Below are 56900 nucleotides of genomic sequence, written 5' to 3'. Positions count from 1 at the left end.
AAAAACTCAGGATCATTTTTAATAAGCTGAAGAGTTTTTAATCCGGCTCTCATTGCTAAAGGATTTCCACTTAATGTTCCCGCCTGGTAAACCCCTCCTTTTGGTGCAAGATGATCCATAATTTCATTTCTACCAGCGAAAGCTCCTACCGGAAGCCCTCCTCCGATTACTTTTCCGTAGGTTACCAGGTCTGCTTTTACATTGAAAAGTTCCTGAGCTCCTCCGAAAGCTAATCTGAAACCAGTCATCACCTCATCAAAGATTAATAATGCTCCGTTTTCATCACAGATCTTTCTCAGTTTTTGTAAAAAATCGTTTTCCGGCAGTACACATCCCATATTTCCTGCAACAGGTTCTATAATTACCGCTGCAATCTCTCCCTGATTGTGACGGAATAAATCTTCAACCTGTTCAAAATCATTATAACGCGCTAACAAAGTGTCTTTTGCTGTTCCAGCTGTTACGCCCGGAGAATTTGGGTTTCCGAAGGTTGCAGCACCACTTCCTGCTTTGATCAGGAATGAATCGGAATGCCCATGATAACAGCCTTCAAATTTTACAATTTTATCTCTTCCTGTATATCCTCTTGCCAGTCTGATGGCACTCATACAAGCTTCTGTTCCTGAAGAAACCATTCTTATCTGGTCGATATTCGGAACATTTTCAATGATGAATTTTGCAATTTCAGTTTCCAGTTCTGTAGGAGCACCGAAAGAGAATCCTTTCTCAGCCTGTATTTTCAGTTCTTCCAATACTTCAGGATGGGTGTGCCCTAAAATGGCTGGCCCCCATGAGTTGATATAATCAATGTAAGTATTGTCATCTGCATCGGTAAGGTAAGCTCCTTTTGCCGATTTCATAAAAACAGGCACTCCTCCTACTGATTTGAATGCTCTTACCGGAGAGTTTACACCTCCCGGAATGTATTTGTAGGCTTCATCAAATAAAGCCGAACTTCTTTGATACTTCATATATATTTAGTTGGTGTTGACAGCTGCTGGTTGGCATGTAATTGTCAACGATAAACTCTCAACAAAAAAATTAAATTAGTTTCGCGGTTTTTTGTCTATTAAATAAATTAGCTGTCCTGCAGATGGCTGCTGTCCTTCATCCATTCTGTTTTTAGCGTATAATTTATTTAATTTGATTCCGAATTTCTGTGCGATATCATGCATATCTTCTCCGTATTCAGCTTTATAGGTGGCTGTATTTCCGGTAGAATTTTTAGACTCAAGGAAAACGATGTCATTTTTCTTCAACGTTTCATTTTCCAGCTCATTCCATTTCATCAGTCTGCTTTCGCTTACTTTGAATTTGTTGGCAATGAATTTCACATCGGTATCTTCAGGAATTACAATATATTTCAGCCCATCATTCGGGTGGCTTTTGATAAGAATAGAATTCAGAATTTCAGCTTTCGTTTTAATTCTCTCTACTCTTTTTTGCTGTTGAGCGTAAGAAGTCTGTTTGTAAGGAACTTCAACGGTAACAGGTTCTTTCACTTTTCTGGTTGCTTTTGGAGGCTCCAGCTGTGCCATGAAAGTTCTGTCGTCTTTCAGATCCGGGTACATTTTAAGAACAGCATACAATACTTCATTAGAATTGGTATTGTCGTATTCATATAATTTATACTTTTCAATTTTGGAGATAAGAATGGAAGCATAGCGTGGATTGGTAGCATAGCCCGCTTTTTTTAAACCGGCTGCCCATGCTCTGTAATCCTTCATATCCAGTTTGAAAAGGTTGGCGTAATATTTTCTTGTGGATAAAAATATAGAATGGTCTTCATAAGACTGTCTTGGATCATCGTATACACGGAAGCATTCGTTAGGCGCATCATCGGTATGTTTCATTGTTCTACCGGTCCAGTCTTCTTTACATTTTATACCGAAGTGATTTTTACCTTCCTGTGCCAGTCTGCTCTGTCCGCCCCCGGTTTCCAATAATCCCTGGGCAAGAGTAATAGAAGCCGGAATTTTATATTTTTCCATTTCTTCTACTGCATATTTAGCAAACTTCTGAATATACTGATCTTCGGTTGCCCAAGTCTGGGCTGAAAATTTTGATAAAACTAAAAGGCTTATGGATAGAAAAAGTCTTTTCATGTTTTTCAATTTTACTTATATAATTAAATTTCTATTCTGTTTTTCCAACAGTAAATTAGCTCCTTCAATTCCCTGTAAACCACCAGTATGAAAGCACAAAATCTTACTGTTTTCAGGAAAATATCCTTCTTCTATCAGTTCAAAAACTTTCTCCATCATTTTCCCTGTATAAACCGGTTCCAAAGGAATACCGTATCTCTCCTTGAAATCATTGATAAAACAGACGTTTCCATCATTTATTTTACCATAACCTCCAAAACATGAATCTATTAGATTAAAATTCTGTCTCAAAGTTAATTCAAAAATTTTATTTTCCAGTGAAGCATCGTCAACGGCTTTAAATCCTATAACTTTCTGGTTCTCTTCACAAAATTTTGAAATTCCTGCAATGGTACCTCCGGTTCCAACTGCGGTGCAAAGATAGTCAAAATCTTTTGTTTGTTCATTGAGCATCATTTTCACCCCTTCTACGGCCTCTTCATTGGTACCTCCTTCAGGAACTATCAGTGCCTCCGGAAACTCCTGCTGAAGGAATTCCGTGAGTTTTTCTTTGTGGCGGTATTCTTCACGGGTGACAAATTTCAGGTTCATCCCGTTTCTTTTCGCAAAAAGTAAGGTTGGGTTATCACGCCATTTATGCTCCAGTTCTTCTCCTCTGATGATTCCCAGTGTTGGAATACCTGCCATATTACCTACAGCAGAAACCGCTGCAATATGATTGGAAAAAGCGCCTCCGAAAGTAATGATGTATGGATTATCAGGAACTTTTTCCAGATAGTGATTCACATTGTGAAAGAGTTTCCAGTATTTATTCCCTGAAATTAACGGATGAATCTGATCTTCCCTTTTAATGAAAAGCTTTACGTTTTTATGAATTGGAATTTCCTGGATGGAAACACGTTCTGTGGGAAGTTTTAATAGCATTTCAGTTTTACGACTCAGAGTTTATTCTTTGCAAAAGTAGGAAAAGATTTAATGTTGTGAGGAGTTTCTTTTTTCCCACAGATAATGCAGACTTACACAGATGATTTTTTTAATTTTCAGGCTTTCAGGTTTAGAGTAAAGCCAGATGAAAGCTGTTTTTTATAAATCAGGTAAAGCCCGCTCCTATTGAATATCGTGATCGTTAACCGAAATCCCAGCCCCAGATTCCCAAACCCGGATCCGGAATCCTCGAAACTCGAAATGCAAAACACATATTTCACAACTCTACAGATATTTCCTGAAGTTCCAGAATTTTCTTTTTCTTAGATAATTGAAGTTGTTTTCATTCGTGTAAGCTTCTCTTTCAAAGGAGATTCTTCTGTAAGCCAGATAGCTGTCTTTGAATTTGAAAAACCAGTAATAATATTCAATAACATAGAAAATATAGAAGAAAATAATGAGCATTTCCAGTTGTTGCTGTAAATGAATTTTTTCGTGATTGATCAATACATTATTTTCCTTATCTTCGGGTTTCCTAATGAAGATAAAGGGAAAGAGAGCGATGCCATTAATTTTTAATTTTTTTAAAGGCTTTTGGCATACAATTATCATAGTAACAAATATAAAAAGTTTTTTGACAAGCATTTAACTTATGGCCCATTATGACATCAAAGAAGGTGAAGACTTCTACTATAATGAACAGGGGTACAAGGTTTTTACAGAAAAATTTCATCTGAAAAGAGGATATTGCTGTAAAAGCGGCTGCAGGCACTGTCCTTACGGGTACGATAAAAAGACTGATACATTCATTAAAAGTGATAAAAAAAATAAATAAAATGAAAAAATATATTTTTATTTTGTTGGCATCTGCTACATTAGGCTTAACTTCTTGTAGCCCTTTTCAGATACGTTCAGATTATGCTGAAACCGCCAATTTCAATTCTTATAAAACCTATAAAATCAGAATTGATGATCTGAAACTGAATGATATTGATAAAGACAGAGTACTGAATGAACTGTCGAGACAGCTTCAGAGCAAAGGACTTCAGTCCGGAGAAAACCCTGATCTGATTATCAACGTAAAAGCAAATCATAAAAAGATTACTGATATCAATTCTTCTTCTCCTTACGGAATGTGGGGTTGGGGCGGACCATTCGGATGGGGTGTCGGCATGAGCAGAACATGGACAACCAATTATAATGAAGGTGCACTGATTGTTGACCTTATTGATGCAAAAAGCAACAAATTGGTTTGGCAGGGTATCGGAAGCGGAATTTCTGTAGATTCTCCAAAAGCAAAACAGAGACAGATTCCAGAGATTATGGCTGAGATTATGAAAAATTATCCGCCACAAAGAAAATAAAATTAATGTCATCCATTATATAGCCGGTACGTTTTGTATCGGCTTTTTTTATGGATAAAATTATTAAGTTTTAAGTTTTGGCTAAAGCCCGATGAATGGAATTACAATGTATAAGGCGGGCTAAAGCCCACCTCTATTGAATTGAATACAGATACAGATATTTAACCACAATATCATTCATCACTCATCACTCATTATGTATCGCATACAGTGCATTTAAAATTAACGATTTTGTAATTCTTTATTCACAAAAATTGTGGTATTCTTGCTTAAACTTTATATTAAATATTAATTATGAAAAAAATCATTTTATTTTCTGTATTTGCGGGACTTGCCCACGCTCAGGCTCCTGCAGGATACTACAATTCTACCAGCGGACTAAGCGGCGCTGCACTGAAAACTGAATTAAGCAGCATTATCACCAACGGACATATTGATAAAGGATACAGTGGACTTTGGACAGGTTATAAAACCACTGATATTGACAAGGACTACGAAAATGACGGGACTATCCTTGATATTTATTCTGAAAAGCCTGCAGGGGCTGACCCTTATAACTATACTCCCGGAACTGATCAGTGCGGAACATATTCTACTGAAGGAAATTGTTATAACAGAGAGCACATTGTTCCTCAAAGTTTTTTTAATCAAGCCTCTCCAATGGTGTCGGATATTCACTTTATCAGAGCTACAGACGGAAAGGTAAACGGAATGAGAAGTAATTATCCTTTCGGAAAGGTAGGAAGTGCTTCTTTCACTTCTCAGAACGGTTCAAAACTTGGAACATCTGCTTCTTCAGGATATTCAGGGACGGTATTTGAACCGATTGATGAGTTTAAAGGAGATGTGGCCCGTATGATTTTTTATTTTGTAACGCGTTACCAAAGCAAGCTTTCTTCTTTTTCATCAGGAAATATGTTAGGAAGTTCTACATTCCCGGGATTACAGACCTGGGAACTGAATGTTCTACTGGCATGGCATAATCAGGATCCGGTTTCTCAGGCTGAGATCAAAAGAAATAATGCATCCTATACTTTTCAGGGGAACAGAAACCCTTTCATAGACAACCCGAATTATGTAAATCTTATCTGGGGTTCTCAGCAGCCTTCAGGTGATACCCAGGCGCCTACTGCTGCAACAGGTCTGAATGTTTCAGGAACAACTTCCACCAGTATTTCTCTGTCGTGGAATGCTTCTACCGATAATGTAGGAGTAACAGGATATAATGTTTACATGAACGGAAGTCTGCAAACGACTACGAGTTCAACTTCAACAACCATTTCAGGACTTACTCCTTCTACAACTTACAGCTTTTATGTGGTAGCGAAGGATGCGGCAGGAAATTCTTCATCAAACAGTTCAACGGTTTCCGGTATTACTAATTCAGGAGGTACTACTCCAGGAACCAGCTGTGCCAATGAAAATTTTGAAACAATCCCTGCAGCCAGTTCTACCTATACAACCAGAACATGGAGCAATGGTGGAATCTCCTGGACAGCAACGGATGCAAGAACAGATCAGACTATTAACAATAAAGCGATTACGGTAAGAAACGGTTCTTTAACTTCCGGCAGTTCAGCAAATGGTATTGGTTCTTTAACAGTAACTACACAGCTTAAATTCTCAGGAACCAATGGTACTTTTGATGTAAAAGTAAACGGAACAACCGTAGGAACAATTCCTTACAGTACTTCATCTACAACGACGACCATCAATAATATCAATCTTTCCGGAAATGTAGTGGTAAGCCTTGTTAATACTTCATCAAGTAACAGAGTGGCTATCGATGATCTTGCATGGACATGTTATTCCGGATCAAGTGCAAGAATGGTTCAAAATACGGCTGCAGAAACTACTTCCAACAGTTTTAAAATCTCTCCTAACCCTATTACCAACCAGGAGATTTTTGTAAAAGGAGATCTTCAGAAGGTAAAAAAAGCTGAGATTTATAACCTTCAGGGGAAAACTCTTCAAACGATTGACCAGCCTTTCAGAAATGGAAATTCTATTAAAACCAGAAATCTTGGTCAGGGAGTTTATATTTTAAAGCTGGATCAGGTAACGATGCAGTTCCTTGTAAAATAATTCAGATATCAACTTTATATAAAATGCCGGTCTTCTTTAGACCGGCATTTTATGTTTCTATTAAATTCCTGTAGATTTTTGCGTATTGAACGTTATAAAGAAATCTTATCCAGATCCGGATATCCTGATCCTTTTAAGAGGTCTTTCCATTCTTTATTTTTGAAAACGAAGAGATTGCAGCGGTATTCGTCCGGTTTGTTATCTATTTTGGTTTCGCAGTAATAATAGAGCATATCTTTGCTTCTCCATATTGCTACTTCCTGTCTGAGTTTGTTATGCGTCCGGATGATCTCATTATCTTTAACTTCAGATTCAAAACCTTCACGGATTGTATCAAAACTCGGTTTTTGAAGTGTTCTATTCAGGTTATCCAAAAGCGCTTTTTTTTCATGCTCTGTATAAATATCAAGCTGATACATTCCCAATTCGTCTTCTTTTTCATTGGCAAGCGGACCAATTTCCTGATCTACTTTTCCGAAGTGTAAAATGACTTTATTGGTATTTTTATGATTTTTTCCTTCCAGATCAATTCCGTTGAAGTGCAATAATTCTTTTGATGCAAAGGCCAGCTTTTCATTTCCAATCAAGGTAACTTCACTGGTCCGGACGGCTTCTTTCGCTGTTGCTCCGGCAGATTTTAAAATATCATTGATATTTTGTCCTGCTTTCAGTTTAGCAAGATTGAATGGTTCGGTCTGAGTACTTCCCTCTGTTTCAACCAAAGACTCACTTTCTTTATTTTTCTGCTGGTCGCATGACGCAAAGCTCAGACAGATTACCGCTGTTAATGCATATTTCAGATTTTTCATAATGTTAGTGTTAGTGTCCGGTTATCAATAATAAAACAGAAAAAACAGGATTCAAGTATCTGGAAACGGTTCTTTTATTACTCTTCTCTTGACTGCCGCCTTTTAATTCATGTACTTGTACCATGGAGAAGCCGGAGGGGTAGGATATTTTAATCCAAATACAGCATTATTACGGTAAGCATCTTTTGATACAGAAATATATTTATTTCTTATTTTCCCATCATCTTCAATGGAGATACTTAGTATGGAATAATTTTTCCCATCATCCCAGAAGAAAGAAGTTGGATAAGTAAAGGAATTTTTCTCATTTTGATCCCATGACACTTTTTCCGGAGAAAGTTTTTTCAGTTTTTCAAAAATTGGTTTTACTAATTTGGCATCTACGGTTGTTTTGTCTGTAATAGAAGCGGTAGGATTTCCATGTTTTTTTATTATTTTTTCTACAAACTCCAGAGAGTATTTTTCAGCAGCATTGGTATCAACAGCACCAACTTTTCCTTTGTATACGGTAATTCTTGTACCCATTGTATTATCTAATGGAATATTTTCATAAGACAGTCCTTTATTTTCATCAGCATAATATTGAATGATGTCTGGCTTAGCTGCATCTTTCAGAAACAGATTTTTGTTTTCAAAATCATACTTCTTTGCATCATCACCTAATGAAACCGTTGACAAATCAAATGATTTATTTCCACAACAGATATTGATCAATACTACAAAAATCAGCAAGAAAACGTTCCGCTTTTTCATTGAATAATATAAATGTAATTAGATTATTTCAAATTCTTCCTTTCCTTCCGGAATATAAAACGAAATATCAAGCATCAGTTCTTCTTCTGTTTCCGCGTTTTCCAGATATAAAGCAGATTCTCCGTTTGCCTTTTTTAAAAAAGCGACTTTATTTTCTGCACATACAAACATAACGGCATCTTTAGAAACTGGCTGTATTTTAAATCCGGATTTGAAATCATTTACAAGATCAGTAAAACGTTCTTCCGATTCTGCTTTCGAGAGATACATTGAAGTAGCCATATTTTCTTCTCTTTTGGAAATTGATTTTTTATAATCCTCAAATTTATTTTCTCTTATTAATCTTGATATATGGTCATAAGCCTGTTCCAATTTTTTTCTGTTGTCTTTAATATCCTGCAGATTTCTTCCGTTCTGCCACGCAGACAGCTGATAGGGAACTTCTGCTTTAAAGGAACCCACATGTTTAATAACCTGTTTCTTTTTATCTTCTATGGCTTCAGACCGATAGTCTCCAAACTGTTGGTCAAAAACGAAATCATTAGCCACATCGAAAAGTTTAATATTAAATTTCAATTCTGATTTAGGGTGTAACTGCAAATCGCCGATATTGGGTAAAATGGTTGCTGATATGGATTGAACACCACTTTTCAATATGGCAAAATTAATCGGAATATTGGTAGCTACCTGCCCTTCAACATTCATATGAATCACAGGATAATCATTAATCCTTATCTCGAACAAACAGGCTGATGCGCTGAAATCGATCATATAATAGGGTTGCTTTATCATAATTTTAGTTTTTAATGATTTTAGACCAATCGGTAAACATTTTACTGATGGTATTGGTATTGATGATGCTAAAGCAGAACATTCCCAGGAGAATAGAACTCCAGCACCACGCAAGTTTCACTCCGTTCTTATCTGTTATAAAAAAAAGAATCAGCATAGTGACTGTTCCAAAAAAGAATGTGAAAAGCAGAGTGTATAGTATGACCTGAATAATATACATATTGAATTTCAGTTTTCTGAAAACCCAGCCTATCATACTGACCACCATAATCAGGCCTATAGGAAGAAGCAATGCCCCGAAAAGAACAATTTCGGGTTTTTCCATCAGTATACTTTCATACCCGAAAAATGTATTAAAACTGAATTCCTTCATATTGTTTTTCCTGATTTGAAACTTCTAATAAGGTTTTGTCTTTATAGCCTAGCATTTTTGCCAGAATAACATTGGGAAATTCATGAATTCCTATATTATAAAGGCTTACGCTGTCATTGAAAAATTCTCTTCTGTCTGCGATTTTATCTTCCATTCCGGAAACTCTTTTCTGCAGTTCCAAAAAGTTATTATTAGAAAGAAGGCCCGGATAGTTTTCTGAAACGGCAAAAAATGATGAGAGTGCTTTTGAGGTCTCGTTTGCGAGTTCCGTTTTTCTGTCAGAATCATTCGTGGTGTTATAGAAAGTTCTAAGCTCAGTCAGTTTGGTAAGCAGATCTTTTTCATGATTCATAAACTGTTTGGCAACGTTTACAAGGTTAGGAATTTCATCGGCTCTTTGTTTTAAAATAACATCTATATTCCCATATGCTTTTTCCACATTGAATTTCAGCATGACAAGCTTATTGTACAAACTGATGAAAAAAGCCAGAATGGCTATGATAAGAAATACGGCGATAACGATGGCTACAATTTGATCCATTATTGTGATAAGATTAAAATCATTACTATAAGTATAACGATACAGGTTACCAGAAATGATCTCAACAGAGGTTGGTATTTATTCCAGACTGAAATTCCTGCTGCTGTGGTAATTCCTAAAAGCTTATGTCCTGTATCTTTTCTGATAAAGGCTTCACCGTTTCTGGAATCAGCGGCACCTACCAGCAGCATTTCCTGACCAGATTTAAGCAGTGTTTCCTTATATCTTTTCTGTCCGTTATAACTTACATTAGTTTCTTCGATGAATATCAATTCTATGCCTTCCGGATGTACTTCAATGGTTCCTGTATCATCCTGCATTTGAAAGAGATTACATTGGGTTTCTTTATGAATGGTTGTATAAGATTTTTTTCCTTCCTTATCTCTTGTAACATCTTCAATCGTATAATAATATCCTATGCATTCTTCTCTTGCAACAGGTGAAATCAAAGGTTCTTTCATAATCAGTTTCCCCTGAATTTCTACCAGCCCCATGGCCACTGATTTTATTTTGGATGTAGGTAATGATGCCTGAATTCTTAAAAATCTTTTTCTAGAATTAGGAAGCAGTAAAAAAACTGCAATAATAGAAAGTATAATTAACGGTAAATACGTAATTACTTTTTCTGCATAATAATCATAATTATCCATCAATAAGAGTCTGCTATGGAGTATAAGTTTTTATAAGATGTGCAGCAGCAGTTTCCTGTCCGTCTGCGGTCTTCACCTGATTGTCTACAATATAGAGAACTGAGGAAGTATTGGGTTTATTATTGGTGTATTCATAATATTGTACCAATACCATGGTTTTATCTTTCAGATCCCATAGATAGGCTGCATTTCCCAATATTTTACCTTCATTGTTCTTTGCAGGAACTTCGGCAAGAACCTTAGGATTTTTGTATTGTGATTTCAGATAAGCCAAAAGATCATTTCCTGCAGCAGTATCTTCCCATTCTATTTTTATTCCTTTTGTAAGTTTTTCCGCAGGATTGTTTATTAATAATCCTACTGTAGAGCTTTTTACATTATTTTCTTTATGTTCCGGAAAGGAGATATTCCCGAATTTGTATCCGGCTACATCTTTGGTATACGCAATAGGGAGTGTGGTTACAATTTCCCTTGCCTCTGTCTGATACTTGGTATCTTTTAAAACTTCTTTATACCCTTTGGAAAAATCTACTTTCTCCAGGTCTGTCTTTTGTTGTGACTGGCATGATACAAACATGATAAAACACAAAATTATTAAAACGATCTTTTTCATATTATCTAATTTCTTATTAACGGAATATCGGCACTGAATCCGAAAAGTTCTTCGAGACTTTTGATGACATCAAATTTAGGTACAATTTCGTTAAATTTACCTTCTGCGATAATACCTTCGTCTTCCGAACTTCCTTTAAGTTCTGCCGGTTTTTTATTACCTCCTCTAGGTATTTTCTTTTTGGCGGACATTCCTACTTTTCCTTTGATCACATATTCAGCATTGAGCCCATCGAATCCTAACTCCGGACGGTAATTTAATCCTTTATCATCAAATTTCACACCATGCCCGAATGTAATGGAAGCTGATCCTTTACCACTCATCTCAAAATATCCTTCTACTTTAACAATAACAAGATTGGCTTCTGCTTTTGCCCAAACTCCTGCTTTTAATTCAATTTTAAGGGTATTTTTTGCTTCCACTTTTCCTTGCTTGTCCCCTTTTTCACTTACGGTATTGAATGAAAAACCAATTGAAGTTTTGATTTCACTTGAAATAACGAGATCAATATAAACATCAGAGCTTAGTTTAGCTCCGAAATCATCATTCCCAAATTCCACCCCTGTGTTCATCTGGTCTTTGATCACTCCATATAATCTCACCGCTCCCGGCGCAGCAGTTCCTCCACTTACCGCTCCAGCAACAAGTCCAACAGCAGTACAGAGAAGGTCAACAGTAACCTCTAATCCTATCAGGGGTTCTGCATTAAAAGATATATCAACCTTTGTTCCTAATCTTTCTATTTCTGTATTTTTCTGTTTGGCTCTTTCCAGGCACCATTCTCCCTTCAGATTAATATTGGGCGGTTTGATGGCAAAAGTTACCGGAAGACCTTTAAATCCCATATTTCTAACTTGTCCTTTGGTTTTGTTGGTAATACCATCAGACATTGCTCCGAGTGAACCAAAAAGATCATAGAGCTTTTTAAATTTTGTTTCGTATTCTCCTTTAAGCTCTTTACTTTTCTGAAAACTTCCGCTTCTGTTCTTTTCCCATTCACTTTTCAGGCTGAATCCGAATGAAGCATCTTTTTGTTTCCATCTTCTTTCAGCGCCTATTTTACCGGCTTTTGCCTGTAGATCCTTATGTTTTGCAGCAGGCTGGTTTTGCCATTTTACGCTAAGCTCATTGGTAAGATTAACGAAGAAAGTGAGTGTCCATTTAATATCCGGATAAGCCTTGATTAATACAGTGGTTCTTTTTTCATTACTGAAATACCTGCAGGTATGTGCATGCAGATGGAACTGGTTTGGATTAGCCCACATAGGCCAGATGTATTGTATAGGCATCGTATCAAATTTGGATAAATCTGAATACACTCCATAATTAAATGAAGGCGTAGTAAATGTCTTTACGGTGTCTCCTTTATCGATGGCCTGGCCTACATCTACAATCAGGACCTGTTTCTTATGTTTTCCTTTGCTATCTCTGAAACATTCATTGGTTTGAAAACCTGTAACATCAATCGTTAAGTCTTTCTTCATAGATACACTAGGTGCGGTCACTTCATAGTTAACAGTCTGGGCATCATGGGCATTGAACACAAATGAAATATCTACTCTACGGTTATTTTCGTAGTCTTTCTCATTTTTGTATCTGATATTATCTCTCCCCATTTTGTCATCGGTAGGATCTACTTCTCCTTTTCCTACGGAGATAATTCTTCTTGGATCTAATCCGCCGTCTGCAAAGAATTTTTTCACAACATCAGCTCTTTTTTGGGAAAGTCCTTTGTTATAATTTTCTTTGCCTATCACACAGGCATACCCGCTGAGATTCATGGTGGCATCTTTGTGTTCGAGAAGAAATTTGAGCACATTATTCAAAACTGCTTCTCCATCTTTATCAATAACTGTGGAATCAAATTTATAATAGATTGTTCTCTGAATATGTTCCTGTAAGGCAGCAGATTTTATCAGTTTGACCCCATTACCATTATCAAAGACTTTAACTGTTGTGTTGCTGGCTTTGCCGTCTTTTGTTTCATTTTCTGTGATTTTAATGACTTCAAATTTACACGGCTCGAGTCTGACGGAGTTAACATCCGGCTTATAGACTTTGGTTGGCGTCTGGTTCTGGGCTCCGTTGGTATTGGTAGTGGCAACTTTATTTTTTACATTCAGATAAATGGCATGAAGATCATCGCCCAGTTTATCTTTGATATATTGTTTGGAAGCAACATCTTTCACTTTAACATAGAATTCCTCTACATTCTGAATATTGTCTACATAGGCCATCCAGGCGAAGGTATTTTCTATTTTAAGATTGACTTCACCATCTATTACCTGTACATTATTGTAGGTATGTACCAGTTTATCTGCTTTTGCGGACTGTTGATTCCAAAGTTCGATACTGACTGTATTTCCATTCAGCCCTTCTGTCATCAGGTTCAGGTGAACAATATGGCCGTAGGAAATGTATTCGCTTTTTTTATTGTTTTTGATGCTTTTGCTATTCTTTTGTGTAGACCATTTGCTGCTTACAATTTTGGGTTCACACCAGCCTTTTACATATAGCCCTGTATTACCTTTAGGATCTCTAACTCCTGAAAGACTGGCTTCAATATAAAAATGATAGCTTCCGCAGTACTGCTTGCCAATTAAAAATTTATATCCTGTAGCAGAGGTGATCTGATTGATAATAATTTTTTTGCTGCTGTTCTGCCTCATCCACGTAAGAGGTTTCTTTTTGTCTGCATCTGTAGTTCCCGGCAGCCATTCATCCACACCAAACTGCACCCACTGATCCGGCTTTATGGTAATCCTTTGCCCTAATACAGACATTTTCGGGTAATACAAGCCGCTTACAACTTTTATTTTTTTTACGCCTTTTGCCATTTTCTTATCATTTAGATTACACCATCCTGCCCTCCTCCTGAAGGCTGTTCATTATACATTTCTTCGGAATCTACCAGCGGATTGATCTGCTGCTGAACGTCTTTGTCGGCATTTTTAAAGTTCTGCTGGCTGGCTTCTGCTCTCTGCCCGTGGTCTATAATCTCAATACATGGAGCTCCCGCAACCGCACATACTGCTTTGCTGTCTTCTACAATGATGTATCCACCGTTGCTGAGCTGTACTTTATCATAAAAATTCTGCCATTCTGTAACCATAATTTTGCATGGAGGCGGCGGTCCTCCCATTTTGGTACAGTTCCCGAATGTATTTTTTTCAAATGTGGCGGCTCCAATTTCTTTTGTGGTAACGATCAGTTTTTTGGAAGCGCTTTTATCATTGGCATATTCTTTTTGGTGTGTAAGTACTTTCAGCTTGTCCGGAACCTGCCCGAACTGGCATTTGCATAGGGCGCCCTGTACTACAATATGTTTTTCTGCCATATTAATTTTATCTTTAGTGAAGTGGTCATTTATTTATTATCAATTCCTGAAACTGAAACTGAAATCTTTTTTTCTTCCTGCAGCATGATACTGCATTCCAGGTAAAGAGATTCCGGAAGTGAAGTTTCTCCTTTCAGATAGCTTATGAGTCTGAAATTTCCTTCTTCATTCATCACAGGATGATCTTCTATAATCAATGAAAAAGGTGATTTTCTTATAAAATCATCAATATCCCTTTCTTCATATAATTTTCCTGCTACTTCTATGGTAATCAGCCCTGTTTCTCCTTTAACAGGATCTGTTTCCAGGGTTAGTTTATATCTGGGTTCAATTGCATTGTCTGTTACCGGAAAGGTTTCTGTCATCTCAGTTCTATATTCATTTCCGAAACTCTGATAGATTCCAAAAAACAAGGAGCGGATGAAATAATCATTTTTGATATATAGATTGATGGCTTCAGGCTGGCTGATCACTTTTTCAATCTTTCCGCAGTACTCGTCTACCGTTTCGCCTTCAAATTCTTTATAGAGTTCTTCTTTTACAGCGGGCCATCTTTTGGAAAATACCTCAGCGTTTTCTACGGTTTCAAATCTTCCATGTTCATCTGTACTGATATGTAAAGGATATAAAACACCTGAGGTTCTGTAGGCCAGCAGATCTGCAATTTCATTTACTTCTTCTTCATTAAGATAGAGCTTTGAGGTTCTGTCTATCTCAAAAAAATGATGTCCTTTTTCTGTTTTAAGCCAGCGAACAGATGCTTCATATTTTAATTCGTTTTTGGATTTCCCTTTTTCAATGGTAATGACTACACTGTATCTTCGCAATGATTTTTCCGGCTGAAGGGTAAGACTATTTCCTTTTCCGAATTGTACCAAAAGGTTTTTATCTGCCACTGCAGTTCTCGGAACAAAAAGCTCTTTCTGCCCGTTAAGATTGATCAGGATCATGTCTTTAACAGCGCAGTGATTATTATGGAAAAGTTTTAATGCATCTTTATCCAACCCGTACAGCGACGCTATACTTTTTAAAGTTTCATCTTTCTGAACAGTATGTATATTATATTTCTGCATAAAAATATTCCTGCTTCAATTTCTTTTCTGTATGATAATCTTATTGTTAAAGATTTTAATTCTAATGGATAACCCTTGTTCTGTTCGGTCTCGGATCCATACCGATTTTTTCTCTTCTTGCTGACCAGTGAAGGTATTTATGACGAAGCTTTCTTAAATCATCCTGTTCCTTTACTTCTTTCTGATAAGCTGCCTGGCGGTCTTCCGGAATTTCGTTTCCTCCATAGGCATCCCTCAGTTCTTTATAATGTCTGAAAGAGTAAGGTTTGCCATCTCCCATTACGTAAGTTCTGAGACGGTCTTTAATTCCTATCAAAAACTGATCATCCAAAATGGAATATTTATCATCTGTCATTTTTTTTAAGGTGATGGGAAGGTTTTTATCAATGCCGTATTCTGCCATAAAATGTAAAGGAATATAGCTGAAAGTCTTCAGAAGATCGCGTGTTCCTCTTAACGACAAATAGAATCCGGGGGTAATGGTGAGTTCACCTTTATGATACCAACCTTCATTTTCAAGCTCTGTCTTTAATGCTTCTAATTTGCTGCTGGTAGTCCATGAAGTTTCCACTTCTTCCCATGTTTCCCTTCCGTTTTCATAGGCTCCGCCTACATCGCAGTGTACGCCCGGAAATGTTTTTTCAGTTCCGATGTGTACCCTTGTGAGGTCAAAATTTTCTCTGTGTTCATCGGCTGCGATAAAGTGAACTACAGTCTGGGCTTTTCCAATTTCATTCAGGCTCAGCTCTTCTACATCATTGCTGAAATTGGGCATTGGTGACAGATATTTTGAATAGGAAGAAACGGTATCATAAATCCCCAGGAATCTTACTTTCAACACATCTACCTTTAATCCTGCTTCTTGGAGTTTAAGACCAAGGTGTCCCCATTTTGGAAGTTCTTCTGATGCTACACTTTTGCCGTCATCATCTGAATAAGTGGTCACCGAAACCGCTTCGTTGGCAACGGTGCGTGAAGTGGCTTTATATTTTGCTTTTCCGATTTCGTATACAAAGTTACGTGCGGCAGCAGCTCCACGGCTGAATCCGAATACATCGAAAGTAAGAACCGCAATTTTATCGGCCTTCTTTTCTGCTTTAATGGTTTTCACCTTTTTTACAATCTCTTCGCAGCCTTTTCTCACTTTAGATCTGATCCCGGTATCTCCTGTTCCAAAAGCGTAGCCCAGCGTAGCATCTCCTTCTTTATCCTGTGTACCAATACCTTCTATATAAATACCGAAGTTTTTATCATAGTTATCCCACATGCGGGCTACATTGCTCCAGTCATTATTGTAGCTGGTATTGTCTTCAGCTTTTCCGCCATGTTTTTTATGGGCATCCGTCCCTTTTCTTCTCTCTTCCGTATTGGTTTTATTATTCAGGGTTCCGTCAAAAAAAATCCCAATAGTAATATCCAGTACTTCCTCTTTGGATACAGATGGTGTGTAACTTCCAAATTGATTGTTGTGCATCGTTCTTGTTTTTAAATTGACTGAGTGAAACCTATCATTCTATCTTTTTAGATACCCTTATTTTTGCTTTGGTAACGGCCAGCTTTTCTTTTTCAGATTCTAAAGACACTAAAACTTTGGTATTGTCTTCGTTTACTTTAATGGTCAGATCTATATTTTTGTCTTTTCCTGATTTCTGAAACAGATCAAATATTTCTTTGTCATCAAAAGCGTCTATCCATACTGCATATCTATTATTGTTTTTATCTTTCCAGTAAAAACCACAGAATTTTGGTATAGCTCTGCTCTTGTAAGTATTTTCTTTTAAGCTCTGATCAAAAAGATTTTCCTGCTCACCGTTATAATTGGTAAAACCGAAATCTATCCATGCAGCTCCTTCAGGAAGAATCACGGAAGGTTTCCAGTTGTATTTTTCTCTGTATACGTTATAAATATCTGCTGGCGGATAGCCTTCTTTTTCAATTTTCTCACGAACTTCCGGCTTGAATGTCTTGTAAGACGGGTCTTTGAGCATTCTTTCTGCAAATCCTTCTTTCAGCATGTACTGAGCATTATCGTAGGCTTTTTCTTTGGTGATAATTGTATCATGAGCCTGGAAAGCTCCTACTTCTTTCTGGTTTCCGGGACCTTTCATCCAAAGCACTACTCTTCCCTGCGGAGCTAATCCTACCACAAAGGAATTATAAGTGGCTTTCTTTTTCGTATCCTGATCAACAAACCCTTCATCAAAAAGGCTTTTTATCTTTTCTTTATCCAGATTCCATTTTCCGGTGTAGAATTTATTTTCCACCAAAGAATACCATGTAAATTCCAGTTCATGAGGAGCATTCATTCTTTCGGTATTGACGTTCATGGTACCGCCTTCTTTGCCCCATCCTGTATTCTGTGTTCCCCAGATGGCATCAAAACTGTAAGTAAAACCATCGGCAACAATAGCTCCTTCATATACTTCCATCGGGTATTCCTGCGGGGCGGAAACGGTTCCCAGCCAGCTGTATTTTTCTTCCATTTTTTTATTCTGACAATTCGTTAATGAAAAACACCATATAAAAAGGATCAGCAGGTTGTATTTACTTATGGCCATGGGACATAATCTTCTTGTTACTTGCTAAAACCAGATTATCTCTGTGTGCCTCCACATTGATTTTCTTTGCTATTTTCTCCACCTTTTTTCCTACGCTCAGATGATAAGAATCTTTAACTGTTATGCGTAGATTGGTTGCTGTTTTGATGATCGCCATATCAGAAAAGTTTTGATTTTTCAGCACTGTTGAATTCTACAATTTTTCCGCTCTGCATGGTCATATTTTCCAGTTCGCTGAACATGGAAATTTCACCTGCAATTTCATTGGATGTTTCGGACTGTCTTTTGAATTCTTTTTCAATCATTTCCGTTCTGGTGTCGGAAGTTTCCGTAATGTCTCCCGAAGCCGTAAATTTCATATCTTTTCCTGCAATGGAAATAATATTGTCATTCGCGGTACTGGTTATACTTGCTCCTGCTCCTATTGATATTTCTTTTCCTGCGGTGATATTGATGTTGTCGCCTGCATTCAACGTAAAGTTTTTAGGAGCTTTCATGCTGATATTCCCTTGTCCGTCCATGTAATAAGTATTTCCGCTTGGATCAAGAATGGTTACACTTCCTTCTTCATCATTCATCAGAATCCTGATTCCGCTTCTGGTCTGAATGGATTTCAGGTGATTGTTAACACCTCCTCCTAATGCCACTCCTCCATGGAACATTCCTCCCATTACGAAAGGTCTGTCCGGATGGCTGTGCACAAAGTTGACCATCACCTGATCTCCCACTTCGGGAATGGCTACATAGCCACGGTTTTGGGTAATCTGATCTGTTCCTCCGGCATCAGGACTCATCATACGGATAAAATGAGTGGTATCATTGGTCTGCCAGTCAAATCTTACCTGTATTCTTCCCTGTCCTTCCGGATCTGTATTGGAAATTACGGTGGCAGTCTGTGGTTCAGCTTTCGGAACAGTGAATTCCGGTTTTGGAAGAAACCCTGTATCTGCCGCTATTCCTACGAAGCTTCCTTTGTAATGGCCTATGGTATCAATTTCATGTTCTGCTTCTGTAATCATTATCCTTGTGAAATAAGAGGTTTCATTAGAATCCTGTTTACGCATCTGGACATCTGCTACGCAACCCGGGTGAAGGAAAGGAACTGTTGTATTTCCTGAAACAGAAAAAACATTTACCGCTTCACTTCCAGCTGCACTTTTCTGCGAGTACTCCACATCCAAATGTGTAGTTGCTTTAATGGGAGCCATCTGCAGAGCCGGAGTCTTATAAATAGTTTCGTTATGACTGTATGCTGTTTTCGCAAGGTCACTCACGTGTTTTATGGGTGTAGAACCGGACGTCAGCCTTTCATTTTTATTACTGTTGTAACCATAGAATTGAGGCTTTGTATGTACTGCTTTCAGCTCAACTTTTATTTCATTGGCGCTGCTTCCGTAAGTAAGGGTAATCGCTTTGTTCTGAGCAGGAAGTTTTCCGAAATGTAAAACTTCACCGTCATAATAAAACTGCTCACCATAGGCTTCAGCCATTCTTGCCAGATAGTTATAATGGGTTTCGTTATACTGGCTGCTGTAGATGATCTGGGAAAAATTATTGGCATCTACTCTGACGTCAAACCGGCTTTTATCAATTCCCTGTTTGATTACTTCTTCGGCAATAATTCCTACGTTAACCGACTGGCTGCCTCCAAAACTCTGGATATGCGGTGCACCGTCAAGAAGGATGGTCGGGCTGTAGCCTGTAAGCACAATATTTCCCAGACTCATATGTTCCTGACTGAATCCTACTCCGGTAATCACTCCCACAAAAGTTCGTTCCGGGCTGTTGTCAATATCTTTGTAGGAAATAACAGCTGTAAGCCGTTTCCCAAGGAATTTATTGGCTTCTTCCAAAGAATGGGTCTGTCTGTCTCCCAAGGTATCATGTGCCAGTGTCAGCGTAAATTCGTGATGCCGTCTGGTACTTTGCTTAAGCTTGAAATGCTTATAGTACTTGATAATTTTCCCTTCTATGACAAGAGAAAGCTTTACCAGACGGTTGATACCTGTATGATGGTTTTCGGAAATACCATCTGCATTCTGCGTCGGACGAAAAGACGCCGCTTGTGAGTTTCCAGGTGTATTTGACATATTTTTAGTGATTTGATTAGTTTTCTAAAAGATTATTCTACAGAAGGAGAGTTTAAAAATTAAAAACAAAAGATCCTGCAGAATATAGTCTTAGGTAAAAAAAGACCGTCTTGTAAGGACAGTCTTTTATTTCTAGCTCATGAAAGACTTAGCTCATTGGCCAAAGTCCGTCATAGGATGAATTTCCATACGTAATGCTTTCAGCACTTACTACAAAGCTGATCAGCATATTATTGCTATCAATGGCATCGAAGTCTACTTCATGCTGGATTACATATCCGTTTTCCCACTTCAAAGAGATCAGTGTTCCTTCTTCGTGAGATTTATTAAAGTTGATTTCTCCGCTTGTTGGTTTATATTTACTGTTTAATAAACTTTCCAAAACATCAGATTTTTCTGTTGCTTCAATGGTTACTTTAATCAATGCGTTTGACGGGTCAGATGCTACACGTCCTGAAACATCTGTAGATCTTGACACGCTATAGTTAAGCTTTAACAACTTCTGACCTTCACCTCCATTGAATTTTAAGATTCCTCTTGAATTTCCTGCCATATTCTTACATTTTAATCATTAACGACTGTTCCCTGATATAGGATTTATACAACAAAGATAAAGGTCATGTTCTAATTTAAAAAGTTTTTAGGGCACTGTTTCAGAAATTGTAGTAGTTCTACGACATTTTAAAATTCTACATAACAAAACAATAAAGAAATATTAATCTAATAAATTATATTTTTTATTAAAATTTTCCTACATACTATCGAACAAAAGATCAAAACACAAAAACAGTTCACAATCAAACATTTACTATTGATTTTTATAGTTAATAATGTTTATATAGATACCCAATCACCATAATAATCAGGTTAACGACTGCCATGATCATTAAAATATTACTGTATTTTCTTTTTTTATCTATAAAACTTACACCAAGGATCAAAAAGAATAACAATAAGGTATATACAGCAGGATACATTTGAAATGCTTCTGAAAACTTTCCTTCAAATACCAATACGATTGCTCTCTGCGCACCACAGCCCAGACATTCTACCCCTAGGAATTTTTTACTGGGGCAGGTAAGCATGAAATCATTGATATCCATTTCTGTTGTTTTACAGATTATTTGTGGTCATTAAGTAGAGATTTTGGCTCTGGTATACTGATGCGGGAAAAAGCAGTCTTCTTTCATTTCAAAAGATCCCTGAACAGCAATATATGGATTTCTCAGAATTTCTCTTGCTACAAAAATAAGATCAGCATCGCCTTTCTGGAGGATTTCTTCGGCTTGTTTTACCTTGGTAATCAATCCTACCGCACCTGTCTTCACTTCAGCCTCATTTCTCACCTGGGATGAAAAAGGAACCTGATAACCATCAAAAACCGGGATTTTCGCTCCATGAATATTTCCACCACTGGATACATCTACAAGATCTACGGCATGTTCTTTTAGAATTTTTGCCAGTTCAACACTGCTCTGAATATCCCAGCCATTCTCAGCATATTCCGTTCCTGAAATTCTTACAAAAAGGGCTGTATTTTCATTCAGTTCTTCATTAACAGCATCCACAATTTCGATCAGAAATCTGATTCTGTTTTCAAAACTTCCGCCATATTCATCTGTTCTGATATTGGAAAGCGGCGACAAAAACTGATGAATCAGATATCCGTGAGCACCATGAATTTCAATAACATCAAAACCAGCTTCTACAGCTCTTCTTGCTGCATTTTTAAAATTCTGAACCTGTTCTTTTACCTCATCTGTCGTTAACGTATGTGGAATTCTTTCTGTGGGATGATATGGAATAGGGCTTGGTGCCACCGTTTCCCAGCCTTCTTCTACAGGAATCTGTATATTATTCCATGTTGACCCTTTTCTTCCGGCATGAGCCAGCTGAATTCCTATTTTACTTTCTGAATTTTTGTGTACAAACTCCACAATTCTCTGTAATTTCTCTGCCTGCTCATCATTCCAGATTCCCATGCAGTGATTGGTAATTCTTCCTTTGGGTTCTACTCCTGTCGCTTCCACCATCAAAAGACCTGTACCGCCCTGTGACCGGCTTCCGTAGTGTACAAAATGGAAATCGTTAGCTTCTCCGTTTTCACATGAATACATACACATAGGTGACATTACCCATCTGTTTTTCAACTCTATATTTCTGAATTTTATTGGTGTGTATAACATTTTTTAATCTTAAAAAAATTGAAATTTTGCCGGGAGAATAAAATATTGCCCACTTCATTAAAAAGAACTACTTTTACCCCCCTTTTTTAGTCGACAATATATGAAAAAAGACATACAGATCGGTTACGAATATTTTAAAAATAGCAGTGAGCTGAGCGATATAGAAAAACAGTTATTTGAAAGAGCCAAAGAGGCTCGTGAGAATGCTTATGCACCTTATTCTCAATTTTTGGTAGGATGTTCCGTTTTATTAGAAAACGGAGAAATCTATTCCGGGAACAACCAGGAAAATGCCGCTTATCCGTCTGGACTCTGTGCGGAAAGAACAACTGTTTTTTGGGTAGCTGCCAATTTTCCAAATATGAAAATAAAAAAGATTTTTGTAGTTGGAGGTCCTAAAGAGTTTCATGAGAAAAACCCTCCGATTCCGCCATGTGGAGCATGCCGCCAGAGTTTAATTGAGTATGAAACCAAGCAGAATGAAAACATTGATCTTTATTTTTCAAGTATGAATGAAGAGGTTGTAAAAGTGCATGCAGTGAAAGACCTTCTTCCTTTCTATTTTGACTCTACGTTTTTATAACCAAGTAAAACCTGATTTTTAGCTCCTAGCCAAGGTTTCAAACCTTGACAGGTTGCGAAGTAAAAACTTCGCATTGATTAGTCGTAAATGAGCGTTACAGTTAAATGATATAATAAACCTAACAGGTTTTGGAAACCTGTTAGGTTTGTATGTTAAAGAATAAAGATTTGAATACTATAGAATAAGGATCAGCATAAAAAAGGCTGTCTCCTGTATTGGGACAACCTTTATTTTTTTATTTTTTTTCAGATTCTACATCGTCATCTTCGTCTTCGTACTGCTCGAGATAATAGCTGAAACTAAAGTCTTCAATTTCTTCTTCCGCATCCTCCAGCGTTGTCAGAAGATCTTCAAATATCTCCAGCTGATCTACAGTCATGTTAACGAATTCTAAATGGAGTGGCATTTCCAGATCACCGGTAATGGTATCAAAAAGGGCATCAAGATTATCACCGAAATGCTCAGGAAGCTCAACTTTCTCCTTTAGCTGGGTGTAAAAATCTTCATAGTCACCTATGTCTGTAAAATCTATATATACTGTCTTCATATTGAATTAAATTTCCAATTTTTATTGATTAAAAAAGTTTTGCATTTTTTGCAGAAATCCTTTTCTTCATTGGTAGGATTCTTGCCTTCTGCATCTCTCATAAAACACATTTTTTCCGGGCAATGTGGCAGCCCTTGTGTATGACCAAGCTCATGAATGGCTATTTTGTAAAACTGTTCATCCCGATTTTCTTTACTCAGTCTGAAACTTGAAGCCACGCAAGCTTTTCCTGGTCTATACCCCAACCCCATGATTCCAAAGTCTTTGATCGTTCCTCTGGTGGCACTGATATCCTTCGCTGTCAGACCAATTGTGACAAAACCTTCTTTTGTTTCTTTATTCAAAAACTTAATGATTGAATCGGCTCTATACCGGCTTCTCTCTTTATAATAAGTATTTTCGGGAAATTCTATCGCATCCAGAACTTTTACATTCGGGTATACATTTCTTATTCCTTCGGCTACTTTTGCTACAGTTTCATGATTAATATCCTTAAATGGCTGTATAAGTATTGTTACGGTTGGTTTTACTGCTTTTTCCGCTACCATGTCTTTCTTTTCTGAACATGAGTATGCCAGAATCAAAAGAATGATAAAGTAAAAAAGACTATAATTTTTCAAAATTAAGATTAATAATAATTACAATGCAAATTAGACATTGGTCATTGCTTCTTCAATTCGTTCCTCGCAATGACGCTACTGCTTTTCAAAACTTTTATAATGGTTTTTGGTAAGATACACATCTCCCTTCTGGGTGTAGATGATACGGTCAGCATTTCTTCCACCGCAATGGTAATTTACATCTGCTTCAAAGTATTTTTCGCCATCCGGCAAACGTTTTTCCCTGTTTCCGAAATGATCTCCGCCAATAGCTTTTCCCGGAAGTACGTCACAAAGATTTCCTTGGGAAGGATTCCAACCCTGTTTTCTGGCTTCATTTTTAGTGATATAATAATCCGGCAGCTTATGATTTTGTTTTACATAGCTGATCACCGTTTTTTCTTCCGTAAGCTGATCTATAGAAACCTGAGCAGAGGAATTTCCCTCCGAAGAAGCACTTCCGTAACTCACTGTTTCTTTTTTTACAGAATCTGACTGATCTTTTTTATCTTCAATAAAATTTCTGTAGACATACATCACAGACATTCCGAAAAGAAGTCCCAGACATATAAAAAAAACAGATCTTATTTTTCCGTTCATAGCTGTAATTTAATGTAATACGATTTCTATGCTCTCCATTCTTCAGGAATATCACAAACCGGAATAGGATCTATTTTATGTTTCGCAGCCTTATGCATTCTGTCGAAAATCAGGAATACTTCTTTATCCCGTCCTTCGTAATCGTCAGCCGTCTTAGTTCCATATTCTTTCTGGATTTTTTCCAGTTCCGGATAAGTAGCACCAATCTGCTGCTCATCTGTTCTTTCCGTATCCCAAAGTCCATCGGTAGGAATGGCTTCCTGAATGCTTTTGATCAGATTTAATCCTTTCGCAAGTTCATATACTTCAGTTTTATAAAGGTCTGCAATGGGTGACACATCTACTCCGCCATCTCCATATTTTGTATAAAAACCAATTCCGAAATCTTCCACTTTGTTTCCTGTTCCACATACCAGAAGCCCGTTCAGCTGTCCATAATAATAAAGTGTAAGCATTCTAAGACGTGCTCTTGTGTTGGCAAAGGTCAAATTCTCATTGGGATACACCTCATCATGTACATGAAAGGTTTTATAGATCTCTTCAAAGGCCGGGGTCAGATTTACAGAGATTGTTTCTACATTGGGAAATCTGGATTTAAGGTCATTCATATGATCCTGCGCACGATCTACCTGATCGGCTTTCTGGCGGATCGGCATTCCGATCAGTAATGTTTTCATGCCTGTCATTGCTGCTAAAGTAGAAACAACTCCGGAATCTACTCCTCCGGAAACTCCAATTACATATCCTTTTACTTTGGCATTTGTAGCATAATCCTTTAACCAGTTTACAATGTGATCTATTACTTTTTGTGTCTGCATCGTTTATTTTTTTAGTCTATTTCAAATTTATGAGGGTATTTCGCTCCTCTTTTTTTATCTTTTAATCCGTCTTTTACCAATTCTACAGCCATTCCGTTTTCTTCCGGAATATCAAATGGAAAAGAAATTCCAAAATTACTTGTTTTTTTGTAAAGAGAATATGCACAGCAATCTCGCATTTTTTATTTCTATGAAAGCTTCTTCTGCCAATTGAAAAATCTGTTGGTCGTCTTTTTCTCTTCCTGTTATACTGTTATCATTTTTTATTATAATTTTCGCGCTTCAGTTCGTACCAAAAGCAAATTCCGTCAGGTTCTTCAAATTCACTGTTTTTTTCAAATCCTAATTTTCTTAAAACATGGTTGGAAGCATCATGTTCGGAATGAGCATACGCATAAATAACTTCCGCATTAAGATCATTAAAACCATACTCCAGAGAAGCTTTTCCTGATTCCGTGGCATAACCTTTTCCCCATGATTCCGGCAGAAAACGGTATCCCAGTTCCAATACATTTTTGTACCCATTGGTTTCATGGGTAAGTAATTTCAACCCGCTCCAACCTATCAGAAGTCCGCTTTCTTTTTCCACCACTCCAAATCTTCCGACTCCATTTTCCTCATACTGTTTCTGAATCATGCTGATGACCTTTTTTGATTCATTGATACTCTTCAAAACCGGCACACCAATGTATTTCATGACTTCAGGATTGGAATCCAGCAGAAATACCCGTTCAAAATCATCATCTTCGAGTTTTCTTAAAATAAGTCGTTCAGTTTCTATTTTCATAATTATTAGTTTTATTCTTCAGCTCCAAAAATGGTCACCTCCGTTTTTGTGCCTTTCTTTATATCTGTTTTTCTTATCTTATTCCCTGCTATATTAAGGGTTTGTAAGGCAGAATTACCGGAAATATCGATTTGTTGAAGCTTGTTATGTTCTACATTCAGTTTTCTTAATACTTTAAACTGAAGCAGATTTATTGTTTTTAATTGATTTAAAGATAATGTTAATTGATCAATTTTTGGAATTCCTGTCAGCGAAATACTTTCCAACAGGTTATTATCCAGGTATAATGAGGTTAAATTCTTCAGGTTTTCTGCTTTGAATGAGGATATTTTACATCCTGTGCACGAAAACAATTCCAGCTGATCAAGATTGTTTATTACAATATTCGGGATCATATTATCATCAAGGACAATCATTTTTACATTTTTAAAAAGACGCAGATCTTCCGTGGTAGTAATTCCCTTTTTAACAAGAAACAGATTCGTAACCATACCAGCTTCCGGGGATTCAAGCATTCCGTTTTTATTCAGGTCAAAATTTTCGAGCACTGCTTTTTCAAAGTTTTTATCTTTAAACTCAAGTGTTTGCCCATAGAAAAAAGGAAGTCCTGAAATAAGGCAAACGGTTGTAAATATTTTTATTTTCATCATAAATTGTGTATTTAATCCTTATTTTTGTAAACTTAAATTCCATGTAAAAATAATGAAGATTTTTAGATATATTGCACTTTCTTCTCTTTTAGCTGCCGGACTTATTTCCTGTAAAAAAGAACCTGAAAATCAATGGAAGGTAGAAGTAAAACAAACTGCCCAAAAAGTTGACATCACAGATATTTCCAAAGAATTTTACAATCCGGATATTCCTCTGGATCAGTTTAAAGCTAAGTTCCCGTGGTTTCAGGGAAGTGTTTCTGATGCTGATTTTGGAAAAAGAAGAGCGGATGCTGAAGAGATAAAAATCTACAAGGAAGCTATTGGAAAAATAGATCAGACAAAGCTGCAAAATGAGCTTCAGAGTTTATTTTCGCACATCAAGTATTATTTCCCACAATTTAAAAATCCCAAAGTATATCTGTTTTCATCTGCCCTACAGATGGTTCAGGATCCGATATTTTATGATGAAAAAGGGAATCTCTTATTTATAGATGTTACCGGTTTTATGGGTGATGGAAATCCCAATTATAAAGGACTGGAGCTGTATTTTCAAAAATCGATGAACCCGCAGAATATTGTTCCGAAGGTATCACAGCTTTTTGCAGAAAATATTGTCACAGAATCTCCTGATCATCAGAAATTCATTGATCAGATTATTCTGAACGGAAAAGTAATGATTCTTCAGGATGCTTTTCTTCCGGATACGCCTGATTATCTGAAAATGAATTATACTCAGAAGCAATATGAATGGGCAACCGGTAATGAAGCCAATATCTGGAATTATTTTGTAGAAAGTAATCTGATCTTCGGCGATGATCCAAGACTGGGAGAACGTTTTATTTCACCCGGACCATTCTCGAAGTTTTATACAGAAATTGACAATGAATCTTCCCCGCAAATCGGAATTTTTACAGGATGGCAGATCTGTAAAGCATATCTTAAGGAAAAACCTGAAACGAAGTTAACAGAGTTCCTGAAAATGGATGCTACCACAATTTTTAATCAATCCGGTTATAAACCGAAACTTAAATAAAGAAAATTTTAGAATTTAGAAAAAATAGAAAAATGAGAAAGACTCAGATTACGATAGATGTAGAGCTTGATGAAAATCACGTACCGGAAAATATTACATGGAATGCTCAGGATGGTGGTATAGAAAAACAAGATACCAAAGCTACTATGATTTCTGTATGGGATGATAAAACAAGAGAAGCATTAAGAATTGATCTTTGGACCAAGGAAATGCCTGTAGATCAGATGAAGATGTTTATCCACCAGATTTTAATATCTTTAGGAAGCACGTATCAGAGAGCAACCGGAGAAGAGGATGTAGCGCAGTGGATGGAGGAAATTGCAGAAGAATTTGCGGTAAAATCTGCTATTAAGTAAAAAAAAAACAATTGCAATAAGCAGGAGGCGGTAAGCGGTAAGCTTTTTGCATTCAGCTAGAGCAAATTTTATTAAAAACAATGAACATTAATCAATAGATATATCTGCTTAATGTTCATAGCCTAAAGCAAAAAATTATGAATTTTAACACAAAAGTAATTCATGGAGGGCAGCACCACGAGTCTGCAACTGGTTCTGTAAATGTACCTGTATTTTTAACCTCTACGTTTGCACAGAAAAGCCCGGGAGTACATTCCGGATATGAATATTCAAGAGCTGCTAATCCTACAAGACAGGCATTAGAGGATTCTTTGGCAAGTATTGAAAACGGAGCGAGAGGCTTAGCTTTCGGTTCTGGTCTTGCTGCGATCGACTGTGTTTTGAAATTATTAAATCCAGGTGATGAAGTGATTGCTGTAGATGATCTTTACGGAGGAACCTACAGAATGTTCACCAGACTTTTTGAAAAATACCAGCTGAAATTTACCTTCGTAAATTTTGACGATGCTTCTAAAATTGCTGATGTTATCACGGATAAAACAAAACTGATCTGGGTAGAAACTCCAACTAACCCTTTGATGAAATTAGTAGATATCAAAGCGGTTGTAGATATTGCAAAAGGAAAAGATATTTTAGTAGCCGTAGACAATACTTTTGCTACACCTTATATCCAGAGACCTATTGATTTGGGAGCTGACATTGTAATGCATTCTGCAACAAAATATTTAGGAGGACACTCCGATGTGATTGCAGGAGCTCTTATTGCTAAAGATGCTGAACTGGGAGAAAAGCTTCACTTTATCCAGTTTGCAAGTGGTGGTATTTTGGGACCTCACGATTCTTATCTTGTATTAAGAGGAATCAAAACATTGGCGTTGAGAATGCAGAGACATTCTGACAATGGTCTTGCAGTAGCTAAATACCTTGAGACACATCCAGCGGTAGATAAAGTAATTTATCCGGGATTGGAATCTCACCCTCAATATGAGCTGGCAAAATCTCAGATGAAGGAATCCGGAGGAATGGTGTCATTCACTTTCAAATCCGGAAAGAAAGAAGATGCGATCAAATTTCTGGAAAAAGTAAGAGTATTCACCTTAGCAGAATCTTTAGGAGGAGTAGAATCTCTGGCTAACCACCCTGCTTTGATGACACATGCTTCAATTCCTGCAGAAAAACGTGCTGAACTGGGAATCACCGATGACCTTGTTCGTTTAAGCGTAGGTATTGAGGATGCAGAAGATCTTATTGCAGATCTTGAGAAAGCTTTTTCTTAATATACAATACATTAAAATGAGAAGGATTACATCATCTTTCTCATTTTATTATAACACCGCTAATACTATGAAAAATACAAGAAAAGCTGTTCTTTCCGACTTACCACAACTGGCGGAATTGTTTGACCAGTACAGAATATTTTATCATAAAACATCAGACGTTCCCGCAGCGACCAATTTTCTTAAGGAAAGGCTTGAAAATAAAGATTCCGAAATTTTTGTTGTGGAAGAAAATGGAATCCTGACAGGCTTTGTACAGCTATATCCCATATTTTCATCTACAAGAATGCAGCGTTACTGGCTGTTGAACGACCTTTACGTCAATGTAAACCACAGAGGAAAAGGCTATTCTAAAAAGCTGATTGAAGAATCTAAAGAACACTGCCGTTCATCAAAAGCCTGTGGTATTCTTTTAGAAACAGGAAAAAGCAATGATATCGGAAATCAGCTTTATCCATCATGCGGATTTGAGCTTTATGACTCTGTCAATTTCTACGAGTGGACTAATCATGAGCAATGAGTAATGAGTAATGAGTAATTGATATATTACACTCACCATCCCGAATCTAGAAACTAGAAAACCCGTACCCCAAAAATAAAAAAATGATATGACCGACTTTCAAAAATATATTCAAAGATACTTAGATCAGATTCCATCAGGAAACTGGATCAATGAACTGCAGGTATCTGCAGACAAAACCATTGGAATTTATTCCAATCTTACCGAAGAACAATCTGACTTTGCTTATGCAGAAGGAAAATGGACATTGAAAGGACTTCTACTCCACTTATCCGATACAGAAAGAGTTTTCCAGTACAGAATATTAGCTTTCGCAAGAGGAGAGAAAAACAATCTTCCGGGATTTGACGAGAATGAATATGCAGACCAATCTTTTGCCAGTGAAAGAACTCTTGAGTCTCTTCTGGAGGAATACAAACTGGTTAGAAAATCTTCTCAGATTCTACTGGAAACGCTTCAACCTTCTGCTCTACAAAATACAGGAACAGCCAATGGCCATGAAATTACGGTAGAAACCATCGGAAAGCTTATTGTAGGTCACAATTATCACCACCTGAATATTATTGAGGAGAGGTATTTATCGAAATTGGGATGGATGTAGGAAATTAAAAAGATTTTTAATTATTATAAGTTTTGACTAAAGTCAGAAGGTTGGTAATTTTTTATCTAAATGGGCTAAAGCCCATTTCTATTGAATAGAATAAAAGCTCTAATAATTCATGAAATCATATCTTTATGACACTATACAAAATATAATACATTTATCATTAAAACATTAATAGTAACGGGCTTTAGCCCGTTTTCATGTTACATACCATTCCATTGGCTTTAGCCGAAACTTAAAAAACATTACTTTTGATAAAACAACACAAATGGCTTTTATCAAAATTTATATTCATCTTGTCTTTTCTACAAGAAATAGAGATCCATTTCTCAATACATTTAACATACGTCTTAAGGTCTGGAAACATATTAAAGAATATGCTACAGAAAAAGGGATATTTTTAGATATGATTAATGGATATTCAGACCATTGTCATTGTCTTATTTCTCTGGGTTCTAATCAGAACATTGAAAAAATTGTACAATTAATAAAGGGAGAATCATCACATTGGATTAATAAGAATGATCTTGTAAAAGGAAAGTTTTCATGGCAGGATGAATATTTTGCAGTCTCCGTTTCTGAATCTATGGTAGATTCTGTAAGAAATTACATTAAGAATCAGGAGAAGCATCATCAGAAAAAAAGTTTTAGTGATGAATATAGAGAGTTTATTGAGAAATATAGTTTTAAGAAATGAGTAGGTTTTGGCTAAAGTCTAAGGATTTGTTTCTTTTTATTTAAATGGGCTAAAGCCCATTTCTATTGAATTAGATATTCAACGTTTTTTTTAATATTCCACTGATTAATAAAAAACATCAGTAGGAACGGGCTTTAGCCCGTTTTCATGTTACATATCATTCCATTGGCTTTAGCCAAAACCTATCAATACGGGCACATTTATATCCTTATTTTTTGCCTGAAATTCATAGATTTTCTACCTTTATCCACTGATTGAATTCACATACAATTATGGAACATATTATTGAAATATTAAAATCCGGCGGAACCATTCTTTATCCTACAGATACCATCTGGGGAATTGGTTGTGATGCTACCAATATAGAAGCTGTCAATAAAATTTTTGACATCAAAAAGCGTGAAAAAAATAAATCCATGATCATCCTTGTAGAATCTGAAAAAAGACTACAGGATCTGGTGGATGTTCCTGAAATGGCATGGGAAATTATTGATCTGAGTGAAAAGCCGATAACCATTGTTTATGAAAATCCAAGAGGCTTACCTAAAGAACTTCTTGCTGAGGATGGAAGCATTGGAATCCGATTGGTAAAAAATGATTTCTGTAAAAAACTGATTACAAAACTGAACAGACCTTTAGTATCTACTTCCGCCAATTTCAGTGGCGAAAAAAGTCCATTGAAATTCTCTGATATTTCTGAGGAGATGATCAGCCTTGTAGATTACGCAGTGGAAGAAGACAGAGAAAAGGTTTCAAAATACTCAGGTTCATCAGTAATCAAAATATGGAATGACAACAGGATAAAAGTTCTTAGAGAATAAGAATTCTGAACTTTTATGTTAATTTTTTAGAGTCTTGTCAGTTTATATCGGCAGGATTTCTTTTTTTTAATTCTATCTTTGCAAACTCAACTCATAAACTATTTGCTATGGATCATCATGAATTTGCTCAAATGTGGATTAATGCATGGAATTCTCATGATCTGGAGGAGATACTCTCCCATTATTCGGATGATATTGAGATTACAACTCCTATGATCGCACTGGCTACCGGCGGTAAAGAAAGTTCTTTAAAAGGAAAAGAGGCAGTTCATGAATACTGGAGAAAGGCATTGGATAAATTTCCGGATCTTCATTTTGATCTGATACATTCCACCGCGGGAGTAGATTCGGCAGCATTATTTTATAAGTCGATTATGGATAAACATGCTGTTGAAGTCATGTTTTTTAATGAAGAGGGAAAAATTAGTAGAATGTATGCTCATTATGATTAATGGGTAACATACGTAGAAATTGTCACTATTATTAACGATGAAAATTAATCTTAATCAAAATAAGAATTTAAAACTATTTAAAATCATTTCTGAAGCAGCAGAAAGGAATAACCAGTCCGTATACATTGTGGGCGGTTATGTACGAGACCTTCTGATGAACAGAAAAGCTTCTACGGATATAGATTTTGTAACGGAACAAAGCGGTATTGAGCTTGCTCAGAACGTAGCTCAGGATATAGATCCTAAATTAAAGGTTTCGGTATTCAAAACTTACGGCACGGCCATGATCAAGTATAAAGAACTTGAACTTGAGTTTGTGGGAGCAAGAAAGGAAAGCTATACAGAAAACAGCCGGAAGCCGGAAGTGGAAGGCGGAAGTCTTGAAGATGACCAGAAAAGAAGAGATTTTACCATCAATGCGATGGCTATTTCTTTAAATAAAAATAATTTCGGAGAACTGATTGATCCGTTTAACGGAATCGGAGATCTTGAAAAAGAGATTTTAAGAACCCCTTTAGAACCGGCGCAAACCTATTCTGATGATCCGTTGAGGATGATGAGAGCAGTGCGTTTTGCTTCTACTTTAAATTTTAAAATCGAGGAAGACTCTCTGAAAGCTATCCAGCAGGAAGCAGAAAGAATCAAGATTGTTTCTATGGAAAGAATCATGGTGGAATTCAATAAAATCATGCTTTCTGAAAAACCATCTATCGGACTGAGATTGATGGAACAAACCGGTCTTATGAAACTGATTATTCCTGAATTAATCGAACTGAAAGGCGTAGAAGAAGTAGAAGGACAAACCCATAAGGACAACTTTTATCACACCCTGGAAGTTGTAGATAATATTTCTGTGAATACCGATAATCTTTGGCTTCGCTGGTCTGCCCTTCTTCATGACATTGGAAAAGCTCCTACAAAAAAGTTTGTAGAGGGAACGGGATGGACATTTCACGGACATGAATTTTTGGGTTCAAAAATGGTAAAAACGCTTTTTCAAAGATTAAAATTACCTTTGGGAAGTGATATGAAATATGTGCAGAAAATGGTAAAACTTTCATCAAGACCAATTGCTTTGATTACTGATGATGCTTCAGATTCTGCGTTGAGAAGGCTTTTATTTGATGCCGGAGAAAATCTGGAAGATCTTTTTACGCTTTGTAAGGCAGATATTACCACTAAAAATTCTAAAAAGCAGGAGAAATTCAAAAGAAACTTTGAATATGTAGCGGTAAAAATCAAAGAAGTAGAAGAAAAGGATCAGGTAAGAAATTTCCAGCCGCCCATCACCGGAGAAGAGATTATGGAAATGTTTAACCTTAAGCCTGGCCGCGAAATTGGTATCTTGAAAGAGAAAGTGAAAGAAGCTATTCTGGAAGGTGAAATTCCTAATGAAAAAGAAGAAGCCACAAAGTTTGTTATTGCTGAAGCAGAAAAATTGGGACTGACAATCTAATTCAATACAAATACGAAAAAGCCCGGCGGGATGTTCCATCCCGCCGGGCTTTTTCGTATTCAAAATATAAAACAAAGCCGGCCGGTTTCTTCGAAACCGGCCGGAAAAAAACACAAATGATGAAAAAATAAAAAATTATAAGATATACGCCGAAGCGTAGTATTTAGTTTTTATAGAATCCATTTGTTCCAATTCCTGCAGTAAAGTTTTTCAGTAAAATACCGTTAGAGGCATTATAAATATTCACTTTACCATCTGTACTATAATTTGCATCTGCAGCAAAAATTTTACCATCGATTACGTTAAATCCATATACATCCCCTACAGCTGTAGTAATAGGAGTTGTTGGAACTGTTGTAGATCCAACAGCCATTGTATATATCTTATTGGTATCGGTGATAAAATAGAATCTGTCATTATCAGCTCTAAGCTTCTGAACTTTAGGTATAGCTGTCAAAGTGGTAGTTTCATAAGTACCGTTTGCCGTATTAATTTTATAGATAAATGAATTTGTATTGTCTGAAACCAGTACATAAGCATTTCCTTTATATGAGATAAGGTCTTTAATAATTCCCACGTTTGGAAGGTTTACCGTATAACTTACCACATTTGTAGACGGATTCACAACGGTTACAGTATATCCTGTCGGAATTGGATTCCAGCTTGCATCGTAACCCACACCGTCAGTCTGAACAACGATACTTCCGCTTGCTTCAACTACTTTTTCAGCAGCGTTTGTAAAATCAATACTTTTCACAAAGGAGTTATCCGAAATATTATAAATATTAAGTTTTCTTTTGTGAGTATCAAAATTATTGTTGGTTACATAATATTGGTTTCCTGAAAAAGCAATATATCTTGCACCATCAAGGTTAGCCGTTACAGTAGTCAGTTTCTTGAATGTATAACGGTCTACAATGTCAATCTTATTAGGAATATTACATACCAGATAAGCACGGTTTCCATTGAACCCTATAGTCTGAAGGACTTTCCCCAGGTCTTCCTTATTATTACTCATTCCATAGATCTTATTAAATACTGTAGTAAGATCATTGCTTACAAAGGAAACTTCAGAAGTTGTAGTGGTAAAACCACCTTCATTGGAGATAAGCACTCCGGAGTCAAATCTAAGCGTTCCATCATCAGTACTTTCATAGCTGCTGTCTGTGCTACATGAAACATTGAAAAGTAACATAGAAGCGAATGCAAGAGATAAAATTTTTCTAATATTCATATATAATTAATTTATTTTAAAAATTGATATTTAAAGTGAGACTATAATTTCGTTTAGGTAATGGATAAGAAAGCATGGTATAATAGGTTTCATTCAAAATATTATTTATTTTAAAACCTAGTGTATAATTTTTAAAGAAAGTTGTACTGATACCGGCATTCATCACAAAATATGGATCTAAAGCATCACTCTTGGTTTCATTAGAATCTGTATACGTTAATCCATTAAACATCCCTTGTACATACACCTTCACAAAATCATACTGATAATCTATGTTTCCAATAAATTTATGAAGAGGCACATACATAAGCTTCTTTTGAATATCAAGATCTGTTGACTTTGTATAAGAATATCCAAGATTAGATTTCAAAATATGTTTTCCAAGTTTTTTCTCAAATTCCAGTTGGGATTCCAGTCCATATGTTTCGACTCTATTGGTATTTGAAGCTCCATAATATCCGGCAGGAGTTCTCAACCATCGGATCATATCCCGGATATTCATGTAATAAGGAGTGACGGAAAGTTTAAAGTCTCCTATTTTAAAGTGGTTTCTTAATTCAAATTGGTAAGAAGTTTCCGGTTTTAAATTCATATTACCTCCCTGAGCCCAATACAAATCGTTAAATGATGGTGCTCTGAAGTTTCTTGAAAAATTGAATTCAGCATCATACCATTTTACAATATCCCATTTTCCTGAAAAAGAAAGCAGAACAGGAGAGCTTATATCTTCTACAAAATCTTTCTTGATTCCCGCTTCAAAACGCAAATCTTTTGTTGGAAAATAACGCAGTAATCCTGCAATAGATCCTGCACTTCTGTTAATATTTCCAATTCCTGAACTACCTGCTCCATTCCCTTTATTAATTTGAAATTCACCGATAATATTAACATTCCACTTTGAATTCAGAAAATAATTAAAATCATTTTTCAGAATATAATTCTTCCCTACCCCTCCGCTGGTTTCAGCACCGTTAATATTACCAAAGTACTGGAAATTTTCCTCTGTATAAGCTGTTTTGAATGAGTTACTAAATTTTATAGTACTCCAATCCCAGGAAAGTAAACTTCGGGTATTCTGAGTTTCATATTTTGTTTTGTTTTCCAAATCTCCAAAATGAACAGGATAATGTTGTTGCCCATTAAAAAATTCTGATATCCAGGAAATCTGATGATGCGGAGCAATTTTATAGGCTGTTGCTATATTGATATTCGTATTATAATATTGTCCGTTATCATTACTGTAAGTCTTTCTTTTATCCACCTCAACCTGATAATCATTTTTACTTATTGAGTGATTGCCAGAAACTTTAAAAGTGAACTTATCGTTGCTGTAAGAACCTTTTACAAAATTATTATAAGTATTAAAAGAAGCGGCTTCTGAAAATAATGAACCATGGAAACCTTTATTAAAATCAAGGGTATTATTCAGGTGAATACTTCCCCCGATGGCGCCACTTCCATAGATTACACTTCCTCCACCAGCTTTTATACCAATCTGATCATAGCCGAACAAAGCAATATTATTGATATCTCCTTGTCCTAAAAAATTAGAATTGATATTAATTCCGTTCCATACAAATGCAGTCTGCTGGGCGGTAGTTCCTCTGAAAGAAGGGGAAGAAACAGCACCACGCCCATTTTCTTTGATATAAACCTGTGACTGAAATCTCAGGAGTTCTGAAAGGTTACTGGAGTTTTTCCCGGCCTCTTCTGCGGAAATTGTTTTTACGGGATGAAAAAGCTTCACCCTGTTCATCTGGTTGTCGAAGACATAAATAGTGTCAATGGCCTTCTCTTGTCCAAAAAGAAAACAGCCATAAGATGAAAAAAGCAGTACTAAAGATCTTTTTATATCCATTCCTTTTTACTTTTCCTCCGAAAGCAATATGTTTTTATGATTACAACTCTGGCAGGTCTCCTGACTTTCGCATTCTGCACCTTCCCGTTATATACAGTGGTTTTTTGCAGAAACTTTTGTTGCGATTTACAGTTGCGGGGACAGTCCGGGAGTTACACCCGATTCCCTTTTCATTCCAAAATACTGGAAACCAAAATTTTTGCAAAGATAGTTTTTTATGTGTATATGCCAAAAAATAGGGATTAGAAACAGATAGTATCTTTTAAGACCGGGAATCCTTTCTCAGGAAAACGCCAGATTCAAAATCTGATGGGAAATGAATAATAAAATAGCTGCTTCCAGTTGAAAGCAGCTATATATCATGAAATAACGTTTAATTAATTATTTACCAATAACTTCGGTAATCGGGTTTCCTACATTTCCGCTTGGGAACTGAATTTTCAATAGAGAAGATACTGTTGGAGCAATATCTGTCATATGATATTCCTTATTGCTTTCTCCCTGTTTTACTCCCCATCCCATAAAGATCAACGGAATATGAGAATCGTAAGAATTCCATACGCTGTGTGTAGTTCCTGTTTTAGAATATGGCGGAAGCATAGAGTCATGAGAAATTAACTGGATATCTCCACTTCTCTGTCTGTTGATGCCATTAATAATTCTTTGTTTGATTGGCTCCGGAATGCTTGACTCCTGAACTTTGTCTACAGAAACAGCATATAAAACGGTAGGATCTTTCTCAATTTCTTTTACAGCAAAGTTTCTTACATCATCCAGCTCAAGCTTATTATCTGCCAATACTTTTCTGTCAAAATAAACCTGGTAGTTATCAATGGCATTAACCAGTTTATCTGCCGCAAATTTCTCTTTCAGTTTCTGGTTCAGATTCTTTTCCGCATCTTCTCCGAAGAAACCTGTCGGGATTTTATGTTCTTTAAGGAATCCCACAGAATGTGCTCCACCATGGTCGGCAGAAAGGAAAACGGTATACTCTCCTTTTCCTACCTTTGAATCAAGATACTTAAAAAATTCAGCTAGATCCTGATCTAATCTGATATAAACATCTTCTACTTCAATAGAATTTGGTCCGAATTTATGGCCTGCATAATCTGTAGATGCCAGGTTGATGGCTAAAAAGTCTGTGATATTATCTCCACCCAGTTTTTCACCTTCTACAGAAGCTTCTGCCAGTTTCAATGTCAATGTATTTCCGAAAGGCGTATAACGGATGTTATCTTTTTTAGTCTGATAGTCTTTTGCTAAATTACTGTAAGGGAAAGTAGGTGTTTTTGCACTTCCCAGCAAACCTTCCCAGGGAGAATTGTCCGGTGCACTTTCTGTATATTCATTGATTGGAAGTAAAGTATTCCAGCCATTGGCTACTAATTTTTCAGGAAGATTCTGAGAATTGAATGATTTTACCCATTGCGGAAGATCATTCATATACCATGTACTGGTAATGAAATTCCCCGTACTGTCATCAAACCAGAAAGCTCCGTTTGGAGTGTGTCCTGCAGGAAGAATGGAAGCACGGTCTTTCAAGGAAACCCCCACTACTTTTCCCTGGAAGTTTGTTGCCAGTCTCAATTCGTCAGTTACTGTGGTAGACCAAAGATTTTTCGGAGAGTGGCTTCCCGTTTTTATATTGGTAGTTCCTACCGGCTGAACGCTGTCATCTGCAGTACAATAAACTCCTTTACCCGTTTCTTTATCCGTCCAGTCGTTTCCTGCAATCCCGTGAATTGCCGGTACAGATCCCGTATAGATACATGTATGTCCCAAAGCCGTAATGGTAGGAACATAAGGAATATGTACATTATTTAAAGAATATCCTGTATTCAAAAGTCTTTTGAAACCATCATTTCCATACTTACCATAAAAACGGTATAAATAGTCCCAACGCATCTGGTCTACTACCAGCCCCACAACTAATTTGGGTCTTTCAAGTTGGGTATTTCTGTTCTTCTGTGCATTGATTGTAACTACGGAGAATAAAGTAGCTGCCGCAATTGAAATGTTCCTAAGCATCCAAGTAAATTTTTATTGGTGACAAATTTAAGGGTTTTGAAAGTTTTGAAGTGTGAAATTTTACTTAAATTTGATTATTGTACAATTATCAACCAATCTTTTATGATTTTAGGTGTATACTGGTATTTCAAATTCCCGGATCATTTATATGACTTTCAGTTTTTCAAATTCTATCCGGGACTTGGAGGACATGCCGATACCCCTGCTGAATTGACCGCCAGAATACGGGTGGAAAATACAGATGATTTTGTCCATCAGCTGGAAGCGCTAAAATCAGGTTTTAAAAGAACATATTTACACCTGAATATCGATGAAAATCAAATCGTCATCAATATCGGTGACTATATGCTTTTTGATTTCCACTTTCAGTTTGCATTGGAAATAGAAAAACTATTAATCCGGGAAAATGCTGTATCATTGGATTTCAGCATTCCTTTTACCATTCAATCCACCAAAAGTTTTGCTCCGGAAAGAGACGAATTCAAAAATATAGAACACCGTTTCATTCAGATGGTGGGTTCGGATTTCAAAAAAAGTAATGCAGAAAATTATGCTGCCAGAATTGATTGCAATCTTCCTTTACCATACAAACAGAGGCTTATTGATGACTTAGTATCGATATGTAGAGAGGAAAACATCCATGTATTTTACTATAATGATTTCGATTGTAAAGATCATTGTAACCTGATGCTCTTTTTCACCAATGGCCGACAGAGAAAAGATTTTTTTCAGAAGGTTGACATTAATTCATTTGGGAGTAAAGTAAGACAACTTACCCAGAAATACCCTCTTCATTTCGGTCATTTCGGAAGCTTTAAAGAGTACCCTTTACTCGGGCCTCATATAGAACTGATGGTAGACGGAGAATATATTATAAACAAGAAATAAAAACCATTTAAATTCAATCATATGATCAAATTTAAGTATGTCATTCTCTATGTAGAAGATGTAGAACAGTCTATGAATTTTTATAAAAACACCTTTGGTACTGAAATAAAATTCATCACTCCCGAAAAAGATTATGGTGAACTGCTGACCGGAGAAACTAGTCTGTCATTCGCCTCTGTAAGCCTGGCTAATTCCAATATTAAAAAAGGATTCAAAACAGCAAAAACTGAAGACAAACCGTTCGGAATGGAACTGGGATTTACAACGGATGATATAGAGACTTTGGTAGAAAAAGCAATAAAAAACGGAGCCGTCCTTTATGAAGATATCGCCATAAAACCATGGGGACAAAAAACAGCATATATCAAAGATCCCAACAACTACCTTGTAGAAATCTGTACTGAAATGCAATAAGCGTAAAACGAACTGATTTGGAAATAAGAAGATTACAAAAACTCACCTTTGATCCCACCTTAAATTGGGGGCATAATGGTTATACAACGAACATAAGATATGGGGTTTCCTCCATAGAAGTTGGAGGTTCTTTTGAGTTTATTCTGAAAGAAAAAGCTTTACCATACAACAAAATCTGGGAAACGACTTCCGAAGATCTTGAAGAATTGAATACCATCATTGAACAGGGAAATTCCTTCGGAGCCTACGTGGATGGAGAAATCGCAGGCTGGATCATCTGTGAACAAAGAATATGGAACAACAGTTTTTATATTGAAAATATCCTGATCAACGAAAAATACAGAAGACAGGGAATCGGGATCATGCTGATTAAAAGTGCCATTAAAGAAGCCAGGAAATTAAACAGCAGAGTGATTGAGCTGGAAACCCAGAATACGAACTATCCTGCGATACAGTTTTACAGAAGAATGGGATTCAATATTACAGGACTGAATACAAGATTATATGAAAATGCAGAGGAAATTGCGCTTTTTATGACCTTAGATATAGAATAATTTTTCTAAACACATTAAAACACTTGTTAGTGTGTTGAAAATTTTATACATTAGTAATCAACAAATTAAAAAATAACTACTATGAAAAACCTGAAAAAGCTCAAGAGAAATCAGCTGGTTCTGATCAGTGGTGGCGACACTCCTTATGCATTGTGTGACATGGATGGTAATTGTCCGCCCACTATAGGCTCTTACTATTGTAGTGGCGGTACCTGTTACAGAGTTTCCGGCGGCGGCGGCAACCCCGGATGCAATGAACCTATGCGTCTTTGCCAGGAATGGGAAACAGGATGCGGATGCGTTTATATGTAAAAAATATTTGTCAGATAAAATTTTGTTGAGGGCGGTTTTTACCGCTCTTTTTTTGTAATCAGCCTTAGCATTCATTAACTTGCATCTTGTAATAATACATCAAAGAATATCATTATGAAAACATTGATCTGGAAAGGAATATTTTATCAATCTCTTGAATATTTTAATTTACAATCTGATGATAAAAACTATACGGTAGAATCAAAAATCATCGGCTGTCTTGAGGATAAAATATATAATACAGAGTATAAAATTCACATTGATAAAGACTGGATCGTTCAGGATTTTTTGATAGAATCTGAAGTCAATACAATTAAAAGAACACTTACAGGAAAAAGAATCCAAAATCAATGGGAAATCAATAATCTTGTAAATCCGGAATTCAATGATTTTAAATTTATAGATATTTCTCTGACACCCTTTACCAATACTCTACCCATCAACAATTTGAAACTTTCAGAAAACGATTCTCAGAAGATTGATGTTATTTATATTGATGTTTTAAACGATCATATCAAACCTGTTCAACAGCAATACAGTCGGACAGCCATTAATAAATACCTGTATGAAAATATCGAAAATGATTTTAAAGCAGAAATTTCAATTGATGAAGCGGGATTTGTAACAGCTTATCCTAAGCTGTTTGAAAAGATTACGGAACTTTGAAAAGTTGAAATGAGCCAGCCTTATATTCCAAAATAAAGAGACTGTCCAAAAAGTTTGGTCAGCCTCTTTATGTATTTTAATCCTGCTTAAAAGCAGTCAATGATTAGAATTTCAAATCTCCGTTCACCTCTCTTACTGCATTGGCAGCTTCAGCGAATTTCAATTGCTCTTCAGCAGTCAATGTCACGTTTACAATTGATTCTACTCCGTTTGCTCCGATGATAGCCGGAACACCTAAGCAGATATCGTTTTGTCCGTATTCACCTTCAAGCATTAAAGAACAAGGAATCATTTTCTTCTGGTCACATGCAATAGCCTGAACCATTACAGAAACTGCTGCACCTGGAGCATACCAGGCTGAAGTTCCTAATAATTTAGTAAGAGTAGCTCCTCCTACTTTAGTTTCTTCGATTACATATTTTTGTTGCTCATCACTTAAGAACTCAGTTACAGGAACCCCATTTCTTGTCGCTTTGCTCAATAACGGAAGCATACCTGTATCACTGTGAGCAGCGATTACCATACCGTCCACATCAGAAATTGGAGCTTCTAATGCCTCAGCCAATCTGTATTTGAATCTTGCAGAATCTAATGCACCACCCATTCCGATGATTTTGTGCTTAGGAAGACCTGAAGTTTTGTGAACAAGGTAAGCCATCGTATCCATTGGGTTAGAAACCACGATGATGATTACTTCCGGAGAATGTTTTACTAAGTTTTCAGTAACTTCTTTCACGATACCAGCATTGATACCGATCAATTCTTCTCTTGTCATCCCAGGTTTTCTTGGAATCCCTGAAGTGATTACTGCTACATGAGAACCTGCAGTTTTGCTGTAATCTCCTGTTGTACCCGTAATTTTTGTATCAAATCCGTTAAGAGATGCTGTCTGCATCAAATCCATTGCTTTCCCTTCAGCAAACCCTTCTTTAATGTCTACCAAAACTACTTCTGAACAGAAGTTCTTCATTGCGATGTATTCTGCACAGCTTGCTCCTACAGCGCCTGCACCTACTACAGTTACTTTCATATTGTTACTTTTTAAAAATTATTTTTTGTTAGTTAAGTTTAAATTTGAAACTCTCCAAATTTAACAATTCCTGAAAAAATGCGCAATTTTTCAGGAATTTAATTAGAATTAAAATAAATTAGTTGACGCTCAGTAAAAACGTATAGAGTTTTTTCGCTCCTGAAAGCACATCATTATAGTTTTCTTCAGCAACTTCCGTATCCAGAACTTCCTTAAAATTTTTCCACATTGGCCCTGTATTCTCCTGATAGCATCCGAAAAAGTTGAAAGTAACCTCATCAAAACCCTCCGTTTTAGAAAGCTGTTTTGCAATTACATTTCCTCCAAGGGTAGATCCTTCAATCACATACATCGCTCCAAGTGCTTCATGCTCGTTATTGAATTCAAGAGGATGAGCAACTTCCTGATTTTCGAGAGAGAGACTTTTCAGGTCTTTTTCAATAAGGGATAGCTTCTTTCTTTCATCAAGCTGAAGTTTTGATGCATACTTATCAGAAAGGCTGCCGAATATTTTATCTTCGCTGTGAAGAAGCATCAGGTAATTGGTATGAATGATTTTTTTATAATCTTCTAAAGTGAAGGTTTTATTGAAAATCTTTTCAGAATTAAAAAGTTTTTCTGCCGCATCGTGATAATCTGCCGTATTCTGTTTAAGATATTCTGATACCATACATAACGTTTTAAAAGTTTCTCAAATATAAGGCTTTTTGAATGTTAAAATAAAGGAAGTGCCTTCACTGTTGCTTTCAAAATCTACATTTCCTCCCAATCTTTTCATGATGCGGTGTACAATAGACAATCCTACTCCGTTTCCTTTGAATTTCTTGGCATTATCCATCCTGTTAAAGATTTTGAACATCTTATGTTTTTCCTCCGCAGGAATACCAATACCGTTGTCTGAGATCCTGTAAATAATGGTCTGCCCGTCCTCAGATCCTTCAATTTCCACTTTTGGAAGAACTTTATGGGAAGAATATTTCACAGCATTGTTGATGATATTCAAAAATACCTGATGAAGCATGGTTTTATCAGCCAATACATCAGGGCATTCTTTAATGATAATTTCACTGTTGGGACTGTCATAGGTTATCTTGGCATTTTCAGAAATTTTCTCAATCGTATGAGCTGTTTTCAGACTTTCAAGCTGGATTTCACTGTGTTTGGCGCGGCTGAGCTGCAGTACATCATGCATCATTTCTGCCATATTGTCGATTTCCTCAATAATTGAATTGATCTTGGTTCTACTTTTTTCCGAATCATCAGCAAGATTTCCCAGAAGCATTTGTGCATTCAGTTTCATTACAGTGAGAGGAGTTCCCAGGTCATGAGAGATTGTATAGGAAAAACTGTCAAGTTCCTCATTCACTTTTTTAAGCTCATCATTAAGCCTTTTAATGGCATTATAATTTTTATGGGAAGTTTCCAAAATCAAATCTCTTACAGCCTTTACTGCATCAACACTTCTGGAATTCCATCTTTTAGAATGACCTTTAATATTTTCTGTAAAAATACGGAATGAAGTTCTCGGTGATATCATTTGTCTTTCTTCTCCATTCTGAGAAAATACACTTACTTTTTTCTCCGGATTTCCTGCCCAGTTGATATGCTCATCAAACTCTTTTCTGAACCAGATCAGCATTTCATTTTTGTCCCTTTCAATAAAATAGATGGCAATTCCTGCTGTATTTTCAGTCAGCTCCAGTTCTTCAACATAATCTTTAAGAAAATTTCTGCTCACATAGATATGATCCTGGGTATTGCCAAGAGCCCATTGTGCAATTCTTCCGATATTTTCCAGATCAGGAGTATTGCCGTCTGTTATTATATTTTCATCCGAAACAATGGCAAGCCCGTCTGCTTCAGGTAACTTTCTGATCTCCGTTTTACATTCAATAAGAGAATCAAACAGATTATGATGTTTTAAAAACTCTGTTTTCAACTGAGATATTTTATCATTCAGTTCCAAACGGTAATTCAGTTCGTTTTTAGATTTAAAAGATGAATAGGCATTAGCAGCAAGCGTAGTAAAAATTCCGGCTTGTACCCTGTCTTCAAGATCTATATGCTTAGGTTCTACATTCTGGCAGGTTACCAATCCCCAGAGATGATCATCAATAATAATGGAAACGCTAAAACTTGAAGCTACGCCGGAATTCTTCAGATACTGCGCATGAACTGGTGACATCCCTCTGGATGCTGAAAAGGTAAGATCAATACTGTCTGGGATTCTGCTTACAACAGGAACATTATCCGCATATACATTGCTGAAAATTCTTTTTCTTTTTTTTAAATAAAGATCACGTGCCTGTTTCGGAATATCAGACTCAGGATAATGCAGCCCAAGGAAACTTTCCATATCCTCATTTTTTCTTTCGGCAATCACTTTACCGGAGCCGTCCATCATGAATTTATAGACCATCATACGGTCATAGTTTACCACCTTTGAAAGGGTTTCCAGAAGATGATTCCAGAGTTCCTTTCCATTGTCAATGATGTAAAAGTTATCATACTTATTGGAAATTCGTTTATTGGGATTAATGATCACCTCTTCAAACTCCAGAAAGATATAAAGCTCACTTCTGAAAACAGAAAAATGATACTCTTTATCATTTATAAAAATTTTATCGAAATACGTTTCATTCTTACGTCTGGTAAACTTGTCCAGTGAAGTATAGATTTCTGAATCAATAATACTTTGAAAACTTTCAGGAAAGTCATTAAGCTTTCTTCCGAACAGTTCTTCTGAACTCCCGATTTTAAATAGATCCGCAATATTCCTGCTAAAAAAAGTAATGGTGTGGGATTCTGCATCAATGCCAATTAAATAACCAAAACTCTGTATAGAACCCGGAATATGGATAGGTTCTTCATGGCATTCTATAAAATTCATATATCTTTTCAGTCTATCTATCAAATATAGTTTTTTTTTTGAACACCTTTTTACTTTGTGGTATCTAATTTTAGATACCCTTCCGACAAGTATTTACGGGAAATACCTCATCAAAAAACATAAAAACTTATTAAGATATTCTTTATTTCGACCCCTTTTTTATGTCATTTCTTTAAAATATACAAAAAAAAATCCAACAATCAAACCTTTTCATCTTTAACCATGATTCATAACATGGATTACACATTATTAACCTTATTAATTGTTTTATTTAGACAATTTTCGCTAAATTTATATCACCAATTAATGAATATGACAAGAATCCATTGAATTATTCATAATAAATTCAATACAAAATTTAAATTCAAATAATACTATTATGAAAAAGTTCCCATTAATTTTATTTTCTCTGATCCTCTCTATAGGATTATGGAATCCATCCGAAGCCTGTACAAGAGTCGTTTACAAAGGACCTCAAAACACTGTTATTACAGCCCGTTCTATGGACTGGCGTGATGAGATTCCGGCCAACTTATGGGTGTTACCCAAAGGAATAGACCGCAACGGACAGGTAGGACCCCAATCTGTAAAATGGACCGCCAAATATGGAAGTCTCATCAGTTCTTCATGGGACATTGCTTCAGCAGATGGGATGAACGAAAAAGGGCTGGTTGCCAACCTGCTTTGGTTAGGAGAATCCCAATACCCAAAGTTCGATGGAAAAGGAAGCAAAAAGGGAATAGCCATTTCATTATGGGCACAATATTATCTTGATAATTTCGCGACAGTAAAAGAAGCCGTAGAATTTTCACGCAAAGAACCTTTCGTTATTGTGAGTGATTATATTCCGGGAACAGAAAGATTTACAACTGTCCATCTTTCCATTTCTGACGCTTCAGGTGACAATGCTGTATTTGAATATATTGACGGAAAACTGGTTATTCATCATGACCCATCTTATACGGTAATGACAAACTCTCCTGTATTTGAAGAGCAGTTAGCACTTAACAATTACTGGAAAGGTATTCCGGGAACGGTAATGCTTCCGGGAACCAATCGAGCAGCAGACCGTTTCGTAAGAGCGTCATATTATATCAATGCGATTCCTCAGACTGCAGACACCCGCACAGCAGTAGCCAGTGTTTTCAGTGTAATCAGAAACTGCTCTGTTCCTTACGGGATTACGTCTGCTACAGAACCTAATATTTCCTCTACAAGATGGCGTTCTGTTTCGGATCAGAAAAATCTGGTGTATTATTTTGAAACGGTTTTCACTCCCAACACGTTTTGGGTAGATCTTAAAGATTTTGATCTGAGCACTAAAGGAAAAGTGATGAAGCTGGATCTTAGCAACAACCGCACCTATAACGGAAAATCCAATGCGGAGTTTAAAGAGTCTGCACCGTTCACGTTCCTAGGATTAAAATAGATATTTTACCACAAAAAATGCTCGTGCTTAGAATATCCTGAGCAATCCACGTTACAATTAAACAATATTCTGAAAATCAAATATTGACGAGGCAAGCAAGCAGTTGTGGCACAATAAAATTCACAATAAAAAAACAAAATAGATATGGCCTTTTTTTCGATTAAAAAGAAAAGCCTGATCCTGTGCATGCTGGCCTGCGGATTATCCGCTTATGCACAAAGTCAGGATTCTCTGAAGACCACACCTCCTCCACAGGAAAAAGATAATGTAAAATATCCGCAGCTGCAGATCAAAGGCCTTTTTCAGGCGCGTTATCTTGTAGGGATGAGTAAAGATGTTGATGTAAACGGACTTCACCACACTGATGGTTCCGGAACTGATAATAATTTCATGCTCAAGTACATGAGAGTTCAGGTTCGGGCACAGATCAGCAAACGTACAGAAGTTGTTGTTCTGGCCAATCTTGCCGATTTTAAAAATGACCCCAAAAGCAGAGTTCTTGAAAACGCTTATCTGAAGTACACTTTCAATCCTAAATTAGCAATTACCGTAGGACAGTTCAGGCCCTGGTTTGGTATTGAAGAGACTTATCCTATTGATATTATTAAATCTTTAGACTGGTCTAATCAGTATACCGAATTTGGAAAACTGGGATGGACAAGTTTCCAGATCGGAATGTCTGCTACAGGACAGCTTCAACTAGGAGAAATTCCTTTCCAATATGCTGTTTCGGTAGTAAATGGAAATGGAAAAAATCAGGTTAATGATAATGACAACGGAAAGCAGTATTCTACCCGCCTTGTTTTCGGATTATCAAAAAAATACAACTTCAATGTAGGTTTGAATGGCGGTATCGGAGAAGTTTTCAGCAAAAAAGTATACGCCTTGGGTGTAGACCTGAGTTCACTGATCCATTTTGATCCTAAATGGAGTCTTGATATGCAGCTGGAAGCCAAACAGGCAACCAACCACGTTCTGTATAATTCTATTGCACCTGAATTAAGACCTGATAACCCAGACCAATATCTGATCCGTGGCGCTTATTTTCTTCCGAACCTAAGATATGAGATCAACCATAAAAATCTTAGTGCCTTCGAATTATCCTGCCGCTACGAATATCTTGATACCAATTTCAGAATGGCATCCAACCCAAGACAAACGATTACTCCGATGTTCGGATTGGAATTCCTGAAAAACTACGGCGCAAGAATTCAGCTGGGAGTACAGTTTGATCGCTACAAACATCAGGTAGAAAACACATCACAATACAATAACAATCTATTCATTGTCCAGGTACAAAGTAGATTTTAAATGATTAAATAGTTAGTATCATGAAAGAAATTAATATCAAAAACGTAGCGATCACATTTGTTGTTGCGTTAATCATATGGTTCATTCCTGCTCCGGAAGGTGTTGCAGAGAATGCCTGGCATCTGTTTGCGATCTTTGCGGCAACCATTTTAGGAATCATCCTTAAAGCGGCTCCAATGGGAACTATGTGTATGATGGCCATTGGTTTTACAGCCCTTACCCAGGTGGTTGCACCGGGAGATGCAGGAAAATCTATTACCAAAGCGCTGTCTGGTTTTGGAGATAAAGTAATCTGGCTGATCGGGATCTCATTCTTTATTGCCAGAGGATTTATCAAAACAGGATTGGGAAACCGTATCGCATTTTTATTCATCAGAGTTTTTGGTAAAAGCTCGTTGGGACTGGCTTACGGATTAGGACTTGCAGATGTTTGTCTGGCTCCTGCCATTCCGAGTAACACAGCAAGAGGTGGCGGGATTATTTATCCTATCATGAAATCTATGGCGATAAGCTTTGATTCCGTTCCGGAAAAGCCTGAAACCCATAGAAAATTAGGATCATTCCTGACTTTAAACAGCTACTATATGAACCTCATCGCTTCTTCCATGTTCCTTACCGGGACAGCGAGTAACCCGATGTGCCAGAAGTTTGCGGCTAACCTTGGTATTGATATTACATGGATGTCATGGGCAGCAGCAGGTTTCATTCCCGGTGCGGTAGCCTTCTTTGTGGTTCCTTTGGTATTATACAAATTGTATCCGCCTGAATTGAAAAAAACAGGAGATGCTCCGAAAATGGCGGCTGAGAAATTAAAAGAAATGGGACCTATTTCCAGAAACGAATGGCTGATGCTGCTGGCATTCTTTATCTTATTAGTCCTTTGGATATTTGGTGGAGCACTTTCCATTGATGCTACCACAACAGCTTTCATCGGATTAACCTTATTATTGCTAACCTCAGTATTAACCTGGGAAGATGTAAAAGGTGAAAAAGGAGCATGGGATACCATCGTTTGGTTTGCCGTATTGGTAATGATGGCGAGTTCTTTAAATGAATTGGGTTTCATTGGCTGGTTCAGTAACCTGATCAAAGTACAGATCGGAGGATTGAGCTGGCAGGTAGCCTTTCCGGTTATTATTGTCGTGTATTTCTTCAGTCACTATATTTTTGCAAGTGCTACCGCTCACGTAGCCGCTATGTATGCAGCCTTGCTGGGTGTAGGCGTTTCTTTGGGAATTCCTCCTATGTTATTGGCGATGATGCTTGGTTTCATGGGTTCCATTTACGGGGTATTGACTCATTACGGCCACGGTCCTGCTCCGGTATATTTCGGAAGCGGATATGTAGATCTGAAGGTCTGGTGGCTCAGAGGTCTTGAAATAGGAATCGTTCTATTGATCATTTATATGGTTGTAGGAGGATTGTGGATGAAAGTCTTAGGATATTATTAATCATTAAATCAAAAATATGTTATCAACATTGTCAAGAAAAATGCTGATGTGCCTTACCGGACTCTTTTTGGGATTCTTCCTGTTGATTCATTTCCTTGGAAATCTTCAGCTTTTCCTTCCGCAAGAGCAGGCACACCTGCAGTTTAATGCGTATTCGCATTTTTTATCAGGAAATATAGTCATCAAAATAGTTTCTTACGTTTTGTATACCAGTATTATTCTGCATGCTGTAGACGGACTGATTATTACTTTAAAAAATAAAAAATCCGGTGGCGGTTATCAGTCTGACAGACGCGGAAGAGCCAGCAAATGGGCTTCCCGAAATATGGGAATTCTCGGAACATTAATTCTGATTTTCCTGGTGATCCATTTCCAGAACTTCTGGTATATCTACAAATTCGGAAATCCTCCTTTGGATGAGAACGGAAATAAAGATCTCTACATCCTGGTAGTGAATGTCTTTAAAGAATGGTGGTACGTTATCATTTATGTTGTATCAATGATCGCTTTGTGTTATCACCTGATTCATGGAATACACAGTGCTGTAAGAACCCTGGGATTATATCATCCTAAGTTCGTACAATGGTTCAAAACTATCGGAATTGCTTATTCAATCATTATCTGTGTAGGTTTTGCGTTGATGCCCATCTATGTATACTTTACTTACCAATAAACAGAACGGTCATGATTTTAGATTCAAAAATACCACAAGGCCCATTGGAACATAAATGGGAAAATTATAAAAAGAAAGCAAGACTCGTTAATCCTGCCAACCGTAAAAAGCTGGATGTCATTGTTGTTGGAACAGGACTGGCGGGAAGCTCAATTGCAGCTTCTCTGGGAGAAATGGGCTATAATGTGAAATCATTCTGTTTTCAGGACAGCCCGAGAAGAGCGCACTCCGTGGCAGCACAGGGAGGTGTAAATGCTGCCAAAAACTATAAAAACGATGGCGACAGTGTTTACAGAATGTTTGTAGACACCTTGAAAGGAGGAGACTTCAGAGCCCGTGAAGCCAATGTATACCGTATGGCAGAATGTTCTCTGAACCTTATCGATCAGGCAGTGGCCCAGGGCGTACCTTTCGGACGGGAATATGGCGGATATCTGAACAACCGTTCCTTCGGAGGAGTTCAGGTAAGCCGTACTTTTTATGCGAGAGGACAAACGGGACAACAGCTTCTTCTGGGTGCTTATCAGGCTTTGATGAGACAGGTTGGAAAAGGTTCTGTACAATTGTTTTCAAGACATGAAATGCTGGATCTGGTTACTGTTGACGGTAAAGCCAGAGGAATTATCGTAAGGAATTTAGACACAGGAGACATTGAAAGACATGCAGCCCATGCTGTCATATTAGCAACAGGTGGCTATGGAAAAATCTACTACCTGTCTACCCTTGCCATGGGATGTAACGGCTCTGCCATATGGAGAGCCCATAAAAAAGGAGCATTAATGGCTTCTCCAAGCTGGATTCAGGTACACCCTACTTCGCTTCCTCAATCCGGAGATTATCAGTCTAAACTTACCTTAATGTCTGAATCATTACGTAATGACGGCCGAATCTGGGTTCCGTTAAAAGAAGGAGAAAACAGACTTCCGAATGATATTCCTGAAAATGAAAGGGATTATTATCTTGAAAGAAGATATCCGGCTTTCGGAAACCTTGCTCCAAGGGATATTTCTTCCCGTGCAGCCAAAGAAAGAATTGATGCCGGCTTCGGAATCGGACCTTTGAAAAATGCAGTATACCTTGATTTTTCAAAAGCAATTCAGGAACAGGGAAAAGATAAGATTAAGGAAAAATATGGAAACTTATTCGATATGTATCTTAAAATAACAGGATATGACGCGTATAAAGAACCCATGATGATCTCTCCTTCTGCCCACTTCTCCATGGGCGGACTTTGGGTAGATTATGAACTGATGACTACTGTACCGGGATTGTTTGCTTTAGGCGAGGCTAATTTTGCCGATCACGGAGCCAACAGACTGGGAGCAAATTCCCTTCTCCAAGCTTCTGTAGACGGATATTTCATCGCTCCTTACACCATTGCCAATTATCTGGCTGATGAAATTCACACCGGAAAAATTTCACCGGATACTCCTGAATTTGAACAGGCTGAAAAGGCCGTTAAAGAACAGATTAATGAATTCATCAATATCAAAGGAACCAAAACCGTTGATTATTTCCACAAAACATTAGGAAAACTCCTGTACGATTACTGCGGGCTGGCCAGAAATGAAGAAGGCCTGAAATATGCCATTCAGGAAATCCGAAAACTGAAACAGGAATTCTACAAAGACGTAAGAGTTTCCGGACAGGGAGATCAAATGAATACCGAGCTGGAAAAAGCAGGCCGTGTAGCCGATTATTTCGAAATAGGAGAACTGATGTGCTACGATGCCTTAACCCGTAATGAATCCTGCGGAGCTCACTTCAGAGAAGAATTTCAGACTCCCGATGGAGAAGCCATGAGAAATGATGCGGAATACCAATTTATTTCTGCATGGGCATGGAAAGGTGAAAATGGAGAACCTGAACTGATTAAAGAACCTCTGATCTTTGAAGAGATTCAGCCAACGGTAAGAAGTTACAAATAAAAAACAGAAAATTATGGATTTACATCTTAAGATATGGAGACAGAAAGACAAAAAAAGTGAAGGAAAACTGGTAGGTTATGACCTGAAAGGATTGAATTCTCATATGTCTTTCTTAGAAATGCTGGATACCTTAAATGAAAAACTGATCATTGAAGGAGATGAGCCTGTAGAGTTTGATCACGACTGCCGTGAAGGAATCTGCGGACAATGTGGGATGATGATTAACGGTATTGCCCATGGCCCTTTGAAAAATACCACCACCTGCCAGCTTCATTTACGGTCTTTTAAAGATGGGGAAACCATCCTGATAGAACCTTTCCGTTCTGAAGCTTTTCCGGTGAAAAAAGATTTAAAAGTAGACCGTTCTGCTTTTGACAGAATTATATCTTCGGGAGGTTTTGTATCGGTGAATACAGGTCAGGCACCTGATGCTACTTCCATTCCGGTGACTCACCAGACGGCTGAGGAAGCTTTTGATTCTGCTGCGTGTATCGGGTGTGGAGCATGTGTTGCCACCTGTAAAAACGGAAGTGCAGCTTTATTCACCTCTGCAAAAATCACCCACATGGCACTCCTTCCTCAAGGGAAAGAAGAACGAAGCAAGAGAGTTTTGGATATGATTACTCAAATGGATACGGAATTATTCGGGCACTGTTCCAATACGGAAGCCTGCGAAGTGGAATGTCCACAAGGAATTTCCGTCCTGAATATCGCAAGAATGAATTTTGAGTATAACAGAGCTTTGTTTTTCAGGAAGAAAAATTAATCTGAGAAAACAAAGATAACAGACAAAAAGGCGGATTTGAAATTAATCAAATCCGCCTTTTTTATTTTTTAAAGGTGAAAAAATTCTTTCTATGCATCCATCATCGCGACTACTCTCGCCGGAGCAGCAGAACCACCAACAATCTTCAATGGAAAAACACAGATTTTAAATCCGGATGGAGGTAATGCACTTAGGTTCGTAAGCTGTTCGATGTGTAAATATTCTTTTTCGATGCCTACACGATGCCCTTCCCAGAAGAATTCAGGATCATTGAGTTCTTTCGCTTTCTGAGCCATATATTTCAGAGGAAGATCCCAGCCCCACTGATCAATTCCCATTACTTTTACGCCCTGATCAATCAGCCATTCTGTAGCTTCTTTACTCATCCCCGTTCCTTTTTCCACAAAATCCGGAGTTCCCATCATTTTGTCACGATCCGTTCTGATCAGAACAATATTTCCTTCCTGAATGGTAATTCCGTTTTTATCGAGATCTTTTTTCAAATCCTCAACAGTGATAGCAACAAAATCTTCTTTATGTGTACAATCAATCACAATTCCGTCTCCATAGCACCACTCCAGCGGAATCTGGTCTATCGTTTTAGCAGGCTTTCCTTCCACTACAGGGCCATAATGCCAGGGAGCATCAATATGTGTTGTAGCATGAAGTCCCATATTTTTGATGGTGTCATCTGCCCAGCCTGTCCAGTTTTTAGGAAAAAGCCTTGATGGAAGCCTCAATGCAAGACGGATCAACCAATGTGATTTTCTATGGGCTTTATGTTTGATTTTCACCCTCATGAACCATGGGTCTCCTGCATTATACTGAATCGGTTTTGTTAAATCGACAAGTGTTGTTTTCATATGATTTAGGTTAAGGAGGTCAAAGATAATGAATAACGTAAAAAGACGAATAGATATTAGCAAACGAAAAAAAAGATTAGTAATAGCTAATCTTTTTCCAATTCTAATGGGTTTTCGTATTTTTTGTTTTCTTCTCGTTCTTTTTGTCTTTGCCTTATCATTTCTTGACCTTGTATAATGGTTGTTCCATAACTTGCGAGTACAGCAGCGGCATTGGCTTCATTATTTCTAATTGCTTGCTTTAATTTTTGTTGTGTGGTTTCTATCGCATATGTATATCTGCTCTTTTTAATGGTAATTAATTTACCATTTAATTTAGATGCAGGTATAGATTTTACCAGTTCAAAATCAAAATCTCCTTTATCATCGGTTATTTTGACAATCAGTCCTGGTAATCCGCTAAATTTATATGGACCGTAAGGCAGCGGAATTCCAGGAGAATACCATGCTATCCAGTTCCTGCCTTTAAAAGTAACTTCTGCTTTTTTACAAATAATTGTATTGACTACTTTGGTCTCATCCACAAGCCTCCAATTCTTTATTATTGGTTCTTTATAGGTAAGTAAAGACATTCCTGCTGATCTAAAATATTGTATATTTTCGTTGGATTGAATTATGGTAAAAGATAAACCTGTTTTTGGAATCACTACCCCTTTTTTCCAGCCAAGAGTTATACTGCCATCAGCATTCTTTGTCCTTGTTCCTGAAGTGGCCATTACCGAATCACCTTTTAGCGATATAACACTTGCAAAAAATGCACGTTTATCTCCTATCTGTAATGAGAATTGTTCTTCATGCCGATAATCAGTCCGTGTATCGAATTTTGCTTTTAATTGATAGGCAAATTCCCCACGCAAAGTATCCTGTTTGTATGATTGTGTATAAAATAAAACACTATAAAATAAAATGAATATTTGTATTAGTTTTTTGTGGTAATGCATAATAGATAAATTGCATTTATGGTATTTACTTTTCAACATTTTTTGCCTTTCTCTAAATTCCTCTGGGAATCATAATCTGCTTCGGATCAGTCTCATCATACATAATCTCAATAATTCCTTGTTGAGGAATGGAAGAAAGCTTCAAAAGGCTGACAATTTTCTTGTAAACAGCAATATGTTCAGTTCCTGTGAAATCTTTAAAACTTACCTGCAACATGATTTGTGGCTGATCATTCACCGTAAGACCTGTCTGGCTAACACTGATGATATTGGCTTTAGCATTTCGTCCCGTAAACATAAGACGTTCATCTTTTTCATTCTTAAAATATTTTCCGAAAATAAACTGGAAAATCAATACAAAAATAAGGATCATCAGTCCACTGAAAATAATCGGGTGCATAAAGGTGAGAAACCTCCATCCAAAATCGAAAGATTCTTTGGTGTAGAAGTAATAATACAGTCCCATCACATAAGCAAGCATCAGTACGATAAATATACCTCTAAGCATCATTCCCGAAGAGTTAAATTGGGTCTGCTGGCCGGCTAACATAAAATAAGGACTTTGTGTGGTATTGGGATTGAGTAAAACCTTAATGGTATTTCCTGTATCAAATCTTTTTTCCAGTGGTTTTGTATCATGAAACATCATCTTGTGTTCGATCTGAGTATTCCTGAGATTAGCAAAGGAAAGAACAATCTCAATGATGTTGATATTGGATTTCGGATCATATTTCAGAAGTTTATAATCAATAATTTTTGCCTCTCTTGGAATACCGTTCCTCAAAATAGATTGAATGGTATTTCTTTCTTTGAGGGTTTTGATAAAAAGATGATTAACAAAGTAAGCAAGAATATAGCCCCATACTATTAAAGAAAAACCGAGATATCCATAGCTCACAGCCAATGAATTTCTCGGTTCTGTTGTTATTTCCGAAGTCATCATATAAATAAATATCGGAAAAGGTATACAGAAAAAAAGGATATAGACGGCCCAGAAAATGATCATGAATTTCATAACTGTTATTTTGTGTGGTCTGATAAAGTTATGATATTATAATGGAATGACCGACTTCTTTTTTATACCTCTTTTTCGAAATAAAGTCTGTAATATTTTCCTTTGTCATCTTCACCCATTTCGATTTTTTGTCTGTCTCCGTGGATGTAGATGTGAAAGTTTTTATCTAGTTTAATGATACTTTTAAAGTGTCTCTGTGTCTTTTTTACCGCTGCTTCGCTAATCGGGAATTCCTCCGCGATATTCACCTGCATATCCTGCTCGTAGTCTGTTTTAAAGTTCACGAAACTTTCAATCACATGCTCATCTCCCAATACCTCATTGGCAAATTCATCCAGCTTAAACTCTTCTTTTTCCTTGAAAAAATTGATAGACTTATTCAGGAAATCTGCCTGATCCGCTTTGGAAACTTCAAATTCCTGGGGAAGCTGTTTTGTGATATAATCTTTATACACCATCAAAGCTTCCTGCGTGTGGAAATATTCATCATCACGCTGTTTTACTTTCAGGAAATCTTCGAACCAGTAATACATATCTCCGTTTTTGTTGTTGTCTACTACGGAAAGTACATATCCTGTTTCTTTATTGTTGTT

General features: G+C 37.0%; 62 protein-coding genes and 1 riboswitch (2 of these 63 cut by a window edge). Of the genes, 24 read left to right on the top strand and 38 right to left on the bottom strand.

All coding sequences use genetic code 11. The features are described from left to right. The 4 genes from hemL to ACODR7_RS09800 form a co-directional block, all read right to left on the bottom strand. A protein-coding gene (hemL, locus tag ACODR7_RS09815) for a glutamate-1-semialdehyde 2,1-aminomutase (RefSeq protein WP_488838858.1) crosses the window boundary here: on the bottom strand, positions 1 to 971 show its 5' portion. 319 nt of this gene lie to the left of the window's left edge; only the first 971 of its 1290 coding nucleotides appear in the window; its start codon is at positions 969 to 971; its stop codon lies beyond the left edge, outside the window. A 75-nt stretch (positions 972 to 1046) separates the two neighbouring features. Continuing rightward, on the bottom strand, positions 1047 to 2105 hold the full coding sequence (locus ACODR7_RS09810; protein WP_488838857.1) for a glucosaminidase domain-containing protein: 1059 nt from the start codon (positions 2103 to 2105) through the stop codon (positions 1047 to 1049). 15 nt (positions 2106 to 2120) lie between these two features. Continuing rightward, positions 2121 to 3029 carry a 1-aminocyclopropane-1-carboxylate deaminase/D-cysteine desulfhydrase gene (locus ACODR7_RS09805; protein ID WP_488838856.1) on the bottom strand — a complete coding sequence of 303 codons (909 nt, stop codon included), beginning with the start codon at positions 3027 to 3029 and terminating at the stop codon, positions 2121 to 2123. A 285-nt stretch (positions 3030 to 3314) separates the two neighbouring features. Next, positions 3315 to 3641 (bottom strand): hypothetical protein, encoded by a 327-nt coding sequence (locus ACODR7_RS09800; protein WP_488838855.1) that lies wholly within the window; start codon positions 3639 to 3641, stop codon positions 3315 to 3317. Positions 3642 to 3681: 40 nt separating this feature from the next. Here ACODR7_RS09800 and ACODR7_RS09795 point away from each other — a divergent pair, with 40 nt between their 5' ends. From ACODR7_RS09795 to ACODR7_RS09785, 3 genes are all read left to right on the top strand, one after another. Then, positions 3682 to 3864, top strand: coding sequence for a C1orf53 family protein (locus ACODR7_RS09795; RefSeq protein WP_047434227.1), 183 nt, complete (start codon positions 3682 to 3684; stop codon positions 3862 to 3864). A gap of 1 nt (position 3865) precedes the next feature. Further along, a complete protein-coding gene (locus ACODR7_RS09790) occupies positions 3866 to 4393 on the top strand; it encodes a DUF4136 domain-containing protein (protein ID WP_488838854.1) in 528 nt (175 codons plus the stop codon). A gap of 294 nt (positions 4394 to 4687) precedes the next feature. Next, complete coding sequence (locus tag ACODR7_RS09785; protein WP_488838853.1) at positions 4688 to 6478, top strand: endonuclease; 1791 nt, start codon at positions 4688 to 4690, stop codon at positions 6476 to 6478. A 92-nt stretch (positions 6479 to 6570) separates the two neighbouring features. Here the strand turns inward: ACODR7_RS09785 and ACODR7_RS09780 are convergent, their stop codons facing one another. The 17 genes from ACODR7_RS09780 to namA form a co-directional block, all read right to left on the bottom strand. Continuing rightward, complete coding sequence (locus tag ACODR7_RS09780) at positions 6571 to 7287, bottom strand: hypothetical protein (RefSeq protein WP_488838852.1); 717 nt, start codon at positions 7285 to 7287, stop codon at positions 6571 to 6573. 102 nt (positions 7288 to 7389) lie between these two features. After that, positions 7390 to 8040 (bottom strand): hypothetical protein, encoded by a 651-nt coding sequence (locus ACODR7_RS09775; RefSeq protein ID WP_488838851.1) that lies wholly within the window; start codon positions 8038 to 8040, stop codon positions 7390 to 7392. Positions 8041 to 8058: 18 nt separating this feature from the next. Then, entirely contained in the window at positions 8059 to 8832 is a 774-nt protein-coding gene (locus tag ACODR7_RS09770) for a hypothetical protein (RefSeq protein ID WP_488838850.1), read from the bottom strand. Between the two features lie 4 nt (positions 8833 to 8836). Beyond that, positions 8837 to 9205 (bottom strand): hypothetical protein, encoded by a 369-nt coding sequence (locus ACODR7_RS09765; RefSeq protein WP_488838849.1) that lies wholly within the window; start codon positions 9203 to 9205, stop codon positions 8837 to 8839. Beyond that, positions 9186 to 9746, bottom strand: coding sequence for a LemA family protein (locus ACODR7_RS09760; RefSeq protein ID WP_488838848.1), 561 nt, complete (start codon positions 9744 to 9746; stop codon positions 9186 to 9188). The genes ACODR7_RS09765 and ACODR7_RS09760 overlap by 20 nt, the downstream gene beginning before the upstream one ends. After that, positions 9746 to 10396 (bottom strand): hypothetical protein, encoded by a 651-nt coding sequence (locus ACODR7_RS09755; protein WP_488838847.1) that lies wholly within the window; start codon positions 10394 to 10396, stop codon positions 9746 to 9748. Before ACODR7_RS09755 ends, ACODR7_RS09760 begins: the two co-directional genes overlap by 1 nt. Before the next feature lie 13 nt (positions 10397 to 10409). After that, positions 10410 to 11009 carry a hypothetical protein gene (locus ACODR7_RS09750; RefSeq protein WP_488838846.1) on the bottom strand — a complete coding sequence of 200 codons (600 nt, stop codon included), beginning with the start codon at positions 11007 to 11009 and terminating at the stop codon, positions 10410 to 10412. Positions 11010 to 11014: 5 nt separating this feature from the next. After that, positions 11015 to 13846, bottom strand: a complete 2832-nt coding sequence (locus tag ACODR7_RS09745) for an OmpA family protein (protein WP_488838845.1) — start codon at positions 13844 to 13846, stop codon at positions 11015 to 11017. Positions 13847 to 13857: 11 nt separating this feature from the next. Next, complete coding sequence (locus ACODR7_RS09740; RefSeq protein WP_488838844.1) at positions 13858 to 14346, bottom strand: DUF4280 domain-containing protein; 489 nt, start codon at positions 14344 to 14346, stop codon at positions 13858 to 13860. Positions 14347 to 14375: 29 nt separating this feature from the next. After that, positions 14376 to 15419: a hypothetical protein gene (locus ACODR7_RS09735; protein WP_488838843.1), complete on the bottom strand. Its 1044-nt coding sequence runs from the start codon at positions 15417 to 15419 to the stop codon at positions 14376 to 14378. Positions 15420 to 15480: 61 nt separating this feature from the next. Beyond that, positions 15481 to 16893, bottom strand: coding sequence for a phospholipase effector Tle1 domain-containing protein (locus ACODR7_RS09730; protein ID WP_488838842.1), 1413 nt, complete (start codon positions 16891 to 16893; stop codon positions 15481 to 15483). Positions 16894 to 16927: 34 nt separating this feature from the next. Then, positions 16928 to 17902, bottom strand: a complete 975-nt coding sequence (locus ACODR7_RS09725; RefSeq protein ID WP_488838841.1) for a DUF2931 family protein — start codon at positions 17900 to 17902, stop codon at positions 16928 to 16930. Positions 17903 to 17963: 61 nt separating this feature from the next. Further along, entirely contained in the window at positions 17964 to 18134 is a 171-nt protein-coding gene (locus ACODR7_RS09720) for a hypothetical protein (RefSeq protein ID WP_156106421.1), read from the bottom strand. A 1-nt stretch (position 18135) separates the two neighbouring features. After that, positions 18136 to 20067 (bottom strand): type VI secretion system Vgr family protein, encoded by a 1932-nt coding sequence (locus ACODR7_RS09715; protein ID WP_488838840.1) that lies wholly within the window; start codon positions 20065 to 20067, stop codon positions 18136 to 18138. A gap of 148 nt (positions 20068 to 20215) precedes the next feature. Further along, entirely contained in the window at positions 20216 to 20620 is a 405-nt protein-coding gene (tssD, locus tag ACODR7_RS09710) for a type VI secretion system tube protein TssD (RefSeq protein WP_002977458.1), read from the bottom strand. A 271-nt stretch (positions 20621 to 20891) separates the two neighbouring features. After that, a complete protein-coding gene (locus tag ACODR7_RS09705) occupies positions 20892 to 21170 on the bottom strand; it encodes a DUF2752 domain-containing protein (protein WP_488838839.1) in 279 nt (92 codons plus the stop codon). Between the two features lie 30 nt (positions 21171 to 21200). Then, positions 21201 to 22253, bottom strand: coding sequence for an NADPH dehydrogenase NamA (gene namA / locus ACODR7_RS09700; RefSeq protein ID WP_488838838.1), 1053 nt, complete (start codon positions 22251 to 22253; stop codon positions 21201 to 21203). 100 nt (positions 22254 to 22353) lie between these two features. Here namA and ACODR7_RS09695 point away from each other — a divergent pair, with 100 nt between their 5' ends. Then, positions 22354 to 22836: a cytidine deaminase gene (locus ACODR7_RS09695; protein ID WP_076596136.1), complete on the top strand. Its 483-nt coding sequence runs from the start codon at positions 22354 to 22356 to the stop codon at positions 22834 to 22836. 235 nt (positions 22837 to 23071) lie between these two features. Here the strand turns inward: ACODR7_RS09695 and ACODR7_RS09690 are convergent, their stop codons facing one another. The 7 genes from ACODR7_RS09690 to ACODR7_RS09660 form a co-directional block, all read right to left on the bottom strand. Further along, positions 23072 to 23383: a barstar family protein gene (locus ACODR7_RS09690; protein WP_488838837.1), complete on the bottom strand. Its 312-nt coding sequence runs from the start codon at positions 23381 to 23383 to the stop codon at positions 23072 to 23074. After that, positions 23380 to 24003, bottom strand: coding sequence for a Zn-dependent protease (locus ACODR7_RS09685; RefSeq protein ID WP_488838836.1), 624 nt, complete (start codon positions 24001 to 24003; stop codon positions 23380 to 23382). Before ACODR7_RS09685 ends, ACODR7_RS09690 begins: the two co-directional genes overlap by 4 nt. A 75-nt stretch (positions 24004 to 24078) precedes the next feature. After that, complete coding sequence (locus ACODR7_RS09680; RefSeq protein WP_488838835.1) at positions 24079 to 24582, bottom strand: ribonuclease domain-containing protein; 504 nt, start codon at positions 24580 to 24582, stop codon at positions 24079 to 24081. 26 nt (positions 24583 to 24608) lie between these two features. After that, on the bottom strand, positions 24609 to 25400 hold the full coding sequence (gene nadE / locus ACODR7_RS09675) for an NAD(+) synthase (RefSeq protein ID WP_076596141.1): 792 nt from the start codon (positions 25398 to 25400) through the stop codon (positions 24609 to 24611). Positions 25401 to 25411: 11 nt separating this feature from the next. Beyond that, positions 25412 to 25579: a hypothetical protein gene (locus ACODR7_RS09670; protein WP_488838834.1), complete on the bottom strand. Its 168-nt coding sequence runs from the start codon at positions 25577 to 25579 to the stop codon at positions 25412 to 25414. Positions 25580 to 25656: 77 nt separating this feature from the next. Continuing rightward, entirely contained in the window at positions 25657 to 26187 is a 531-nt protein-coding gene (locus ACODR7_RS09665) for a GNAT family N-acetyltransferase (RefSeq protein WP_488838833.1), read from the bottom strand. A gap of 11 nt (positions 26188 to 26198) precedes the next feature. After that, complete coding sequence (locus ACODR7_RS09660; protein ID WP_488838832.1) at positions 26199 to 26837, bottom strand: leucine-rich repeat domain-containing protein; 639 nt, start codon at positions 26835 to 26837, stop codon at positions 26199 to 26201. Positions 26838 to 26889: 52 nt separating this feature from the next. On the opposite strand from ACODR7_RS09660, the gene gldB reads away from it, so the two are divergent. The 9 genes from gldB (at position 26890) to ACODR7_RS09615 (ending at position 34056) form a co-directional block, all read left to right on the top strand. Continuing rightward, positions 26890 to 27873 carry a gliding motility lipoprotein GldB gene (gene gldB, locus ACODR7_RS09655; protein ID WP_488838831.1) on the top strand — a complete coding sequence of 328 codons (984 nt, stop codon included), beginning with the start codon at positions 26890 to 26892 and terminating at the stop codon, positions 27871 to 27873. Between the two features lie 32 nt (positions 27874 to 27905). Next, the gene (gldC, locus tag ACODR7_RS09650; protein ID WP_076596144.1) at positions 27906 to 28229 is read left to right on the top strand and encodes a gliding motility protein GldC; all 324 of its coding nucleotides are present in this window, start codon (positions 27906 to 27908) and stop codon (positions 28227 to 28229) included. A gap of 134 nt (positions 28230 to 28363) precedes the next feature. After that, positions 28364 to 29506: a cystathionine gamma-synthase gene (locus ACODR7_RS09645; RefSeq protein WP_488838876.1), complete on the top strand. Its 1143-nt coding sequence runs from the start codon at positions 28364 to 28366 to the stop codon at positions 29504 to 29506. Between the two features lie 67 nt (positions 29507 to 29573). Continuing rightward, positions 29574 to 30026, top strand: a complete 453-nt coding sequence (locus ACODR7_RS09640; protein ID WP_488838830.1) for a GNAT family N-acetyltransferase — start codon at positions 29574 to 29576, stop codon at positions 30024 to 30026. 88 nt (positions 30027 to 30114) lie between these two features. Beyond that, positions 30115 to 30627: a DinB family protein gene (locus ACODR7_RS09635; RefSeq protein ID WP_488838829.1), complete on the top strand. Its 513-nt coding sequence runs from the start codon at positions 30115 to 30117 to the stop codon at positions 30625 to 30627. Between the two features lie 271 nt (positions 30628 to 30898). Then, a complete protein-coding gene (gene tnpA / locus ACODR7_RS09630) occupies positions 30899 to 31327 on the top strand; it encodes an IS200/IS605 family transposase (protein WP_488838828.1) in 429 nt (142 codons plus the stop codon). Between the two features lie 272 nt (positions 31328 to 31599). Then, positions 31600 to 32148, top strand: coding sequence for an L-threonylcarbamoyladenylate synthase (locus tag ACODR7_RS09625; protein WP_488838827.1), 549 nt, complete (start codon positions 31600 to 31602; stop codon positions 32146 to 32148). A 107-nt stretch (positions 32149 to 32255) separates the two neighbouring features. After that, complete coding sequence (locus ACODR7_RS09620; RefSeq protein ID WP_488838826.1) at positions 32256 to 32600, top strand: nuclear transport factor 2 family protein; 345 nt, start codon at positions 32256 to 32258, stop codon at positions 32598 to 32600. Between the two features lie 37 nt (positions 32601 to 32637). Beyond that, positions 32638 to 34056, top strand: a complete 1419-nt coding sequence (locus ACODR7_RS09615; RefSeq protein WP_488838825.1) for a CCA tRNA nucleotidyltransferase — start codon at positions 32638 to 32640, stop codon at positions 34054 to 34056. A 163-nt stretch (positions 34057 to 34219) separates the two neighbouring features. Here ACODR7_RS09615 and ACODR7_RS09610 read toward each other — a convergent pair whose 3' ends face one another. From ACODR7_RS09610 to pafA, 3 genes are all read right to left on the bottom strand, one after another. Then, positions 34220 to 35290, bottom strand: coding sequence for a YncE family protein (locus tag ACODR7_RS09610; protein ID WP_488838824.1), 1071 nt, complete (start codon positions 35288 to 35290; stop codon positions 34220 to 34222). A 16-nt stretch (positions 35291 to 35306) separates the two neighbouring features. Then, positions 35307 to 37148 carry a TonB-dependent receptor plug domain-containing protein gene (locus ACODR7_RS09605; protein ID WP_488838823.1) on the bottom strand — a complete coding sequence of 614 codons (1842 nt, stop codon included), beginning with the start codon at positions 37146 to 37148 and terminating at the stop codon, positions 35307 to 35309. Between the two features lie 33 nt (positions 37149 to 37181). Continuing rightward, positions 37182 to 37358: riboswitch (cobalamin riboswitch) on the bottom strand. A gap of 171 nt (positions 37359 to 37529) precedes the next feature. Further along, positions 37530 to 39176, bottom strand: coding sequence for an alkaline phosphatase PafA (gene pafA, locus ACODR7_RS09600; protein ID WP_488838822.1), 1647 nt, complete (start codon positions 39174 to 39176; stop codon positions 37530 to 37532). Between the two features lie 102 nt (positions 39177 to 39278). Between pafA and ACODR7_RS09595 the strand changes: the two genes are divergently transcribed. The 5 genes from ACODR7_RS09595 to ACODR7_RS09575 all read left to right on the top strand — a co-directional run bounded on the left by ACODR7_RS09595 (position 39279) and on the right by ACODR7_RS09575 (position 42010). Next, complete coding sequence (locus ACODR7_RS09595) at positions 39279 to 40064, top strand: hypothetical protein (protein ID WP_488838821.1); 786 nt, start codon at positions 39279 to 39281, stop codon at positions 40062 to 40064. 21 nt (positions 40065 to 40085) lie between these two features. Next, on the top strand, positions 40086 to 40478 hold the full coding sequence (locus tag ACODR7_RS09590; protein ID WP_488838820.1) for a VOC family protein: 393 nt from the start codon (positions 40086 to 40088) through the stop codon (positions 40476 to 40478). A 17-nt stretch (positions 40479 to 40495) separates the two neighbouring features. After that, positions 40496 to 41032 (top strand): GNAT family N-acetyltransferase, encoded by a 537-nt coding sequence (locus ACODR7_RS09585; RefSeq protein ID WP_488838819.1) that lies wholly within the window; start codon positions 40496 to 40498, stop codon positions 41030 to 41032. Positions 41033 to 41113: 81 nt separating this feature from the next. Then, a complete protein-coding gene (locus tag ACODR7_RS09580; RefSeq protein WP_488838818.1) occupies positions 41114 to 41344 on the top strand; it encodes a hypothetical protein in 231 nt (76 codons plus the stop codon). Positions 41345 to 41458: 114 nt separating this feature from the next. Further along, positions 41459 to 42010 (top strand): putative glycolipid-binding domain-containing protein, encoded by a 552-nt coding sequence (locus tag ACODR7_RS09575; protein ID WP_488838817.1) that lies wholly within the window; start codon positions 41459 to 41461, stop codon positions 42008 to 42010. Positions 42011 to 42113: 103 nt separating this feature from the next. Here the strand turns inward: ACODR7_RS09575 and ACODR7_RS09570 are convergent, their stop codons facing one another. From ACODR7_RS09570 to ACODR7_RS09560, 3 genes are all read right to left on the bottom strand, one after another. Further along, complete coding sequence (locus tag ACODR7_RS09570; RefSeq protein WP_034699354.1) at positions 42114 to 43040, bottom strand: malate dehydrogenase; 927 nt, start codon at positions 43038 to 43040, stop codon at positions 42114 to 42116. 118 nt (positions 43041 to 43158) lie between these two features. Then, positions 43159 to 43710, bottom strand: a complete 552-nt coding sequence (locus tag ACODR7_RS09565) for a biliverdin-producing heme oxygenase (protein ID WP_488838816.1) — start codon at positions 43708 to 43710, stop codon at positions 43159 to 43161. A 21-nt stretch (positions 43711 to 43731) separates the two neighbouring features. Continuing rightward, positions 43732 to 45930: an ATP-binding protein gene (locus tag ACODR7_RS09560; protein ID WP_488838815.1), complete on the bottom strand. Its 2199-nt coding sequence runs from the start codon at positions 45928 to 45930 to the stop codon at positions 43732 to 43734. A gap of 379 nt (positions 45931 to 46309) precedes the next feature. Between ACODR7_RS09560 and ACODR7_RS09555 the strand changes: the two genes are divergently transcribed. The 6 genes from ACODR7_RS09555 (at position 46310) to ACODR7_RS09530 (ending at position 53488) form a co-directional block, all read left to right on the top strand. Further along, the gene (locus ACODR7_RS09555) at positions 46310 to 47359 is read left to right on the top strand and encodes a linear amide C-N hydrolase (RefSeq protein WP_488838814.1); all 1050 of its coding nucleotides are present in this window, start codon (positions 46310 to 46312) and stop codon (positions 47357 to 47359) included. Positions 47360 to 47503: 144 nt separating this feature from the next. Then, a complete protein-coding gene (locus tag ACODR7_RS09550; protein WP_488838813.1) occupies positions 47504 to 48670 on the top strand; it encodes a porin in 1167 nt (388 codons plus the stop codon). A 20-nt stretch (positions 48671 to 48690) separates the two neighbouring features. Next, a complete protein-coding gene (locus tag ACODR7_RS09545; protein WP_488838812.1) occupies positions 48691 to 50121 on the top strand; it encodes an anion permease in 1431 nt (476 codons plus the stop codon). A gap of 16 nt (positions 50122 to 50137) precedes the next feature. Further along, on the top strand, positions 50138 to 50794 hold the full coding sequence (locus tag ACODR7_RS09540) for a succinate dehydrogenase cytochrome b subunit (RefSeq protein ID WP_488838811.1): 657 nt from the start codon (positions 50138 to 50140) through the stop codon (positions 50792 to 50794). 11 nt (positions 50795 to 50805) lie between these two features. Next, positions 50806 to 52722 carry a fumarate reductase/succinate dehydrogenase flavoprotein subunit gene (locus tag ACODR7_RS09535; RefSeq protein WP_488838810.1) on the top strand — a complete coding sequence of 639 codons (1917 nt, stop codon included), beginning with the start codon at positions 50806 to 50808 and terminating at the stop codon, positions 52720 to 52722. A 13-nt stretch (positions 52723 to 52735) separates the two neighbouring features. Continuing rightward, positions 52736 to 53488, top strand: coding sequence for a succinate dehydrogenase/fumarate reductase iron-sulfur subunit (locus ACODR7_RS09530; RefSeq protein ID WP_488838809.1), 753 nt, complete (start codon positions 52736 to 52738; stop codon positions 53486 to 53488). A gap of 89 nt (positions 53489 to 53577) precedes the next feature. On the opposite strand, the gene ACODR7_RS09525 is transcribed toward ACODR7_RS09530, so the two are convergent. The 4 genes from ACODR7_RS09525 to ACODR7_RS09510 all read right to left on the bottom strand — a co-directional run. Beyond that, positions 53578 to 54351 carry a cyclase family protein gene (locus ACODR7_RS09525; protein ID WP_488838808.1) on the bottom strand — a complete coding sequence of 258 codons (774 nt, stop codon included), beginning with the start codon at positions 54349 to 54351 and terminating at the stop codon, positions 53578 to 53580. An 86-nt stretch (positions 54352 to 54437) separates the two neighbouring features. Next, a complete protein-coding gene (locus ACODR7_RS09520) occupies positions 54438 to 55331 on the bottom strand; it encodes a GLPGLI family protein (RefSeq protein WP_488838807.1) in 894 nt (297 codons plus the stop codon). Between the two features lie 13 nt (positions 55332 to 55344). Further along, a complete protein-coding gene (locus tag ACODR7_RS09515) occupies positions 55345 to 56307 on the bottom strand; it encodes a hypothetical protein (RefSeq protein ID WP_488838806.1) in 963 nt (320 codons plus the stop codon). A gap of 62 nt (positions 56308 to 56369) precedes the next feature. After that, positions 56370 to 56900 carry the 3' portion of a nucleoid-associated protein gene (locus tag ACODR7_RS09510; protein ID WP_488838805.1) on the bottom strand. It continues 483 nt past the right edge of the window, so 531 of the gene's 1014 nt are visible here — the last part of the coding sequence; its start codon lies off the right edge, out of view; it ends in the stop codon at positions 56370 to 56372.

The sequence above is a fragment of the Chryseobacterium sp. FG46 genome (genome assembly GCF_057809135.1).
Note: the sequence above shows the minus strand (reverse complement) of the source record. Positions and strands in the feature narration are given on the sequence as shown.

Excerpts from the sequence above, each read along its gene's own strand:
- ACODR7_RS09810 (WP_488838857.1), bottom strand. The coding sequence starts at position 2,105 with ATGAAAAGACTTTTTCTATCCATAAGCCTTTTAGTTTTATCAAAATTT.
- ACODR7_RS09805 (WP_488838856.1), bottom strand. The coding sequence starts at position 3,029 with ATGCTATTAAAACTTCCCACAGAACGTGTTTCCATCCAGGAAATTCCA.
- ACODR7_RS09800 (WP_488838855.1), bottom strand. The coding sequence starts at position 3,641 with ATGATAATTGTATGCCAAAAGCCTTTAAAAAAATTAAAAATTAATGGC.
- ACODR7_RS09795 (WP_047434227.1), top strand. The coding sequence starts at position 3,682 with ATGGCCCATTATGACATCAAAGAAGGTGAAGACTTCTACTATAATGAA.
- ACODR7_RS09790 (WP_488838854.1), top strand. The coding sequence starts at position 3,866 with ATGAAAAAATATATTTTTATTTTGTTGGCATCTGCTACATTAGGCTTA.
- ACODR7_RS09785 (WP_488838853.1), top strand. The coding sequence starts at position 4,688 with ATGAAAAAAATCATTTTATTTTCTGTATTTGCGGGACTTGCCCACGCT.
- ACODR7_RS09780 (WP_488838852.1), bottom strand. The coding sequence starts at position 7,287 with ATGAAAAATCTGAAATATGCATTAACAGCGGTAATCTGTCTGAGCTTT.
- ACODR7_RS09775 (WP_488838851.1), bottom strand. The coding sequence starts at position 8,040 with ATGAAAAAGCGGAACGTTTTCTTGCTGATTTTTGTAGTATTGATCAAT.
- ACODR7_RS09770 (WP_488838850.1), bottom strand. The coding sequence starts at position 8,832 with ATGATAAAGCAACCCTATTATATGATCGATTTCAGCGCATCAGCCTGT.
- ACODR7_RS09765 (WP_488838849.1), bottom strand. The coding sequence starts at position 9,205 with ATGAAGGAATTCAGTTTTAATACATTTTTCGGGTATGAAAGTATACTG.
- ACODR7_RS09760 (WP_488838848.1), bottom strand. The coding sequence starts at position 9,746 with ATGGATCAAATTGTAGCCATCGTTATCGCCGTATTTCTTATCATAGCC.
- ACODR7_RS09755 (WP_488838847.1), bottom strand. The coding sequence starts at position 10,396 with ATGGATAATTATGATTATTATGCAGAAAAAGTAATTACGTATTTACCG.
- ACODR7_RS09750 (WP_488838846.1), bottom strand. The coding sequence starts at position 11,009 with ATGAAAAAGATCGTTTTAATAATTTTGTGTTTTATCATGTTTGTATCA.
- ACODR7_RS09745 (WP_488838845.1), bottom strand. The coding sequence starts at position 13,846 with ATGGCAAAAGGCGTAAAAAAAATAAAAGTTGTAAGCGGCTTGTATTAC.
- ACODR7_RS09740 (WP_488838844.1), bottom strand. The coding sequence starts at position 14,346 with ATGGCAGAAAAACATATTGTAGTACAGGGCGCCCTATGCAAATGCCAG.
- ACODR7_RS09735 (WP_488838843.1), bottom strand. The coding sequence starts at position 15,419 with ATGCAGAAATATAATATACATACTGTTCAGAAAGATGAAACTTTAAAA.
- ACODR7_RS09730 (WP_488838842.1), bottom strand. The coding sequence starts at position 16,893 with ATGCACAACAATCAATTTGGAAGTTACACACCATCTGTATCCAAAGAG.
- ACODR7_RS09725 (WP_488838841.1), bottom strand. The coding sequence starts at position 17,902 with ATGGAAGAAAAATACAGCTGGCTGGGAACCGTTTCCGCCCCGCAGGAA.
- ACODR7_RS09720 (WP_156106421.1), bottom strand. The coding sequence starts at position 18,134 with ATGGCGATCATCAAAACAGCAACCAATCTACGCATAACAGTTAAAGAT.
- ACODR7_RS09715 (WP_488838840.1), bottom strand. The coding sequence starts at position 20,067 with ATGTCAAATACACCTGGAAACTCACAAGCGGCGTCTTTTCGTCCGACG.
- tssD (WP_002977458.1), bottom strand. The coding sequence starts at position 20,620 with ATGGCAGGAAATTCAAGAGGAATCTTAAAATTCAATGGAGGTGAAGGT.
- ACODR7_RS09705 (WP_488838839.1), bottom strand. The coding sequence starts at position 21,170 with ATGGATATCAATGATTTCATGCTTACCTGCCCCAGTAAAAAATTCCTA.
- namA (WP_488838838.1), bottom strand. The coding sequence starts at position 22,253 with ATGTTATACACACCAATAAAATTCAGAAATATAGAGTTGAAAAACAGA.
- ACODR7_RS09695 (WP_076596136.1), top strand. The coding sequence starts at position 22,354 with ATGAAAAAAGACATACAGATCGGTTACGAATATTTTAAAAATAGCAGT.
- ACODR7_RS09690 (WP_488838837.1), bottom strand. The coding sequence starts at position 23,383 with ATGAAGACAGTATATATAGATTTTACAGACATAGGTGACTATGAAGAT.
- ACODR7_RS09680 (WP_488838835.1), bottom strand. The coding sequence starts at position 24,582 with ATGAACGGAAAAATAAGATCTGTTTTTTTTATATGTCTGGGACTTCTT.
- nadE (WP_076596141.1), bottom strand. The coding sequence starts at position 25,400 with ATGCAGACACAAAAAGTAATAGATCACATTGTAAACTGGTTAAAGGAT.
- ACODR7_RS09670 (WP_488838834.1), bottom strand. The coding sequence starts at position 25,579 with ATGCGAGATTGCTGTGCATATTCTCTTTACAAAAAAACAAGTAATTTT.
- ACODR7_RS09665 (WP_488838833.1), bottom strand. The coding sequence starts at position 26,187 with ATGAAAATAGAAACTGAACGACTTATTTTAAGAAAACTCGAAGATGAT.
- ACODR7_RS09660 (WP_488838832.1), bottom strand. The coding sequence starts at position 26,837 with ATGATGAAAATAAAAATATTTACAACCGTTTGCCTTATTTCAGGACTT.
- gldB (WP_488838831.1), top strand. The coding sequence starts at position 26,890 with ATGAAGATTTTTAGATATATTGCACTTTCTTCTCTTTTAGCTGCCGGA.
- gldC (WP_076596144.1), top strand. The coding sequence starts at position 27,906 with ATGAGAAAGACTCAGATTACGATAGATGTAGAGCTTGATGAAAATCAC.
- ACODR7_RS09640 (WP_488838830.1), top strand. The coding sequence starts at position 29,574 with ATGAAAAATACAAGAAAAGCTGTTCTTTCCGACTTACCACAACTGGCG.
- ACODR7_RS09635 (WP_488838829.1), top strand. The coding sequence starts at position 30,115 with ATGACCGACTTTCAAAAATATATTCAAAGATACTTAGATCAGATTCCA.
- tnpA (WP_488838828.1), top strand. The coding sequence starts at position 30,899 with ATGGCTTTTATCAAAATTTATATTCATCTTGTCTTTTCTACAAGAAAT.
- ACODR7_RS09625 (WP_488838827.1), top strand. The coding sequence starts at position 31,600 with ATGGAACATATTATTGAAATATTAAAATCCGGCGGAACCATTCTTTAT.
- ACODR7_RS09620 (WP_488838826.1), top strand. The coding sequence starts at position 32,256 with ATGGATCATCATGAATTTGCTCAAATGTGGATTAATGCATGGAATTCT.
- ACODR7_RS09615 (WP_488838825.1), top strand. The coding sequence starts at position 32,638 with ATGAAAATTAATCTTAATCAAAATAAGAATTTAAAACTATTTAAAATC.
- ACODR7_RS09610 (WP_488838824.1), bottom strand. The coding sequence starts at position 35,290 with ATGAATATTAGAAAAATTTTATCTCTTGCATTCGCTTCTATGTTACTT.
- ACODR7_RS09605 (WP_488838823.1), bottom strand. The coding sequence starts at position 37,148 with ATGGATATAAAAAGATCTTTAGTACTGCTTTTTTCATCTTATGGCTGT.
- pafA (WP_488838822.1), bottom strand. The coding sequence starts at position 39,176 with ATGCTTAGGAACATTTCAATTGCGGCAGCTACTTTATTCTCCGTAGTT.
- ACODR7_RS09595 (WP_488838821.1), top strand. The coding sequence starts at position 39,279 with ATGATTTTAGGTGTATACTGGTATTTCAAATTCCCGGATCATTTATAT.
- ACODR7_RS09590 (WP_488838820.1), top strand. The coding sequence starts at position 40,086 with ATGATCAAATTTAAGTATGTCATTCTCTATGTAGAAGATGTAGAACAG.
- ACODR7_RS09580 (WP_488838818.1), top strand. The coding sequence starts at position 41,114 with ATGAAAAACCTGAAAAAGCTCAAGAGAAATCAGCTGGTTCTGATCAGT.
- ACODR7_RS09575 (WP_488838817.1), top strand. The coding sequence starts at position 41,459 with ATGAAAACATTGATCTGGAAAGGAATATTTTATCAATCTCTTGAATAT.
- ACODR7_RS09570 (WP_034699354.1), bottom strand. The coding sequence starts at position 43,040 with ATGAAAGTAACTGTAGTAGGTGCAGGCGCTGTAGGAGCAAGCTGTGCA.
- ACODR7_RS09565 (WP_488838816.1), bottom strand. The coding sequence starts at position 43,710 with ATGGTATCAGAATATCTTAAACAGAATACGGCAGATTATCACGATGCG.
- ACODR7_RS09560 (WP_488838815.1), bottom strand. The coding sequence starts at position 45,930 with ATGAATTTTATAGAATGCCATGAAGAACCTATCCATATTCCGGGTTCT.
- ACODR7_RS09555 (WP_488838814.1), top strand. The coding sequence starts at position 46,310 with ATGAAAAAGTTCCCATTAATTTTATTTTCTCTGATCCTCTCTATAGGA.
- ACODR7_RS09550 (WP_488838813.1), top strand. The coding sequence starts at position 47,504 with ATGGCCTTTTTTTCGATTAAAAAGAAAAGCCTGATCCTGTGCATGCTG.
- ACODR7_RS09545 (WP_488838812.1), top strand. The coding sequence starts at position 48,691 with ATGAAAGAAATTAATATCAAAAACGTAGCGATCACATTTGTTGTTGCG.
- ACODR7_RS09540 (WP_488838811.1), top strand. The coding sequence starts at position 50,138 with ATGTTATCAACATTGTCAAGAAAAATGCTGATGTGCCTTACCGGACTC.
- ACODR7_RS09535 (WP_488838810.1), top strand. The coding sequence starts at position 50,806 with ATGATTTTAGATTCAAAAATACCACAAGGCCCATTGGAACATAAATGG.
- ACODR7_RS09530 (WP_488838809.1), top strand. The coding sequence starts at position 52,736 with ATGGATTTACATCTTAAGATATGGAGACAGAAAGACAAAAAAAGTGAA.
- ACODR7_RS09525 (WP_488838808.1), bottom strand. The coding sequence starts at position 54,351 with ATGAAAACAACACTTGTCGATTTAACAAAACCGATTCAGTATAATGCA.
- ACODR7_RS09520 (WP_488838807.1), bottom strand. The coding sequence starts at position 55,331 with ATGTTGAAAAGTAAATACCATAAATGCAATTTATCTATTATGCATTAC.
- ACODR7_RS09515 (WP_488838806.1), bottom strand. The coding sequence starts at position 56,307 with ATGAAATTCATGATCATTTTCTGGGCCGTCTATATCCTTTTTTTCTGT.